We start from the raw sequence: 55,479 nt of genomic DNA, 5'->3' as shown, positions 1-55,479 counted from the left end.
ACAGCGTGTCGATGAACTCATATTCCGCATAGGCCGATTGCCACAGCAGAAAGTTCGAAATCCGCGCCTCGCCGCTGGTGCGGATCACCAAGTCGGGGTCGGGCAGCACATGGGTATCGAGGTAGCGCGGCAGGGTCTCTTCGTCCACGCTGTCGGGGTCAAGTTTGCCGCTGGCGACATCTTGGGCCAAACGATGCGTGGCGCGGGCCACCTCATCGCGGCCGCCGTAATTCAGCGCAATCGTCAGATTAATGCGGGTGTTATGCGCGGTATGGGCCTCAAGCTCTCCCATCAGTTTGATGAGCTTGTCATCCAGCCGGTCGCGGTCCCCAATAAAACGGACCCGCGCGCCATATTCGCTGAGGCTGCGCATTTCCTTGGAGATATAGCGCCGAAACAGCGACATAAGCCCGGCTACTTCGACCTGCGTGCGTTTCCAATTCTCGGTCGAGAAGGCAAAGATCGTCAGATACTCCACCCCCACATCGGGGCAGCATTCAACGATCTCGCGCACCCTCTTGGCACCGGCGTGGTGGCCAAAAAGCCGGGGCCGCCCGCGTTGGGTGGCCCAGCGGCCATTGCCGTCCATGATAATCGCCACATGGCGTGGCCCGCCGGGTATCGTTTGGGGCTGGGTTTCGGCGGTGCTCATGTCTCGACCTTTTCTTTCAAGTTCTATGTCCCTGCGCGAAAGCGCGGGTCAGACTTGCATGATTTCGGCCTGTTTCGTCTCAAGCTGGTCATCGATGAGGGTGATGAAGCGGTTGGTCAGGTCCTGCACTTCGCCCTCCCAGATTTTCTGGTCATCCTCAGACATCGCACCGTCGTTCTTGGCTTTCTTAATCTGATCCATCCCGTCGCGGCGGATGTTGCGGATCGAGACACGTGCGTGTTCGGCATATTGGCCTGCGACCTTGGTCAACTGGGTGCGGCGCTCTTCGTTGAGCTCAGGGATCGGCAGCATGATGATGGTGCCATTAAGCTGCGGGTTGATGCCCAGACCGCTTTCACGGATGGCCTTTTCAACCTTGCCGACAAGACCTTTGTCCCAAACGTTGATCGTCACCATGCGCGGCTCTGGCACGTTGACGGTGCCGACTTGGTTCACCGGGGTCATTTGGCCATAAGCCTCAACCATCACCGGCTCCAGCATAGAGGCCGAGCCACGCCCTGTGCGCAGCGATGCGAACTCGGTCCGAAGCGACGCAATCGCGCCGTTCATCCGCCGTTCAAGATCATCGGTATCGAGCATAAATTCGTCTGACATGGCGAGCCTGCTTGTTGTTTCCTTGCGTTACGGCTTTCTAACGGTGGCGCGGCGCTTTCACAACTGCCCATTATTCCGCCACCATCTGACAACCGCGCCCTCTTGCGAGAGGCGCGGCGACCTCGGGCCAATCGCCCCGCCGTAGGACGATCCCCGCGCTGTGGTGCGCGTCTTAACCGACGCGGGTGTAAGTACCCTGCCCCGCCAAAATGCCTTGGAAGCCGCCCGGCTCGTCCAGCGAGAAGACGATGATCGGCAGGTTGTTGTCCCGCGCCAGCGCGATGGCAGAGGCGTCCATCACCCCAAGCCGCTTTTGCAGCACGTCGTCATAGCTCACCATGTCATAGCGCTTCGCGTCGTCGAACTTGGCCGGATCCTTGTCATAGACGCCATCGACCTTGGTGCCTTTGAAGATCGCCTCGCAAGACATTTCATTGGCACGCAGGGTCGCAGCGGTGTCGGTGGTGAAATAGGGGTTGCCGGTGCCCGCGGCAAAGATGCAGACCCGCTTCTTCTCAAGGTGGCGCACGGCGCGGCGACGGATATAGGGCTCGGCCACTTCGTTCATCGTGATGGCGCTGATCACCCGCGTGTGAATGCCCAGACCTTCGAGCGCCGATTGCATCGCCAGCGCGTTCATGACCGTGGCGAGCATGCCCATGTAATCCGCCGTGGTCCGCTCCATCCCCTGCGCCGAGCCTTGCAGCCCGCGGAAAATGTTGCCGCCACCGATGACCATACAGATCTCGACACCAAGACTGTGCACCGATTGCACCTCACGGGCGATGCGTTCGACGGTTGGCGGATGCAGGCCATAGCCGAGGTCACCCATCAGCGCCTCCCCGGAAATCTTTAGCATCACGCGGTTAAAGGAGACTTGGGGGGTGTCTTGGGACATCGGGCACACCTTATTATTTCACCAACCGGAGGAGATTTGAGCCTTGCGGCGGTGAGGGGTTTTCATTTCGCGCCAAAATGTCGCAAATACGCCCAAGGTTCAATGCGGGACGTAAGGAAGACGCAAAGAAATGCCGGATATTCCCAAGGCCCAGTTTGACGCGCTGCTGCAAGACCTGCCGCCCGAGCGCCCGGTGCTCATCGCCGGACCGACCGCCAGCGGCAAATCCGCCCTGGCACTCGCCATTGCCGAGGCGCAGGGCGGTGTGATCGTCAACGCAGATGCCAGTCAGGTCTACGCGCCGTTGCGCATCATCAGCGCCCGGCCCTCAGCCGAAGAAGAGGCCCGTGCGCCGCATCTGCTCTATGGTCATCTGGCCGAGGATGCACCCTACTCCACCGGCCATTGGCTGCGCGAGGTGGCGCCGCTGCTGGGCGGCGATCAGCGGGTGATTATCACCGGCGGCACCGGGCTTTACTTCGCGGCTCTGACGCAGGGGTTGGCCGAAATTCCGGAAACCCCGCCAGAGGTCCGCGCCCAAGGCGATGACATGACGCTCAACGACTTGCTGGCGCAGCTTGATGCCGAGACCGCGGCGGGCATTGACCAGCGCAACCGCGCGCGGGTGCAGCGCGCTTGGGAAGTGTGGCAGGCCACCGGGCGCGGCCTGTCGGACTGGCAACGCGATACCGGCGCGCCGCTTTTGCCGCTCGCAGACTGCCTGCCGATCGTTTTCGATGTTGAGCGGGATTGGCTGAACGCCCGCATCGCCCAACGCTTTGACCTGATGTTAGAGCAAGGCGCCTTGGAAGAGGTCGCTGCCCTGCGCCCGCGTTATGACCCCACGCTGCCCGCCCATCGCGCCATCGGCGTGCCGGAACTGATCCGCCACATTGACGGCGATTGGCCCCTGCACCGCGCCCGCGAAGCCGCCGTGGTTGCCACCCGCCGCTTCGCCAAACGGCAGCGCACTTGGATGCGTAGCAAAATGGCAGATTGGCATCGGGTGACGCCGCAATAACCGCAGGGCGCACACAGTTTCTTGCGTTATTCCAACCATCCGATAGCGTGACGTTGTAGATTGTCCCGACAGGGTTGCCATTTCTCGACGAAAGCGCCGCGTGCCCCAAACGCAGATACAAACCCAGACCTTGGCCCAGCTTTCTGCGGGGCAAGATTGGCGGCTGACCCTCGCCCATGAGCGCGACCACCATCTTCTGATCTGGATCACCCGGGGCCAGGGTCGGTTGCTGCTGGATGGGCAACGCCGGGGCATCAGCCCCCATAACGCGCTCTGGGTACCGGCGCGGTCGCTCTTTGCTCTGGAACTGGGCTATCAATGTCTGGGCCATGCGGTGCTGATCCCCGAAGAAAGCGATGTGCGTTTGCCCGAAATGCCGCGCCAGTTGCGCATCCGCGACGGTCTGGCCCAATCCGAAATCGCGGCCCTGATCGAACAGACCCAGCGGGAGGTTCAGCAAGGCCGCCCCCTCCAACAAGACGCGCTGAAGGCTCAGGTCGCGCTGATATCGGTATGGCTCCGCCGTCAGATCATGTCAGACGAACATGCCGCCCCCCGGCCCAAGGCCGGCGACAGGCTCAGCGCGCGGTTCTGCGCCCTGATCGCCCAGCGCGCGCCCAAGGGGGGCAGCATGGCCGATCACGCAGCGGAACTGGGCGTCACGCCGACCCATCTGACCCGCGCTGTCAAAGCGGCCACCGGCAAATCCGCCGCCGATCTCTTGACCGAACGCAGTTGCCATGCCGCCCGGCGTCTGTTGGCCGAAACCGATCAAACCGCCGCCGAAATCGCAGCCTCTCTGGGCTTTGGCTCCGCTGCCTATTTCACCCGTTTCATGCAGCAGCACAGCGGCCTTCCCCCCAGCAAGCTGCGCTGACCCCTGCCCGAATTGTCGCTTTCAGACCCTCAAAATGTCGCAAAAACTCCCTCAAACGGCTCAGCCGAATGTTGACGCGCGACCAATTTATGTGCCTGATGGCTGAACTGCTCTGAAAACAGTCAGATCAACGACCAAGCGCGTGACGCTGGGAAAGACCGCCAATGGGTCTTAGGCATCACAGTGCGCACAGGCAGCACGTCTGCCGCGAACAGAACCGGCGCTGTGATGGCGCCGCACAAATCAAAAAGGCCACAAAGGCCGCATCGTCGGGCCAAGTCACCGCCCGACCCTGCCACAGGGGACCACATGGGACTATTCATTTTGCGCCGGCTGGGTGTGATGTTGCTGACGGCGCTCTGCCTGACGTTCATCGTATTCTGGCTGACCAATCTCTATCCGAACCTCGAAAAGCTCGCCAAAACCCAAGGCAACTTCCGCATGTCCGACGAGGCCGTGGCCAGCTACCTTGAAAGCCGCGGCTATCTGCAACCCACCGTCGACAAGTTCGGCGAATGGCTGGGCGTGTTGCCCGGATGGGTCACAGAGGGCGACACGCCCGAAGAGACCTTTGGCCGCTGTTTCGCCCCCGGCACCCCGGTAGAGGCGCGTCCAACCCGCTGCGGCATCCTGCAGGGCGACTGGGGGTTTTCGACCGTCTTCAAAGAACCTGTCGGTGAAACCGTCCTGACCCGTCTCGCACTGACAGGCAAGCTGATGTTCTGGGTGCTGATGCTGATGGTCCCTTCGGCGCTGATCGTCGGTGTGCTGGCGGGCATGCGCGAAGGCTCCAAGCTTGACCGTTCGCTCTCGACCTTCTCTATCGCTACCACCGCGACGCCTGAATATGTTTCAGGCGTGATCTTCATCGCGGTGCTGGCCTCCTCGCGCTTTGGCCTCTCGCCGCTTCTGGCGGAATGGGGCTGGATCGACAGTAAAACCCTATTTCTCGGCTCCGCGACCTCTGCCATGAAAGACGCCAACTTCTGGAACTTCTTCCTGCCGGTGCTGACCATCTCGCTCTACGGCATGGGCTATATCGCCCGGATGACGCGCGCGTCGATGACCGAGGTGATGACCGCGCAGTATATCCGCACAGCGCGGCTCAAGGGGGTGAAATTCTCTGAGATCGTGCTGAAACACGCCCTGCGCAACGCGCTGATCGCGCCCTTCACGGTGATCATGCTGCAAATCCCATGGCTGCTGAACGGTGTGGTGATTGTGGAGACGCTGTTCAACTACAAGGGCTTCGGCTGGCTCCTCGTTCAAGCGGCGGCGAACAACGACATCGAACTGCTGCTCGCCGTTTCGGTCGTGTCGGTCATCGTCGTTCTTGTGACGCAGTTGATCTCTGATATCGGCTACGTTTTCCTCAACCCGCGCATTCGCATTTCTTAAGGGAGCATGGACATGGAACAACTGACATGGACCGGGTCTCTTGCGGGGCTCAACATCATCTTCCTCGGCCTTTGCGTGATGCTGGCCTTGGCTGTCGCGGCACAGATTGTCGTTTCCTTCCTGCCTGCCAGTGAGGCACAAGAGATCAACCCCGACGGCACCGTTGCCCGACGGGGCGGTGTGGCGGGCGGGCTGAACCGCGCGGTGATCCTGCTGTTTGCGCTGCTGATCCTTGTGGCGCTGATCTATATCGTCGCCGGTGCCTTCATGGGGCCGCAGGCAGGTATCTTCGGCGGCATGTCGCAGCAGATGCTGCCGGTCTGGATCGCGCTGATCCTGACCTTCGCCGTCTCCATCCACTTCAAACGCCGCCTTGGCCTCTACGGCAAGCTTTTCGATAGCACCGTGGGGATGATCGGCTTTGCCATCGTCATGTTCTGGGTCTTCACCGGAGTTTTTGGCGGGTTGTTCGACCTGCTGGTGACCCACGACAGCCTCAGCCAAACGTCGGGCATGAAGAACAAGCTGCCCGGCACCCCGCTGCGCAGCCCCGATGAGGGCGAATACCCGTGGTTCCTGTTGGGCGGTGATAACCTTGCCCGCGATGTTTTCTCTCGGCTGATCAAGGGCTCTTGGGTCGTGGTGCAGATCGCGCCGCTGGCGACGCTCTTTGCCTTCATGGTGGGGATCACGCTGGGCCTGCCTGCGGGCTATTACGGCGGGCGGCTGGATACGATCCTCAGCTTTTTGGCAAACCTAATCCTCGCCTTCCCGGTGATCTTGCTGTTCTACCTGCTGGTCACGCCCGAGATCGTGCTGACCGGCATTCCGAACTATATGGCCGTGTTCCTGTTCATCTTCCCGCTGATCTTCCTCGCCGTGCTGCTGAACTCGCGCTACTACACGCAGCCATCGTTCCGCACGCCGCTGCTGATCGTGGTGCTGGGCGTGGTCGGCTGGCTGTACCTGTCGCTGGTCTCTACCGACGGTGCGATCGTGGCGACGGATAGCTACCGCATCCCGGGCTTACCCGGCATGATCGACCTCTTTGATATCGACGCCGGTGTGCTGGTGGTCTTTGTCTCGGTCGTCTTCGTGAACTCGCCCACGGTCTTCCGCATCGTGCGCGGCCTCGCACTCGACATCAAAACCCGCGACTATGTGGCCGCCGCCCAAACCCGCGGCGAAGGCCCGTGGTACATCATGCTGTGGGAAATCCTGCCCAACGCCCGTGGCCCGCTGATCGTCGATTTCTGTCTGCGCATTGGTTATACCACGATCCTTCTGGGCACTTTGGGCTTTTTCGGCCTTGGGCTAGAGAGCGAAAGCCCGGATTGGGGCAGCACGATCAACGCAGGTCGCCGCCTGCTGTCGCTCTACCCGCACGCGGCCATCGCACCTGCCCTTGCGCTTCTGAGCCTCGTTCTAGGCCTGAACCTGCTGGCCGACGGCCTGCGCGAAGAATCCTTGCGCGACTAAGAAACATCCTCCGGGGGGCGCCCCCTCCCGGACCCTTTTGATCCCCCCGACTGGGAGAGACAAATGCCAAAGACTGATTACGACGGCCCCATTCTCGAGATCAACAACCTGTCGATCTCCTTCTTCACCCGCCTGCGGGAGATTCCGGCCGTGATGGATTTCTCTGTCAGCGTCCAACCGGGCGAAGCTGTGGGGCTGGTGGGCGAAAGCGGCTGCGGCAAGTCGACCGTGGCGCTGGGCGTGATGCAAGATCTGGGCCGCAATGGCCGGATCGTCGGCGGCTCCATCAAGTTCAAGGGCCGCGACCTCAGCGAGATGAGCGCCGAAGAACTACGCGACATTCGCGGCAGCGAGATCGCGATGATCTATCAAGAGCCGATGGCCAGCCTCAACCCCGCCATGCGCATCGGCAAACAGTTGATGGAAGTGCCGATGATCCACGCGGGCATGTCCGAGAAAGAAGCCTATGCGCGGGCGCTTCAGGTGGTCACGGATGTGAAACTCCCCGATCCAGAGCGCATCTTGAAAGCCTACCCGCACCAACTCTCTGGCGGGCAGCAGCAGCGCATCGTGATTGCCATGGCGCTGATGTCTGAACCCTCGCTTCTGATCCTTGATGAGCCGACGACCGCGCTTGATGTGACCGTCGAAGCGGCGGTGGTGGATCTGGTGAAGGATTTGGGTAAGAAATACGGCACCTCGATGCTGTTCATTTCTCACAACCTCGGGCTGGTGCTGGAAACCTGCGACCGTATCTGCGTGATGTATTCCGGCGAAGCGGTCGAGAAGGGCTCCATCCACGATGTCTTCGACGAGATGCAGCACCCCTACACGCAGGCGCTCTTCCGTTCGATCCCTCTGCCCGGCGCTGACAAGAACGCGCGCCCTCTTGTGGCCATTCCCGGCAACTTCCCCCTGCCCCATGAACGCCCGCCCGGCTGTAACTTCGGCCCCCGCTGCGATTATTTCATGGCGGGCCGCTGCGATGCCGCGCCGATCCCGATGGAAAGCGTACCCGGCAACGACCGGCACGAAACCCGCTGTATTCGCTTTCAAGAAATCGACTGGCAAGCGCCACTGGAACTGGCCGAGGTCAAGGAAAAGGGCGATGTTGGCGAGGTCGTCCTCAAGATGGACAAGCTCAAGAAATACTATCAGGTCGCGGCAAATGCCATGTTCGGCGGCGGCAATACCAAGGTGGTCAAAGCCAACGAATCCTTGAGTTTCGAGGCCCATGAGAGCGAAACCCTCGCCATTGTCGGGGAATCAGGCTGCGGCAAATCCACCTTCGCCAAGGTCCTCATGGGGCTTGAGACGGCGACCGAGGGGCACATCTACCTTGACGGCAAGGATATTGGCGGGGTGGCGATTGACGACCGCACGACCAAGAATGTCGCCGATGTTCAGATGGTCTTTCAAAACCCCTTCGACACGCTGAACCCTTCCATGACCGTCGGGCGGCAGATCATCCGCGCGTTGGAAATTTTCCGCATCGGCAAGAATGAGAAAGAGCGCAAGCAGCGGATGCTGGAACTGCTCGATCTGGTCAAACTGCCGCGTGAATTTGCCACCCGCATGCCGCGGCAACTTTCCGGCGGGCAAAAACAGCGGGTCGGCATCGCCCGCGCCTTTGCGGGTGACGCGCGGATCGTGGTGGCGGATGAGCCGGTCTCGGCGCTGGATGTTTCGGTACAGGCTGCAGTGACAGACCTGTTGATGGAGATTCAGCGCGAACAGAAGACGACGCTCTTGTTCATCAGCCATGACCTCTCCATCGTGCGCTATCTCAGCGACCGGGTGATGGTGATGTATCTGGGCCATGTGGTCGAATTGGGCGACACCGATCAAGTCTTCTCGCCGCCCTATCACCCCTATACCGAGGCGCTGCTGAGTGCCGTGCCGATTGCCGATACCAAGGTGAAGAAGAAACACATCGTCCTCGAAGGCGACGTGCCCTCGGCCATGAACCCGCCACCGGGCTGCCCTTTCCAAACGCGCTGCCGCTGGAAATCACAGGTGCCGGGAGACCTTTGCGAACGGGAGGTCCCGCCGATGGTCACCATGGCGGACGGGCATCAGATTAAATGCCACCTCTCAGCCCAGCAATTCGCCGAGATGGAGCCGGTGATCGAAGTGGGCACGGCAGCAGAATGAAAAAGGCGCGGCTCCGAAGAGCCGCGCCTACTGCCTCAGGCGGTCTAAGGGGGGAACGGCCTGAGGTAATCGTAATCCGGTTTTAAGGGCCGGATTTAGGGATCAACAGCCGAACCAGCTGTGTTCACATTGGCCAGACCTTCGGCCACAACATCGGCAAAGGTCGACACGAGCGCCACGTAGAATTCAGTCTCAGACGGCGGCACGTTGACATAGCCTTCGGGTGCGATGTCTTCGCCGCTATAGGCCGAGATCTTTACCGGGAAGCTCAGACCAGCGTTGTCACCGGTGGGGCTTGTGATATCAACAACGCCTTCCAACTCGTTAAATTCTTTACTGTCGGCCAACATGGTTGCGCCGTTGAGAGAGATCTTGCGGATATCGATCTTGATCTGCGGATCGGCACCATCGCTGCTCATCGGCACACGCTCTGCCACTTCGGCGCGCAGGTCTTCTTCCAGATCAGGATAGAAGTCCATGGCGTTGCTCTCTGCAGCCGCGCTGACAGAGGATTCAACGTCGATTTTCGAGACCATGATCTTATCTTGGGCAAAAGCAGAGCTGCTCAGCGCAATAACGCTTACACCGGCGGCAAGGGCGATATTTTTCATATTCGTCAGCATCTCGTTCTCCTTTGATCTTTTATCTCTGAGGCGAGAATTTCCCGCTGCAAAGTTTCTGATCAAAGAACCCCAAGATCGCCCCAGCGGTTCCCTAGGGCGCCGGGCCAAGGGGGCATAGGCACGTGAAAATAGGCGGACAAACGCCCACCGCGCCATACAGACCCATAGATATCAATGGCTTAGCTGCCAGTGATCACTCTAACGTAATTCCGCGTTTCTTTATAGGGGGGGACGCCCCCGTATTTCTTAACCGCCCCCGGCCCCGCGTTATAAGCCGCCAGCGCCAGCTCCCAACTTCCGAAAGCGCGGTACTGTATTTTGAGGTAGCGCGCGCCGCCTTCAAGGTTCTGCACCGGATCGGTCGGGTCGACGCGCAGCGCCTGCGCGGTCTGGGGCATCAGTTGAGCCAATCCCATCGCCCCCTTGTGCGACAGCGCCTTGGGGTTCCAGCCGCTTTCCTGCTGAACCAGCCGCAGAAACAGATCAACCGGGATACCATGCCGGGTCGCCGCCGCGCGGGCATGGGTCAGAAAGGCCCCTTTGTAGGAACCGTTGTATTTCGGCGCGTCCCATTTCGTCGGGGTGACAACCTTGGGCGGTTGCAGCCGAACGGAGGCGGAATATTGCTTGGATGCGCGGTTATCGAGGATGCTTTTCTGAGACGAAAACAAACCCGCGCGGTTTTTGCTGGCAAACATATCGGCAGCCGCCGGCGCTGCCCCCATCGCGATCATCCCGGCTGCCGCCAAACCTACCGCGGCCAGACCGGCCAAACGTCCCGTCTTTCGCATCTCTGCCCCCTGCCGTTGCATTGCGCGCAGTATACCCAAAACCGCGCGGCCTACCAGCCCCCGGAAACCGGCCCGCCACGCGGCGGGCCTTGATGGGCGGCGAGGTGGGAAAGCCGGTGTCATCCGGCGGACAACCGCGATATAAACGGCCGAATTGGGCGCGCTCGGATTCGCGCCCGACGCAATGACACAGCAATGACAAACGAGGGGGCAAGATGGCCGGCTCAGTGAACAAAGTGATCCTTATCGGCAACCTCGGGCGCGACCCCGAGGTGCGGTCGTTCCAGAACGGCGGCAAAGTGTGCAACCTGCGCATCGCCACCTCGGAAACATGGAAAGACCGCAACACCGGTGAGCGCCGCGAGAAGACCGAATGGCATTCGGTGGCGATCTTCCAAGAGGGGCTCGTCCGCATCGCCGAGCAGTACCTCAAGAAGGGCTCCAAAGTGTATATCGAAGGCCAGTTGCAGACCCGCAAATGGCAAGACCAATCCGGCGCGGACCGTTATAGCACCGAAGTGGTGCTACAGGGCTTTGGCGGCACGCTGACCATGCTCGACGGTCCCGGTGGCGCCGGGTCCGGCGGCGGCGGTGGTGGTGGCGGCGGCTACGGTGGTGGCGGCGGCTACGGTGGTGGCGGCGGTGGCGGCTACGGTGGTGGCGGCAATGACTACGGCGGCGGCTATGACAGCGGCCCGTCCTCCTCGGGCGGCGGCAGCGGTGGTGGCGGCGGCGGCGGTGGCGGCAGCCGTGATCTCGATGACGAGATCCCGTTCTAAACCCTATGCGATTTCGGGCGGGGCGCCGTTGCGCCCTGCCCACCCTCTGCGACCGCGGCCGTGACAGGTCTTTAACCGCGCCGGATTAGACCTCTCCCCATCGCGATACCCGCCGGGCATTCATCAGTTCGGCAACCGGATCAGAGGCGCTCCACGCGGGCGCCATGTCAAGACGTTCAGACATGCAGGGTGACGCCTGTCTCAAACATCCGACTTGGCGGCGCCGCCCTTTTTATTCGGCACCACAACACCTTAAAGAACAGAGTTCAACCGCCGGGCCCAGCCCGCCGCGGGTCACTGGCGCGCGCTTAGCGCGTCGCGCAGCAGGGCCAGCACATCGGCATTGTCGACCTCGGCCCCCGCAAAGGCTTGGCCGATGCCGCGCGCCAGAACGAAACGCAACCGGCCATCGACGACCTTTTTGTCCTGCCCCATCAGGCGCAGCAACTCTTCGGCCTCTGGCAGGTCGCCGGGAATGTCGCGCAGGTCGGTCTTCATGCCCATCTGCGCCAGATGGGCGCGCAGGCGGCTGGGGTCTTCCTGCGGGCATAGGCCCTGCCGCGCGGAAAGCTCAAAGGCCAGCGCACAGCCAATCGCCACCCCTTCGCCATGCAGCAGACGGTCGGAATAGCCCGTCGCCGCCTCAAGCGCATGGCCGAAAGTATGGCCGAGGTTGAGCAACGCGCGGTCGCCCTGCTCGGTCTCGTCGCGTTCCACGATATCGGCCTTCATCTGGACCGAACGGCGCACCGCCTCGATCCGAGCTTCCATATCGCCTGCCGCTAGGGCTGGCCCCTGCGCCTCTAGCCAATCAAAGAAATCCGCATCGCCCAGCAGCCCGTATTTCACGACCTCGCCATACCCGGCGAGGAAATCGCGGGGCGACATGGTCCCCAGCACTTCGGTATCGGCGAGCACAAGGCTGGGTTGATGGAATGCCCCGATCAGGTTCTTGCCTTGGCTTGCGTTGATCCCGGTCTTGCCACCCACCGAACTGTCGACCTGCGCCAGAAGCGATGTGGGGATCTGCACAAAACGCACCCCGCGCCGCAGCACGGCGGCGGCAAAGCCCACCAGATCGCCGATCACCCCGCCGCCAAAGGCCACGACGATATCGCCGCGCTCCACCTGTTCGTCGAGCAGCCAGTCGACCGAGCGCTGCAGATTGGCCCAGTCCTTGGTCCCCTCTCCGGGCGTGAGTTCCAGCGCCGACATCGCGATGCCCTCGGCGGCCAACCCGTCCCGCAGCGTTTGCAAATGCAACGCGGCCACGCGGCTTTCGGTGATGACGGCCACCCGCTTGCGGCGCAGCAGCGGCGCGATCAGCGCGCCCGCATCGGCCAGCAACCCCGGCCCGATGATTACATCATATTCCCGCCCCGGCAGGGCCACGGATACCGTCTCACGCATCCAATTTCTCCAAAACATCCGGCCTAGTCAGCAGCTTATCGATCACCCGATTGGCCATGGCGTCAATCGACAGGCGCGGATCACAGCGCACCGACAGATCCGCCAGCCGGTAAAGCGGCACCCGGTCGCGGTAGAGCGCGGTCAGCGTGGCCTTGGGATCAGCCGTGCGCAGCAGCGGACGGCTGTCCTTATAGCGCACCCGGTTCCACAGCAGATCAAGGTCCGCATCCAGCCAGAGCGCCACACCGTAAGCCGCGATATTGTCGCGATTTACCTCGGCCAGAAACGCCCCGCCGCCGGTGGACAGGATGCAACGTTCCTCTGCCAGCAGCCGGGCGATGACCTCTGTCTCGCGTTTGCGAAAGAACGGCTCTCCGTCGCGGGTAAAAATTTCGGGCACGCTCAGATTGGCCGCCGCCTCAATCTCGGCATCGCTGTCCAGAAAGGGCGCGCCCAGCTTGGCCGAGACCGCACGCCCCACCGCCGTTTTGCCTGCCCCCATCATGCCAACCAGCGCCACCGTCTTGTTCAGATGGTAACGGGGCGGCATTTCATCGCCATCGGTTATGCTGTGCTTAATTCCGCTCATTTTTCTCTGAATGACGTGATCTTGCCGGAAAGGCCATATATAGTTTGGCAAAATAGCAGATTTCCGGGCAGGCATTAATCATGGGTAAACTTTTTAAGCTTTTGATATTTCTATTGATTGTCGGCTTCATCGGGCTGGTGGGCTATGCCTACGTCGGGCCCTTCTTTGGCGTGGACTTTTCGCCCGAACAGATTGAGACACGCCAGCCCGTCACGCTGACAGCGGATTGAGCGGGGTGGCAAACGCGCTGTCAAAACGCGGTTTGGCCCTTTGCGCTGCGTTGATCTGCTCGGTCAGTGCCAGCGCCCTGCTGGCCGAATCCGACGAAGACCGCAATCTGGGCCGCGATTCGCGCAAAACCTCAGCGGCCCGGGAACAGGAAAAGCCCCCCGCCGCCAATGACCAACCGCTTTCCGTGATCGACTGGCTCGGGGCGCAATCGCCGCCTGAAAACCGCCCCAAACGCCCGCCCAATCCGGGCCGGGTAGCGGAACCGCCTGTCGCCAACAACGCTTTGCCCCCCGCGGTGCAGGTCACCCCACTGGGCGATGGCGCGCCGCGCCGCATCGGGCTGGTGCCCGGTTCGGTCACCGGGCTGCGTGGGGACATCTGGATGGGCAGCGATACCACTGCCCTGATCGAGCGTATTCGCAACCTGCCCGACCTGCATTTGCCCGCCGCGCAGGCCCTGCTTTATACCGTGCTTCTGGCCGAGGCGCAGGCCCCGCAGGGCGAGGCGCGCAATGGCGATCTATTGGCGCTGGCACGGGGCGAAAAACTCATGGAGCTGGGCGCGCTCGATCCGGCGCTGTCACTGATCGAACAGGCCGGGGTGACCACCTCGACCGCGCATTTCGACCTGTGGATGCAGCTTTCCCTGCTCACCGGGACCGAACACCGCGTCTGCGAGCGGCTGATGAAATCTCCGCATCTGACCCGCGACTATGGCACACGGATTTTCTGCAACGCCCGCGCGGGCAATTGGGAAAACGCGGCTCTGACCTTTGGCTCGGCGCAGGCGCTTGGCCTGTTGCCAGAGGCGCAGCTTGAACTCTTTGACCGTTTCCTGAACCCGGATTTCTACGAAGGGGCCGAACCGCTGCGCGTGCCACGCCAGATGGACCCGATGACCTTTCGCCTGTTTGAAACCATTGGTGAGCCGCTGCCCTCCAACATCCTGCCGCGCCCCTATGCGGTGGCCGATCTGCGCGACATCGCCGGATGGAAAGCCCAGCTTGAGGCCGCCGAGCGTCTGACCCGCGCGGGCGCCCTGCCCGACAACCTGCTGCTGGGGCTGTACACAGACCGCCAGCCCGCTGCATCGGGGGGCGTCTGGGACCGTGTCGCGGCGCTGCAACGCTTTGAGACAGCCCTGCGCACCAGCAGCGCAGAGGCGGTGGCCAAGACCCTGCCGCCTGCATGGGAAGCGATGCGCGAGGCCTCTCTCGAAGTGGCCTTTGCCACGCTCTTTGCCGAACCCCTCTCGACCATGCCGCTTGCGGGCCATGCCGCGCGTCTGGCGCGGGATGTGGCGCTGCTGTCGCCCAATTACGAGGCCGCCTCGGCGCGGGTGATCGGCAAGTCCCCCGAAGACGAATTGCTGCGCGCCGTAGCGGTTGGCGATGCCCCCGAAGGCCCCGCCCCGGATGCGCCTTTGGCCGCTGCTGTTCACGATGCTTTCGCCAATCCCACCCCGCGCGCCGACCTGATGGCGCTGGCGCGGGACAAGGAATTGGGTATGGCAATTTTTCGCCTATTGTCGCTCTTGCATGACGGGGCGAGTGGTGACACATCGGCGCTCCGCGACGCCCTAGCCACCCTGCGCGCCCTCGGGTTGGAAGACACCGCCCGACGTGCCGCCCTGCAGATTGTATTGCTCCAGCAATGATGATGTCCCAGACCCCGACCTTCCATTGGATCTCCAGCTTTCTGGAGGCCGCCGCCGCCGAACAGGGTGCTGCCACCAATACGCAGCTGGCCTATGGCCGCGACCTCAAGGATTTCGATTCCTTTCTGGCGCAGCGCAATCACGATTTCCTCACCGCCAGCCGCGGCGAGGTTGAGGATTACCTTGTCTATTGCGATGCCCAAGGGCTGGCCAAATCCACCCGCGCGCGGCGGCTTTCGGCGATCAAACAGCTCTACCGCTTTGCCTTTGAGGAAGGGCTGCGCGAAGACAATCCAGCGGTGCAAATCGCCGGACCGGGGCAAGACAAACGTCTGCCCAAGATCCTCTCCGAAGAAGAGGTCGACCGGCTTCTGGATGCCGCGCGCAACTCTGGCCGGGCGCTGGCAGACCAGCTGCGCAACACCTGCCTGATGGAACTGCTCTATGCCACTGGCATGCGGGTCAGCGAATTGGTCAGCCTGCCGGTCAGCGCCGCGCGCGGCGATCCGCGCCTGCTGCTGATTTCGGGCAAGGGGGGCCGCGAGCGGCTGGTGCCCCTGTCAGAGCCTGCGCGTGATGCGCTGGCCGCATGGCTGGTGGTGCGCGACAAGGCGGATGAAGCGGCCCAAGCCAAGGGCAAACCGCCCGCACGGCATCTCTTCCCGTCGCGCGGGGCAACGGGCCACCTGACGCGGCATCGGTTCTATCTGCTGATCAAGGAATTTGCCGTGACCGGGGGCGTGCCCCCTGAAAAGGTGACGCCGCACACCCTGCGCCATGCCTTTGCCACGCATCTGCTGGCCAATGGCGCGGACCTGCGCGCGATCCAGACCATGCTGGGCCACGCCGATGTCGCCACGACCGAGATCTACACCCATGTGCTAGAAGAGCGCCTGTCGGACCTCGTGCTAGAGCGTCACCCTCTGGCCAAGGACGGCACGCGCAACCCCGGTGGCAGCACGTCTTCCGACGGCCAGTAACCGCTTTGCAGCGCGTCAGCATAGGCGCGCGGCAGACCGGCCTTTGTCATGTCGGCCACGGCCCCTGCCATATCATAGCTAAGCCGGTGAAACCGCACTTCGCCCCCGTCCAACACGGCCACCCGCGTTTGCTGGCCACCGTCGTGGGGCGGCATGCCGATCACCCCTGCATTGATCCAGCGCCCACGCGCCGTCTTGCGGATAAAGGGCAGACCGGAATGCCCGGCGATGATGTGATCGACGGGGCCTGTGACCTCTTCCAAGGCCTGCCACTCCTCCTCGAACACCGCCTCTGCACTCTCTGACCAGATGAACCGCGCCACATCGCACACCCCGCCGTGGATCACCCCGTAGCGCTGCCCCTGATGCTGAAACACGGCCACATCCGGCAGTGACCCCATCCACGTCTTCGCCTCCGCATCCAACGCCCGCGCGGCATGGGCGTACCACGCGCCCGAAAGCATGTCGCAACTGCTGCCCGGCGCGAAGCCGCAGCCGCAATCCTCGGCCCCGCTGGCCAGTTGCAACTCACAATTCCCGGCCACCACGGCAGAGCCAAGCGCCCGGATCGCCGCCACGCTTTCGCTTGGTGCCCCGCAGTAGGCGACGATATCCCCGGTGCAGATCATCTGATCCCCGCCGACGCCGTGCGCGGCGGCAAAATCCGCCAGCGCCTCTACCGCCTGAAGGTTGGAATAAGGCCCACCGAACAACAGCAGCGGCCCGTCCAGAACCCCAAGCTCTGCACAGTTGATTTTCGCCTGCATCACACCACCCTCACCCGTTGCGACCCTTGAATGACGCAGCCCCTGCGCCCATAACATTCGCAACACATAATGGATGGATTTAGACCTCATGGAAACGGGCCCCGCCCTTTTTGACACCGCATTCTGGGTCAGTACCGGAATTATCCTGTTTCTCCTCGTCCTGTCGGGCTTCTTTTCGGGGTCCGAGACCGCATTGACCGCCGCCTCGCGCGGGAAGCTGCGCGCGCAGGCCGACAAAGGGGCAAGCGGGGCGATACGGGCGCTCAAAATCACCGAGGATAACGAGCGGCTGATCGGCTCGGTCCTTCTGGGCAACAACTTGGTCAACATCCTTGCCGCTTCCATGGCGACGGCGCTATTCACCCGGCTTTTCGGCGAAAGCGGCGTGGCGCTGGCGACGCTGGTGATGACACTTCTGGTGCTTGTCTTCTCAGAAGTGCTGCCCAAGACCTATGCCATCACCAATGCCGAAACGGCGGCGGCGCTGGTCTCGCGCCCGATCAGCATCGTGGTGCTTGTCTTCTCGCCGGTGGTGACGGCAGTGCGCTATTTCGTGCGCGGGGTGCTGCGGCTTTTCGGCGTTCAGATCGACCCGGACAGCAACATTCTGGCCGTCCGAGAAGAGATCGCCGGGGCCTTGCAACTGGGCCATTCCGAAGGCGTGGTCGAAAAGGAAGACCGTGACCGTATCTTGGGCGCGCTCGACCTGCGCGAACGCGCGGTGGAAGAGGTCATGCTGCACCGTTCGGGGATCGAGATGATCGATGCGGCATCCGACCCGACCGACATCATGGAAAAATGCCTGCAATCCAACCACACCCGCCTGCCCGTCTTCCGCGATGATCCGGAGAACATCATCGGCGTGATCCATGCCAAGGACCTGCTGCGCGCCATGTACAAGCTGATCGGCGGCCCCAACGGCAATGCGGCGGCGCTCAAGGGGTTCAACGTGGCCGATGTGGTGATGAAACCCTATTTCGTGCCCGAAACCTCCACCCTCGATGAGCAGATGCGCCAGTTCCTGCGCCGCCGCACGCATTTTGCGCTGGTGGTGGATGAATATGGCTCCCTGCAAGGGCTGATCACGCTCGAAGACATCCTCGAAGAGATCGTGGGCGAGATTACAGACGAATTCGACCCCGACGCAGATCACCCGCTCAAACAGTCCGAGGATGGGCATCTGATGGTCGAAGGGGCCATGACGATCCGCGATCTTAACCGCGCCACCGACTGGTCCCTGCCCGATGACGAGGCCAATACCGTGGCCGGGCTGGTGATCCACGAAGCGCAGATGATCCCCACCGTGGGGCAAGTGTTCTCTTTCCACAACTTCCGGTTCGAAGTGATGGAGCGGGACGGCAACCGCATCACGCAGTTGAAAATCCGCCCCCTCTGACCTCCTCCGCTTAGTCCGGTGTCTCCACCGCCGCGCGCACCTCTTTGCATGCGGCGGACCAAATACGCGCCCGGTCAGGGCCAAAGGGCACCTCTTCGAAAGCGCGGCGCAGATGGTTCTCTGCCGCGTCCCGGGCCGAGGCGGCAAGACCGGGGTCAGGGTGCTGCATCAGCCCGGCCAGCACCTCTTGCAGGGCCATCTGCACCTCGACGACCGAGGCCCCATCACGGGCCAGCGCGCCAAAGCCATCTTCGATCAGCGCATCCGACGGGATCGGCGCGATATGCAGGTTGGGCAAGTTGATCTTGCCGCTCGGCTTCGCCTCGTCCGAATAATAAGACAGGATGCGTCCGATGCGGGTGATGACATCAATCGCCGTGCCACCGTCGTTGATCCCCGGCGACAGCGCTTTGGAGGCAACCTCTCCCAGCACCCGCAGGCCGAAGCGCGGGTCTTGGTCAAAGGTGCGCAGATCGCCCAGTTGCACGGTGTCGAAAACCTTTTGCTCAAGGCTGTCCCAATCGTGCTCTGCGTCCTGTGGGCTGCCCCGCTGGGTCACCATGACCAAAGGCTCTCCGACAAAGACGAAATCGCCGATGCGCCGGGTAAGATAGATCGCCACCCCATGATCGCGCGCCTGCTGGTCCAGCGCCTCGGGGTAAATATGTTTGATATAGCCGCTTTCAGGAGCAAAGATCGGGCGGGCGTTTTCCGGCGCGGGGCCGGTCAAAGGGTGACCGCCCATGCAGGGCGTCTTTAGCCGCTCCTTGAACAGCGATGTGGTTACGGCTTCGATCTGGCGCGTGGTGTCGATCAGGCTGCCGAAACTTTGCAGGTGAAGCACCCAGCGGATCAGAAAGATCACGATGATCGCCAGCACCATCACTGTCGTCAAGAACAGAACGAAAGAGCGTTCGTCGACATAGATGCCCAACTCGCGCATGATGATGGCCACCAATGCATAGACATAGGCCCCGATGAAAACGGCAAGGGTGTTCTGCGTGGTCCGGTCCTGAATAATCAGCCGATGCGCCCGCGGCGTGAACTGGGCCGAGGTAGAGCGGTAAACCGTGACCATGATGGTGATCGAAAAGATCGTAACCGCAAGCATCGCATCCGCGATGATCTGCAAAAGCCGATCCGCCGCCTCGCCCGTCAAACGTGTGGCGACCTCCTTGGGCACCAAGGGCTCGAACAGCTGCGTCATCCCGAGGGCGACAAAGGCCAACAGCCCCATGACGACCACCCGCACCCAAAGTTTACGAGAATATTCGCGGGCTTTGCGAAACAGTGTATGCGGGATCAGGTCTTTGATGTTCATGGGGCAAGGGTAGCACGAAAAAGCGCCCTGCCAACGGTGGTTTAGCAGGAATTTGTAACCTTTGGCGGCGCTGATATCTGGCCCGTGGCAAGGTGCAAGAAAGCCCTTATCCCCGCGCGCTGCGCCCGGTAGTCTGGCGCCATGACAAAAGCCTCTCTGCCTGTGATCCTCCTCGCTGCCGGAGCCTCTTCCCGGATGCGAGGGCGCGACAAATTGATGGAAGACGTGGACGGCCAGCCCCTGTTGCGCCGTCAGACGCGGTTGGCGCAAAGCGTCGGCCCCGTGATGGTCGCCCTGCCGCCCGCGCCGCATCCGCGCTACACGGCCCTGACCGGGCTGGATATCACGCCGCTTCCCATTCCCGATGCGGCCGAGGGCATGGGCGCCAGCCTGCGCCGCGCCTTTACGGACCTGCCCCCGGACACGGCGGCGGCCATGGTGATGTTGGCCGACATGCCCGACCTTGAGCCCAGCGATCTGGCCTGCCTTGCGGCCTCGGTTGATCTAAGCAGTGAGACGTTGGTCTGGCGCGCCACGACAGAGGATGGCAGGCCGGGGCATCCGATCATCTTTGCCGCCGCGCTGTTTGACCAACTCAAGCGCCTCAGCGGCGATGATGGGGGCCGCGCGGTGGTGCACGGCGCAGGCGCGCGGGTGCAGATGGTGCCCCTGCCCGGTCAACGCGCGCGGCTTGACCTCGACACGCCCGAAGATTGGGCCGCGTGGCGAAAGCCGCAGGAATAATCCCACAAAAGAAAACGGGGCGGTCACCCGCCCCGTTTCCAAGTTGCATCGCGCCCCGCCCTTGCGGGATTATTTCACCAGCAAGCTGGCCTCGTGCTTTTTCAGCGACCGGCGGGCGGCGGTGTAGCCTTCGATGCCGTCCTGTGTCGCAAGCTCGGGGAAGAGTTCGAGGATTTCGTTGCGTTGTTCTTCGCCGATACCGGCCAGCGACATGTCACCAGGCTGGAAGCTCTCGGTCCATGTGCCATCCGACAAGATCACCTCATGGCGGTCGAACATCACGTGGATGTAAGTGGTGCCAGAGACCTCGACCACGTCGATGCCCTCCATGCCGGTCAGGTGTTTCGCCGCAACCAGCACTTCACGCTCTTCGAAGTAGAGCGCCGTTTTCTCGTTGGCGACCAACACGCGGTGGTTGGGGCTGACCATCATGTCACGCTCGGGCAGTGCATTGCCAAGCGCGCCCTTACGGATCAGCACCGGCTTGAGATGGGCGGCCTTTTCGAACTCGGCCCCCGTCATCTCACGCGCACCGACCCAGCGGATCGTCTGAATGCCGTTGTCGCGGGTGATGACCCGGTCACCGACCTCAAGCGCCTCGACGAGAACCTCGCCGCGCGGCGTGGCGATCTTGGTGCCCGGTGTGAAACAGGGGATGACATTTTCGATCTCGACAAAGTTCAAACGCCCGGCATCGCTGCCGTCTTCGTTGAAGTAGTCGACGAAACCGTCTTCGCGGTCGTCCGATGTATAGGTGATCTCGAAGCGACCACCCTCAGGGGCCGAGCCGCGCAGATCGAGCGTGTCAAAGTCCATGCCAGCGCTGCCACCGTCGACATCATCGCCTGCGTTTACGTTGACGAAGCTGTCCTGATCGGCACCGCCGGTCATCACGTCGACCCCCGCACCACCGTCAAGCAGATCGTCGCCCTGACCACCCTGCAGCGTGTCATCGCCGTCGTCGCCGATCAGCGTGTCGTTCTCGCCGCCACCGTCGAGCACATCGTCGCCCGCGCCGCCGACCAGCAGGTCATCGTCACGGTTGCCGCGTAGCGTGTCATCGCCGGTGCCGCCGTCAAGCTCATCATTGCCCTGACCACCCGAGATACTGTCGGCGCCTTGACCGCCAAGCAGCGTGTCATTGCCGGTGTTGCCTTCGATGATGTCATCGTCGATCTGACCGTCGATATAGTCATCGCCAGAACCGCCGCGCAGCATGTCGGCGTCATCGGCGCCATAGATCACGTCATTGCCCGAACCACCGTCGACCGTATCCCTCCCGTTGTCCGTAACACGGTCGGGGGTGAAGGGGTTGGACGCATCATCTTCGTCGGGGATGTCGAGCACATCAAGGCCGAGGTCGGGATCATTGCCGGCAAAGATCGTGTCATTGCCAGCGCCACCAAGGATGCTGTCGTTGCCCTCGCCGCCGACGATACGGTCATCGCCGTCGCCGCCATCAACCCAATCGTCGTCGATGCCCGCGTCGATCACATCATCGCCCGTGCCGCCGGTGATGGTGTCACGGTCGTCGCCGGTCGAGATGGTGTCATTGCCCGCGCCGCCATCGACGGAGTCGCGGTCGTTCTCGGGATCGGCATCGGGGTCAAAGCTCAAGCTGTCGCTGTCGCTTTCCGGGTAGCCCAAATCAGGCGCGATATCGTCGTTGCCGGTGGTGATCATGTCGTCACCGTCACCGCCGTCGACCACGTCAGAGCCCGCACCGGCTTCGACGATGTCATCGCCGTCGCCTGCCAGAATGGTGTCGTCACCGTCGCCTGCGCGGACATAGTCGTCATCGCCTTCGGCACCGGGCAGGATCGCGTCGTCGTTGTCGATCATGTCGCCATCGGGGTCGCCGGTATAGGCGGTGTCGATCAGATCGTCGCCAGCGGTGCCGTCAACATAACCGTCGCGGGTCGGATCGCCGTCACCCACGGTCACAGTCACGGAGCCTTCGTCGGTCAGACCGTCGGGGTCGGACACGGTGTAGGTGATCGTCGCGTCGCCGGTGAAACCGTCATCGGCAACAAAAGTGATGGTGCCATCGTCGTTGATTGTCACGGTGCCATCGTCGCTGGACGCATCTGCAACGCTCAAAGTGTCGCCGTCCACGTCGGTGTCGTTGTCCAAGACTGGGATTACGACCGCTTCGGTGCCGGTGGTGCTGGCCGTGTCGTCATTGGCCTCGGGGGCGTCGTTCACCGGGTTTACGGTGACATTGACGGTGCCGGTGTCGGTGCCGCCGTTGCCGTCATCCACGGTGTAGGTGATGGTTGTTTCGCCGTTGAAATCCGCGTTTGGCGTCAGAGTGAGCGTGCCATCGTCGTTGATGATCACATCCCCGACGGGGCAGCTTGCCATGGTGATGGTCAGCGTGTCGCCATCGCTGTCGCTGTCATTGCCCAGCACGTCGACGGTGCCGGAGGTGTCTTCGTCGATCTCAAGCACATCGTCTTCGGCCACGGGCGCGTCATTGCCGCCGCCTGCTGGCTTGTCGTCGTCGAAGATCACGTTGTCGATCGCGCCGGAGCCTTCGAAACGCACTTCGAAGCGCGACACGCCGTCTATGTTGAACTGAACGAACCGTTCGCCGCCGTCGCCGGTGGGCTGAACGTAGTGGTTCTGGATCACGTCGCCATTGTCATCGTAAAAGATGACACGGGTGCCCTCGCCGCTGGTCTCTTCGATGTCTTTGAAGGTGACGCCCTTCATGCGTACCATGTCATCGAAATCAAAGAACAGGCTGCCGCCGCCGGCGTTGTCGTCCGGGTCGCTCTGGTCGCCGTCTTCGGAGACGATCAGCAGACCTTCAAGCGTGTCGGAGGCCAGATCGTTGTCGCCACCCGTGGGGTTGGCGCTGTCAAAGATCATCGCATCGCCAGAGCCGCCGCTGGCCGAAACCGTAACGCCCAGGTCCGCATATTCGTCGTCAATGATGGTGCCTGCGCTGAACGCATTGAAATCAAGTGTTCTAATCATTGTGAATTCTCCTGAGCGGTGTTGCACGCGGCGCGCAACGCGGCCGTCTTGGAAGTGGATTCTGTTTCAATCTGATGAATGGAGCGCCGAACGGCAGAGCGGTCGAACCGGACATTTCTTGCCCCGCAGAAGGCCAATGGCAGGGCCTGTCGCTTGTCTATCATATCGTCTCTCCCTCCGTTCACACGCGCCCCGCTGGTTGAAATCCAGATCGGGCGACACGCATCCTTGCGCCAACGAAGGGGACGAGCCTGAACAAGGCCCACACCCGAGAAGAACCCCTCCCCGGTATGTTGTGTTTACGGTCGCAAATTTTGCGGCGTACCCACATTTCCCGCATCCTTGATGCGCTTAATGCGGCCGCCCCCGTGACCTACAGACTTCTATGCCCCCCAGTTGGGCATCTATAGGAATAGCCCTCCTATACGAATGGACAAAGAGAAAAATGTTTGAAAATTGCCGGAACCAAATGAAGTTTTGCCGCAATTCAGGTGGTTTAGCCGATCTCACGGCGGCGATTGTTTCCCCAGCATTCCTCGGCAAAATCGCGTTTCGCCATAGGATTAAGGAAAATTAACGCCAAAACGCGACCGCGCCCTTTCACCCCCGGTCAAGACTGTTTCGCGGTGAGAGACAATGGCGCCGCAAATGCGCCGCATCTGTGCCGCCTTGTTTTCGTCATTCTTTTTGATTGCTTGTTCACAAGCTGGAACCAATGGCCCGAAAACCTGCGGAACTGGTGACAAAGCCACAGGTAGAGCGCCTTATTCCCGCCGAATCAATCGCGCACCTGGAGGGGGCGTCAGGGGCTCATGCAAGGCATTTCGCCGGAAACACATCGGAACCGCAACCGGCGCGGCGAGGTGGGCCTACAAGAAGCGGCCTATCGCCTCTTTGCGGCAGACTTAATCGCGCAAAGGCGGCTGCTGGTCTCGAACGTATACCTCACTAGCCGCTTACCTCCCCCCGAACATCCGCGCCAAAATGCGCCAAATCCGACGCTCAAAACGACATTTCAAAGCCCACAAACGACACCGCGCCGACAAGGCGCAAACCCCAGCCATAGTGCACTCTGCGCCCCGCTCCTGCGGCAGGGTGTCGCACCCCCATTTCACCCTATTGCAATGGCCGCTCGGGTAGACCAAATGCGCCGCATGTTGATGTATGCCGTTCATAAGAGGCGCCCGCGCAAACCGGGCACGCTGCTGAACCGCCGGTAACCCCGGTCGGACAGGCCGATCCGCCTGTTCGGACCATCGGGGTTCCAACTGACTTTCCGGATCACACTCGGGATGAGACCCACACAACCGACCCGGCCCGGCCTTTTGGCACTGACCGTCCTCTTTTGCGGTTCCTTCCTCTCACGACCTTTTTTGATATGGAGCATGCCATGCATTTCCGCCTGCTGAAGAACACCAACCAGATCGCCGGGATGCCCGGAACCGCCTTTAACGGCACCATCGGTCAAGTCGCCAACGCCGAGGGTCTGGCCCTTGTCGCCATGCTGCGGCGTGCCCTGCGCGACACCGCGCGCCGTTGGGAGCGCAACCGCACGCTGTCGACGCTGAACGCGATGGATGACCGTCTGCTGCAGGATATTGGCCTAAACCGCAAAGACATCCCCCAGCATATCCGCGGCATGGAAAGTTTTTCCCGCCGCTGAACAGCCCCACTTGCGCCCCGCTTGAACGGTCGCGGCGGGCCTTAATTATATGGCGTCCTGCAGGGGGGCGCCGATCATAACCACACCGCGCCAGACCCGGCGCGGTGCCCGAACTTGCGTCATCCTCCCGGCAATCGTGTTGCACAGGGACGCGCGATTTGTTTTCTTATCTCCAGCAAACCCGGCCATCGAAAGCTGCCGCGCCCTATCGCGCGACCGGCTTTTTCTTGATGCAAAGGGACAAAGATCAGCGGTGCGCGGCTGCGTGTCACTGCGGATACAATAGAGGAGATATCACTATGAAACGCTATTTGCTTGGCACGGCCTTTGCCGTTGCAACCCCGATGGCCGCCGCCGCTCAGGACTGCGGCGAAGTCTCGATCGCGGAAATGAACTGGGCGTCGGCACAGATCGTCACCGCCGTGACCGAATTCCTGCTGGTTCAGGGCTATTCCTGCGATGTGACCGTGGTTCCGTCGGACACCACGCCCGCCGTGACATCGCTGTCGGAAAACAACGAGCCGGACATCGTGCCCGAACTGTGGCCGAACTCCGCCGGTGACGCTTACAAAAAGCTGAAAGCGGACGGCAAGATCGTTGAGCTGACTTCCGTGCTTGATCCCGGTGGTGTCGAAGGCTGGTGGGTGCCGACCTATCTTGTGGATGAGCATCCCGAGCTTGCCACCATCGAAGGCATCTTGGAAAACCCCGAACTGGTCGGCGGCATGTTCAACAACTGTCCCGATGGCTGGGGCTGCCGCATCGTGAGCGACAACCTCGCCCGCGCCTATGACCTCGAAGGCAATGGCATCGAAGTTTTTGACCACGGCTCGGGTGAGACGATGGTGACCTCGATGGCGTCGGCCTATGAAAGCAAAGAGCCATGGTTCGGCTACTATTGGGCCCCAACCACGCCGCTGGGCAAATACGACATGACCAGCGTCGATCTGGGCGAATTTGACGAGGCCGCGCACAGCGCCAACCAGAACGCCGACAACCCAGAGCCCAAGCCTTCGGCCTTCCCGACGGCACCGGTTCTGACCGTGATGACCAAGGATTTCCACGACAACAATCCTGAAATCGCGGAATTCATCGGCAACGTCTCCTTCAAGACCGAAGAGATGAGCAAGCTGCTGGCATGGCAGGGCGAAAGCAACGCTTCGAATGAAGAAGCGGCTGTTTACTACCTGCAGAACAACAAGGACGTCTGGGCCGAATGGCTGAGCGACGACGCCCGTGGCAACCTGTCGAAGCTGCTTGACCAGTAAGACAGACTGACAAAACGGCGGGCGGGGAACTCATCTGGGTTTCCCGCCCGTTTGTTTCAGGATCGGCGGCAAGACTTACGTCTTTTCACACCGACTGCGCCGCGGCCCCCGGCCTATTGCGCAGTTTCTTTGCAAGGACATAGGTTTGATTTGCCGCCTTTGCGTGGGGCAGCCGACACCGCGCAAACCGCGCGGCGCACCGGCCCCCTCCCCAAAAATAGACGGTCTGATGCAGACCGGGAAAGCGACAGATGGCGACTTACGATAACTTCTTTGACCAGCTCGGCCTGCGCGGCTGGTGCGGCGATGACCAAGGCGGTGGGCTTAGCTCCATGGCCGATCTCATGGGGCAAGCGGGCGGTGATACCGACACGACGCTCTGGGACACGCCCTTCCCTTCGCTGGATGCGCTGCACGACAGTTGCGACGCCATCCCGCAGTCGCGCGACCTGACCCAAGGGCTGGAGCAAGGCTTCCTCGCCATCAAGGACAATCTTAAAGTTGTTGTCGACCCATTGACCCAACCGCTAAGCTGGGCGCTGGAAAATGCGCTGTGGATCATGCAGGCAGTGCCGTGGTTCGTGATGATCCCGCTTTTGATGGCGATCACCTTTGCCGTGGGCCGTTCGCTCAAGCTGGTGGGTCTGGTGGCGCTGGTCTTTGGCTTCCTCGCCTTTATCGACTTTTACGAACACACCATGCAGACGTTGGCGATCATCTTTGTCTGCGCCTTTATATGTGTGCTTTTGGGCGTGCCCATCGGCATCGCCATGTCGCGCAGTGACCGGGTGCAGCGCACGATGATCCCGATCTTAGATATGCTGCAAACCCTGCCGCCCTTCGTCTACCTGATCCCGCTGATCTTCCTGTTCTCGGTGACTGAGCCCAAGCTCTACGGCATCGCGATCATCCTTTACGCCATCGTGCCGGTGGTGCGTCTGACCGACCTTGGCATCCGTCTGGTCGACAAAGACGTGATTGAGGCCGCCGACGCCTTTGGCATGACCAACCGTCAAAAGCTTTACAAGGTGCAGATCCCGCTGGCGCTGCCCAACATCATGGCCGGTGTGAACCAGACCATCATGATGAGCCTTGCCATGGTCGTTATCGCCTCGCTGGTTTCGGCCCCCGGTCTGGGCGTGCTGGTGCTGCGCGGCATTCGGAGCCTTGAATTGGGCGTGGGCCTCCTGTCGGGTCTGGGGATCGTGCTGCTTGCGATCATCCTCGACCGGGTCACCAAAGCCGCGCTTGCGCGGATCAACGCGGCGCAGAAGTGAGGCCAGACATGACAGACGATATCAAGATTTCCGTCCGCAACCTCTATAAGATCTTCGGCGATGACCCGCAGGGCGCGCTGGAGAAGGTGCGCGGCGGCATGAGCAAGACCGACCTTCAGGCCGAAACAGGCCATGTGCTGGGTCTTAACAACATCAACGTGGACATGCCTGCGGGCAAGACCACGGTGATCATGGGGCTGTCGGGTTCGGGCAAATCGACCCTGATCCGGCACCTCAACCGCCTCATTGACCCCACCTCGGGCGAAGTGATCATGAACGGCGAGAACATCCTCGACTACAACGAGCGTCGCCTGCGCGAGATGCGCAAGCACAAGATGTCGATGGTGTTCCAAAAGTTCGCCCTGCTGCCGCATCGCACGGTGTTGGAAAACACCGGGCTCAGCTGGGAGATCGAAGGCAAGAACCGCAGCAAATACGCGGCTGAGGCCACCAAATGGCTGAACCGCGTCGGGCTGGAGGGTCAAGGAGAGCAGTACCCCGCGCAGCTATCAGGCGGGATGCAGCAGCGTGTTGGCATTGCCCGCGCGCTCACGTCGAACTCTGACGTGATGCTGATGGACGAGGCGTTCTCCGCGCTCGACCCGCTGATCCGCACCGACATGCAGGATCTGCTGATCGAGTTGCAAGAAGAACTGCATAAGACCGTGATCTTCATCACCCACGATCTGGACGAGGCGCTAAAACTGGCGGACCATCTGGTGATCCTCAAAGACGGGTTCATCGTCCAGCAGGGCGAGCCACAGCATATCCTTCTGAACCCCAATGATCCCTACATCGAAGCCTTCGTCAGCGACATCAACCGCGCGCGGGTGCTGCGGGTACGGTCGGTCATGGAGAAGACCGAGGTGCCGCCTGCAGATGTGGCCGGTGAGGTCGATTTCGACGACACGCTGGAAAGCATCATCGCGGTTTCCGGAGGGGATACGACCAACAACTACCGCGTCATGCGCGAGGGCAAACAGGTCGGCGTGTTGCATATGCGTGATCTGGTCCGGGCGCTGGTCCCACGGCATCCCGGCGAGGCGGCATAAGCCGCCACCCGCGACTAAGAGACAGTCATCGCCTGCCTGCGGGTGGGCGATGCGACGGGGCTACCCCTTTATGGTGGAGCCGTGGGCCCCTAGCGCTCCAATCACCTCCACCTCCAAACTCGTAAGCGAAGACCCAACGTCGATGGCCTGCCCCCCCCCGTTGCGGCACTCGAAAAGCGGTCATAGTCAATCACATGGCGCGCCCCCGATGGCGCTTTGCCGCCGATCAAAATCCCTGCGTCCTATTGACACTTGGCCCCACGATTGGCCTATGGGGGGTGAAATAAACACTGGGGTTCAAGATGCCGCAATCTGCTACGGCCAATATTCTGACTGTTCTCGACACCGATTTCAAAGGTATCATCGAGGAGTGGCTGGGAACGCAGGTCAAAGAGGGCGTGAAACGTTCTGACCTGTTCTCCGATGCGGAGAGCCGGAACCAGAACCGCGAATTGCTCAAAGCCTTTTCCAAAGGTGTGCGCGATGGCATCTCGGGCGAAGATTTCGATTTCGATGATACCCAATGGGACGATCTGCGCGCCGTTCTGGCCGATGTGAGCCGTGAACGTGTCAACCGCGGCGTGACCCCAACCGAGATGGCGACCTTTGTGCTGGCGTTGAAAGCGCCGCTGTTCAAACGGCTCGAAGCGATGCAAGACAGCGAACACGGCGTATTGATCCGCGACGTGATGCTGGTCACCCGTCTGGTCGATGCCTTTGCCATCTACACCAACGAGATTTTCATTCTTGAGCGTGAGCAGATCATCGATCGTCAACGCCAAGAAATGCTGGAACTGTCGACCCCGGTCGTCGAGCTTTGGGACCGCGTTTTGACCCTGCCGCTGATCGGCACGCTGGATTCCGCCCGCGCCCAAGAGGTGATGGAGAACCTGCTGCAAACCATTCTGGAGCGGCAGGCCGAAGTGGTCATCATGGACATCACCGGCGTCGGCACCGTCGACACGCAGGTGGCACAACACCTGCTGCGCGCCGCCGCTGCCGTGCGTCTGATGGGTGCCGAGTGCATCATCAGTGGCATCAGCCCGATGATCGCCCAGACCATGGTGCAGCTTGGCATTGATGTCGGCACCGTTTCCACCCGGTCGAGCATCCGCACCGCCCTGTCGGACGCGCTGCTGACCGTGGGCTATGTGATCAAGAAGACCGAGGGCCAATAAGGTGGCCGGTGTCACGTCGATTAATCTGGTCGAACATGCGCTCCTCGTTTCGATACAGGATGACATCACGGACACCGAGATCTTGGAGCTTCAAGACCGGTTGTCGAACAAAATATCCGAGAACCGCATCGACGGGGTGATCCTCGATATCTCAGCGCTTGAGATTGTCGACACTTTCGTGGGCCGTGTGATCGCGCAGTTGGCGGGGATTTCCCGTCTGCTGGCGGCGGATACCTATGTTGTCGGCATGCGCCCCACGGTGGCGGTCACGTTGGTCGAGCTTGGCATGTACCTGCCGGAAATTCGCACCGCGTTAAGCCTGACCCATGCCCTTGCCCAGCTACGCCGCGTTTGACGAAAAGGACCTTGGGGCGCAGGTTCTTCTCTCTCAGTTCAAACTAAATACCAGCGGTGACGCGGTGACGGTGCGCCAAGCCGTGGCGCGCTACATGAAAGAACACGGCGCCTCGGCGCTGAATGTCACACGTTTCGCCACCGCCGTCAGCGAAATCGCCCGCAATGCGATCGTTCACGCTGGCGGAGGTGAATTTTCCATCTATGTCGATCCGAAGGCCAAGCAGCTTAGCGTGGTTTGTTGGGACAAGGGACCGGGGATCGAGGACGTGGCACTGGCCCTGACGGACGGCTATACTTCGGGCGGCGGCCTTGGCCGTGGTTTGGGCGGCGCACAGCGGCTGGCCAAGAAATTTGAAATCCGCACCGCCGTCGGCGGGGGCACCAGCGTGATGATGAGTGTGAACCTATGAAACAATGGGTCGAAGTTCAGGACCAAAGCGCCATCGCCGTGGTCCGCCGCGCCGCACGGCGTCTGGCCGCCCAGCACGATTGGCCGAAACACCGGACCGACGAGTTGGCCATCGTCGCCACCGAAGCCACGACCAACATCCTGCGCTACGCCGAGAAAGGCCGCGCCCTGATCAATGCCCCGGCCGAGGGGAAGGGCGACAAGATCGTGATGATCTTTACCGACCGGGGCCCCGGCATCAGCGATATGGATCACATGTTCCAAGACGGCATGAGCAGTGGCGATTCCGCCGGGCTGGGCCTTGGCGCGATCCGCCGTCTGTCGGATGAATTCGACATCTTCAGCGGGTCCGAGGTCGGCACCACCATCGTTTGCAGCTTTGCCAAAGACAGCCCCCCCTGCGCGACCCATGGGGTCGAGGCCGTGGGCCTGCGGGTCTGTCACCCGAACGAAGAGGAATGCGGCGACGACTATCTGCTGCGGCAAACGCCAAAAGCCACTGATATTCTGGTTTGCGATGGCTTGGGCCATGGCCCCGAGGCCGCAGCCGCATCGCTGGAGGTGACAGAGGCCGTCACCGCCACCCGCAGCTTCAACAGCGAGCCGGGTGCCGTGATGCGTGAGGTGACCGAGCAATTGATCGGCAAGCGCGGCGCGGTGGCGGCCCTTGTGCATATCGCGCAGCCGCAGATGGTGCTGCGCTATGCCGCTTTGGGCAATATCGCCACCCTGCGGGTCCGCAATGGCGAGGTCAAACGCCTGCCGGTCCGCGACGGCCGGATTGGCGCACGCGCCACGCGGGGCTATGAAGAGACCTTTGACCTTGAACCGGGGGATCTGATGATCCTGCACAGCGACGGGTTGAAAACCCTGCGCGACAGCTATCTTCCACAGGGTCTATTGTGGAAATCCCCGCTCTTGATCGCTGGCTTCCTGCTCGACCGGGCATTTCGCGGGCGTGACGACGCCTCCATCGTGGTCATACGCATTGCACGGGACGCGGACTGATGAAAGCTACGAACCTCACGTCGGTGAACCTTGAAAAAGGCGGCGATATCGCGGCCCTGCGCCAGATTGCCCTGACCCTGACCGAAGCGATGCGCTTTACCTCTTTCGAGCGGACGCGCACCGTCACCGCCGCTGTGGAACTGGGCCGCAATGCCATTGAGCATGGGCAAAAGGGCCGCGCGCGGTTTTCGCTGACGGATGTCAATGGCAAGCCCGCCCTCGGCCTGACAGTGATTGATCAAGGCCGCGGCATCGAGGAAGACAAGCTTGACCCCACCCGCGACATCGTGTCGGAGACGGGCATGGGGCTGGGCCTGCGCGGCGTGCAACGTATCGCGGCCCGCTTTGATGTGGACACCGGCCAAGAGGGAACGCGGGTCCATGCGGAGTTTCTGCTGCCCGAACCGCAATGCGCTGTTGAACAGATCAAGGCCGACGCCCTCGCGGCGCTGGAGGCTTATAACGCCAAAGACCCGACCGCCGCGCTGACCGAACAGAACCGCGAGTTGAGCGAAGGCATTGCCGACCGTGACCTCTTGATGCAGGAATTGCACCACCGCACGGGCAACAACCTTGCCCTGATCGTGGCGCTGATCCGGATGAGCAAGAGCCAAGCCAAAGAGGACGAGACCCGCCAAGTGCTGCGCGAGTTGGAAACCCGCGTCGGCGCGCTCTCCAAGGCGCATGAGTTGATGCAACGCTCAACCGACAGCACCGACCTTGATCTGTCTGATATGCTGGATGAAGTCACCAAGAACGCCGAACGCGCCTTTACCGGGGATCGCCAGAGCATCGGCATCAAGCTGATTTGCCCCAGCCTTAAGATGGACAACAAACTGGCTGTCGACATCGGGCTGATCGTGGGCGAGTTGATCACCAACGCCTATAAACACGCTTTCAAAGGGCGCGACAAAGGGGTGATCACCATTGAGGTCACGCAAGAGAGCGATGAAGGTCTGACGCTGAAAGTCTATGACGATGGTGTCGGCCTTCCCGAAGATGCCAAACGGCCCGAGCGGTCGGATTCGCTGGGCTGGCGGATGATCCGCACGCTCACCTTTCAGCATGAAGCGACGCTGAAGGTCGAGGGCCAAGACGGGCTTTGCGTCGAGATCCGCTTCCCCGCACAGGGCTAAGTGCCCCCCCGTGGGCCCGCCGGTTTCGGGCCGCCACGTCCGTATTTTTGATCAAAAATCACCTCTGAACTTTTCCGCCCCGTAAAATTGTCCTAGGCATATCGGGAGCCGGCGATTCCCGGACACTTCTAAGCGGCAAAAAAGACGCCCGCTTGGCCAATAACGGAGACAGAGCATGATCGAAAAACGTGATTTCTATATCGACGGCAAATGGGTCGCCCCGCTTGAGGGCAGCGAACATAAGGTCATCAACCCGTCGACCGAAGAGCCCTGCACCGTGATCTCGCTCGGCGGGGCCAAGGATGTGGACGCCGCCGTGGCAGCGGCCAAGGCCGCCCTGCCCGGTTGGATGGCCACCGCCCCCGAAGAGCGTATCGCGCTGATGGAGAAACTGGCCGAGGTCTATAAGTCCCGGACCGAAGACATGGCCCAAGCGATCAGCACCGAGATGGGCGCGCCCATCGAGATGGCGCGCAGCTCGCAATGGGGCGCGGGTTACAGCCACCTGAAGAACTTTATCAAAGCGGCGAAAGACTTCAAATTCGTGAAGCCCTTGGGCGATCACGCGCCGAACGACCGGATCATTCATGAGGCGGTTGGCGTCGTGGCGATGATCACGCCGTGGAACTGGCCGATGAACCAAGTGATGCTGAAAGTGGGCGCTGCTGTCGCCGCTGGCTGCACCATGGTGCTGAAACCCTCCGAGGAAAGCCCGCTGAGCGCGGTGATCTTTGCCGAGATGATGGATGAGGCAGGCTTCCCCGCCGGTGTCTTCAACCTTGTGAACGGCGATGGCATGACCGTGGGCACCGCCCTGACCGGCCATGAGGACGTGGATATGGTGAGCTTCACCGGCTCCACCCGCGCCGGTATCGCGATTTCCAAGAACGCGGCGGATACGCTTAAAAAGGTCCATCTGGAGCTTGGCGGCAAAGGCGCGAACCTTGTTTTCGCTGATGCAGACGACAAAGCCGTGAAACGCGGCGTGCTGCATATGATGAACAACACCGGCCAAAGCTGTAACGCACCAAGCCGGATGATCGTCGAAGCCAGCGCCTATGACCAAGCGGTCGAGACGGCCGCCGAAGTCGCCAATAAGGTCGAAGTCGGACCCGCCAGCGAAGAGGGTCGCCACATCGGCCCAGTCGTGAACGAGGCGCAATGGGGCAAGATCCAAGACCTGATCCAAAAGGGCATCGACGAAGGCGCGCGGCTGGTGGCCGGTGGCACCGGACGGCCCGAGCATCTGAACCGCGGTTTCTATGTCAAACCCACGGTTTTTGCCGATGTCACGTCCGACATGACCATCGCCCGCGAGGAAATCTTTGGCCCCGTATTGGCCATCATGAAGTTCGAGGACGAAGATCAAGCCGTCGAGATGGCCAATGACACGGTCTACGGCCTCACCAACTACGTCCAGTCCAGCGATGGCGCGCGGCGCAATCGTCTGGCGGCCAAGCTGCGGTCGGGCATGGTTGAGATGAACGGCGAAAGCCGTGGTGCCGGATCGCCCTTTGGCGGCATGAAACGCTCCGGCAACGGGCGCGAAGGCGGCGTTTGGGGGATCGAGGACTTCTGCGAAGTCAAAGCCGTTTCGGGCTGGTCCAACGACTGATCGCTTTTTAGCGTAGCATAATGCGGTAGGGCCAAGATTTGGCCCTGCCGTTTGCGTTTTAGCAGTCAGATCGCCTTTTGGTTCACCCGTTTGGAAAGCTCCGCAGCGCTTTCTTTGCGCTCGCTATAGCGGTCGAGCAGATAGTCCTTGTTGTCGCGGGTCAGCAGGGTGAACTTCACCAGTTCCTCCATCACGTCGACCACCCGGTCATAGAAGGGCGAGGGTTTCATCCGATCATCCTCGTCAAACTCCAAAAAGGCTTTGGGGGTTGAGGATTGGTTGGGGATGGTCAGCAGCCGCATCCAACGGCCCAAGATGCGCAGCTGGTTCACGGCGTTGAAACTCTGCGAGCCGCCGCTGACCTGCATCACGGCCAAAGTCTTGCCTTGGGTCGGGCGCACCCCGCCCAGCGACAGGGGGATCCAGTCAACTTGGGTTTTCATGACGCCCGTCATCGCCCCGTGACGTTCGGGCGAACACCAGACCATGCCTTCGGACCATTGCACCAGATCGCGCAGTTCCTGCACTTTGGGATGTTCGGGTGCGGCATCGTCGGGCAACGGCAGCCCCGTGGGGTTAAATGTCCGCGTCTCGGCCCCGAGACGGGTGAGGATGCGGGCGGCTTCTTCGGTCATCAGGCGGCTGAAGGAGCGCGGGCGGAGCGAGCCGTAGAGCAGCAGAATGCGCGGGCCGTGGGTGGCGCGCTCGGGCGACAGCAGGCGGGCGTCGTCGATGGGGTTGAAGTGGTCTTCTTCGATGTTCGGCGTATCGGTCACGGGAATTTCCTTAGGCGGCAGTGGGTTATCGGGTGAGGTTCACTTGGAGGCGGGAAACCAATGCTGCGTGCGGTTGGCAAAGGCCACGAGCGACAGCATAACCGGCACTTCGACCAAGACGCCCACGACGGTGGCCAAGGCAGCACCCGACCCCAGCCCAAAAAGGCTGATCGCCACAGCAACCGCCAGTTCAAAGAAGTTCGAGGTGCCGATCAGCGCGCAGGGGGCGGCCACGTTGAAAGGAATGCCCCAAGCCCGCGCAGCACCATAGGCGATGAAAAAGATGCCGTAGGATTGCAGCAACAGCGGCACGGCAATCAGCGCGATGACGAGCGGGCGGTCAAGGATCACCTCGCCCTGAAAGCCAAAGAGCAGCACCACGGTGAGTAAAAGCCCCATGATCGCAAAGGGTTGCACGCGGGCTTTAAAGGCGTCGACAGCCGCTTCGCCGCCCTTGGCCACCAGCCGTTCGCGCGTGAGATACCCCGCCAGCAAAGGCAGCATGACGTAGAGCCCGACCGAGATCAGCAGCGTGTCCCAAGGCACGGTGATGTCGGTCACACCTAAAAGGAAGGCCACGATCGGCGCGAAGGCGAAGACCATGATCACATCATTCACGCTGACCTGCACCAGCGTGTAGGTGGCATCACCACGGGTGAGGTTGGACCAGACAAAGACCATCGCGGTGCAGGGCGCGGCCCCCAACAGGATCACCCCCGCCAGATAGGCTTGCGCGTCATCGGGCGGGATCAGCCCGGCAAAGACATGGTTGAAAAACAGCACCCCAAGGGCAGCCATGGTGAAGGGTTTGATCAGCCAATTGACCACCAGCGTCACCACCAGCCCTTTCGGCTTCTCCCCCACCTGCCGCAGCGCGCCGAAATCGACACCGACCATCATCGGATAGACCATGGCCCAGATCAGCACCGCCACGGGCAGGTTGACCGAGGCGACCTCAAGCGCGGCCAGCGCGCCGAAGATGCCGGGAAAGAGATTGCCCAGCAAAAGCCCCGCCCCGATGGTCAGCGCCACCCAGAGCGAGAGCCAGCGTTCAAATGCTCCAAGGCCAGCGGGTGCGGGATGTGCGGTATCGGTCATGGCGGTCTTTCGTGCGTAATTTTCGAGGGTTAGCAGCAGGTCAATTCATCCAGCAGGGGTTGGCAAAGTTCTGGCTGCCCGCCGCAGCAGTCCTCTAAAAGGAACCCCAGCAGTGCGCGCAGCCCGTTCATATCTGCGAAATACCGGATGCTGCGGCCTTCGCGGTTGCTGCGGATCAGGCCCGCGCGGGCAAGCACCGACAGATTGGCGGACATGGTGTTTTGCCGCACGTCGAGCGCCACGCCGATCTCCCCCGCTGACATTCCCTTGCCCCCCGCTTTGATCAGCAGGCGAAAGACATCCAGACGGGTCGGTTGGCCCAAGGCGGCGAAGGCTAGGAGAGCGTTTTCATTATCCATATATCGTGAATTATTGATATAATAGCGGCAGGTCAAGCGTCGCGTCAATCCCTGTGCAACGAAGCGCCGCCCCGCGCGTTGGTCTGGCGACCCCGGCAGCACTCGCAAGGAAGACAAAGGATGCTCGATTGGATCGCAGAGAATTCCGCGACGTTGCAGGTGGCGGTTAGTCTTTTCACGGCGGTGGTCTGGCTGGCTTACCTGCATATCCTATGGCTCAATTTCCGGCGGCAACGGCAGCCGGTGATCTTGATCAACCGCTCTATCGCGCGGGATGAGAATGCCCATTGTTTCGTCACCAATATGGGGGCCGAGCCGATTTATCTGCTTGAGGTCATGGCGCGGGTCGTGACGGAGGATAAGACCTATCACGTCAAGGTCACCGAACGCGAAGAAGTGGCGCTGAACGATGTGGAAAACCCCCTGACCCGCACCAACCAAGGGCCGATCAAAAGCGGTGAATTCATCGATATCGGCAGTTTTCTCGATCTGTTGCGCCGCGCCGAAGCGCGCATTGGGACCGAAGGCCTGTTCGATAAGGTCCGCCAGATGGACCTCACTGTCGCGGCTGCGGATGGCCATACCACCAGACTGATCGCCGCGCGCCATGAATTTCGGGCGGAATGGAAGGACGGCAAGCCTTATTTTGTGCCGGAACGGATCATGGCGCATCAGATCCGCAATATCTTTCAACGGCGCAAGATCACCGCCATGTTGGAAGAACAGATCGAATAGCGTCGTCTATGGTTACAGCCGGTCCAGCCCTTCCGCGATTTCGCGGGCGATGGCATGGGCGTCGATCCCCTCCCGCTCGGCCGAGACACGCAGGCCGAGCAGATCGCTTTGATAGCGCCGGGCCAGTGACTTTGGATCATGTTCCGCCGCAATCTCTCCGTCCCGCTGCATCCGTGCAAAAAGCACCGCGAACTGTTCCTCCATCCCCATGAGATGCGCGCTGGCACGTTTCGCCAACGGGTGCCCATGCGCCTGTAGCTCCAACAAAGTCTTGGACAGCATACAGGCTTTGGCCGGCGCCTCCTGACGGCAAATCGCCAATTCGGGATAGCGTTTCAGGGCAGCCATCGGGCCATGGGCTTCGACCAATTCGGCCAAGCGCCCGGCCCCATCCTCAGCGTATTTGTCCAAGGCGAGCTCAAACAGCGCCACTTTCGATCCGAAGGCCGCGTAGAAACTGCCGGGCTTCATTTTCAGCACCGCTTCGAGGTCTTTCAGCGACGTGCCCGCCCAGCCCTGACGCCAGAACAGATCGCGGGCGCGGTCGATCAACTCGGCTCGGTCGTGGTTGGGTTTGCGGGGCATGAAATCACCATATGTTGAACGATCACTCAAATATATACTTGAGTGATCGCTCAAGAAAGCCTAAATGACGGATATCGACGATTTACAAAGGTAGAGATCATGACATTCCCGTCCCACGACCAAGACTCCGCACCCGAAGCCTCCAAGCCGCTGCTGGCGGAATCGCAAAAGGCCTTTGGCCGCCTGCCGGGTCTGCACAAGGTGCTGGCCGAAAGCCCGCAAGCCTATGAAGGCTATCAGGTGCTGCACAAGCTATTCACCGAGACGGATTTCGACGCCGAAGAGCTGACCGTGGTTTGGCAGTCGATCAACGTCGAGAACGAGTGCCACTACTGCGTGCCCGCCCACACCGGCATTGCCAAGATGATGAAGGTCTCGGACGAGATCAGCGACGCGCTGCGCAATGAAACCGCCCTGCCGACACCCAAACTCGAAGCGCTGCGGACGTTCACCGTTCAGATGGTGCGCAACCGGGGCTTTGTCTCCGACGCGCAGATGCAGGCGTTTTTTGACGCAGGTTACAGCCACCGTGCGGTGCTGGACGTGATCCTTGGCATGGCGCAGAAGACCATGTCGAACTACGTCAACCACGTGGCCGAAACCCCGGTCGACGAAGTTTTCCAGCCGCTGGCATGGAAGCGCGGCGATAACAAGCTCGACGTTTAAATTGAAAGGCGCGCCCATAGTGGCGCGCCTTTTTCTATCCGCTTTGGCCCCTCGGTCCGGCGCTTTCCCCTACCTCCACTTACACAGCATAGCGCCCGCGCCATCCGGCTGCGGCCGCGCCGATGTGCTGTCCTTTTGCAAGAGACTTTGCTTATGCCCCTCAAACAAACCATTCCCACGCTCCTGCTGGCCGGGCTCGCGGGCGAGATCGCCTTCGAGCTTTATGCTTGGCTGCTCTCCCCCCTCCTCTTTGGCGTCGCACTCGCCCCGGCGAACCTTGTGGTTGCGCTTGGCAAGATCGCCCTTGGGATCACCCTGCCCTATTGGCTTGGCTTCGCGCTGCATATCGCGCTTGGGATCGTCGGCTTCTCGGTCTTTGTTTGGCTGGTGCACCGCCTGACTCGGCTTGGGCTGGTCCTGTCGGGGGCGCTGTCGGGGCTGGTGCTGTGGTTCGTCGCCCAAGGGCTGCTGGCCCCGGTGGTGGGGCGCAGCTTTATGATGGATTTCGGGGCCTACACGCAGTCGTCTTTTGTGGGGCACGTCGGCATGGCCATGGTGATCGGCTATGCCATTGCCCTGCTGCAACGCCGCGCAGCCTGAAGAAGCGGCGGCAGCTGGGTTGCCCCGCTGCCGCCGCGGCGCCTTTTATCCGGCGGTTTTCCATCGGTCGAGCGTGAGCGTCACCAGCGCCTCGTCAAGGTTCACCGTCACCTCGCCGTCTTGGATCATCACCTGAAGCTTCATCGCGCGGCTGGCCATCTCCGCCAGCGCCTTGGTGTCACTCTCGGCCAAGTTCACCACGTCGAGGGTGTCAAAGCGGCTGGTGCCGTTCTTGACCTTGTCCCACCAGATCTCAGCCGATTTGCCGCCATAGGGATAGACCACGACCTTGGCAGCCTTGTTGCAGGACTGGCGCAGGACTTTCTCACTGGGCAGACCCAACGTGATCCAAACGTCCAACTCTCCGCTCAGGCTTTTTTGCCAGATGTCCGGCTCATCATCCGTCGATAGCCCCTTGGTCATTTCCAGATGCTCATGCGCGTTGAGGGCAAAGGCGACGAGCCGCACCATCAACCGCTCATCGGTTTCCGAAGGGTGTTTGGCGATGGTCAGCTTGTGGGTCTCATAATAGTGGCGGTCCATGTCGGAGACCGAAAGCTCGACTTTGTAGATGGTGGCATTCTGCGCCATGATATGTCTCGTTTTCCAAGGTAGGGGCTGCCTACGCGGTTGGGCCGACCGGGGAAAGGGAATAGTCCTTGGGCGCTGCGCGCGTTGGTATGCGCGACTGCGATCGTTCAGCGTTTTCGCGACATTGCTTTTGGTCGGCACCTGCCAACATCCGAATTACAGGCCCGAATTGCAGGTCCCCGAATAAAGCCCCCGAAATGCAGCCCCCCAAAGGCCCCGCCTGTCACCTAAGATGCCGTTGTGCGGCGGGGGAAGTCATCCTACCTTGCCCCTATGATTAAACGTCGCACGTTTCTTTGGGCCCTCGGCTCTACCGCGCTCACCGCGACGGGAGCGTTTCCCCAAAGCAGCAGGGACGAGGTTCTGCGCGGGTTCAACCTTATCGAGACAACGAAGGCGCCCTTCGGAAGCCAAGCCGCTGCGCTAAGCATCGCTCAACTGCGAAAGACGGGCGCGACGGCGGCAACGGTGATCCCGTTTCTATGGCAACCCGCGCCCACCTCCAGCGGCATCGTCATGGGGGACGCGCTGCCCCATTACAGGATCGCCGCCGGGATCGCGCAGTTGCACGCAGCCGGGCTGGCCGCCATCGTCAAACCGCATGTCTGGGTGCCCGAAAGCTGGGCGGGCGCCATCGTCCCCGCGGCGGGCACCGAAGGCGATTGGCACGCGGCCTATGAAAATTCCCTGCGCGCCATCGCGGTCACCGCAGAGCAAAGCCGCGCCGAGGTGCTGGTCCTCGGCACCGAATTGCGCGGCGTATCGGGGGCGGAGGCATGGGAGGGCACCATCGCCGGGCTGCGCGAAGCGTTCAGCGGTAAAATCACCTATGTCGCCCATGGCGCTGACGAGGCTGAGAAAGTTGCGTTCTGGCCGCTATTGGATGCCGTGGCGGTGTCGCTCTACCCCGTCTTGGGCGCAGCCGGGGCGACCGCCGACTGGGATCGCGCCATCGCCAAAGAATTGGACCGGGTCGAGGCCGTCGCGCGGAAACATGCCAAGCCCATTTGGATCGCCGAAATCGGCATCCGCTCTGCCGAAGGGGCGACCGAACGCCCGTGGGAAAGCGCCGAAGAACGCGCTGCCCCCGCCGATATGGCACTTCAGGCCGACGTCTTGCGCCGCTGGCTCCGCGCCCTTGAGGCACGGGGCATCCCGGACCTGTGGGTCTGGCGCTGGTTCACCGACCCTGAGAGCGGCGGCGCGGAAGACACTGATTTCACCGTGCAAAACAAGCTGGCGGAGGAGGTTATCGCAGATTTTTGGGGCAAGGGGTGAGCCTGAAGTCCCGGCGATGCTCTCAGCCTTCACAGGGCAGGCTCGGCCCCACCTAAATGCCGAACAAAAGCACAAAAGCAAGGGCCGCGCCGAGCAGGAACACGGTTTCGACCACCAGAATGATGCCGTAGCTGGGTTTGACCTTCACGACCTTCGCCAGACTGGTTTTCACCCCCAAGGCCGCGATGGCGTTGACCAGACACCACCGGGATAGCTCGTTCAGCAGAACGAGGACAGCTAAGCGCGGCGCGGCGTCAGGCTGTCTGCTGTTTCAACCGAAGCTCGGCAGAACGGGCATGGCCTTCCATCCCCTCCATCCGGCTGATCCGCGCGGTGCGCAAGGCCAGCTCATGCGAGGCATCGGCATCGCAGCGTTGCCATGTCACGGTCTTGGTAAACTTGTGCACGGAGAGCCCCCCGGTATAGCGCGCAGCCCCACTGGTGGGCAGCACATGGTTCGGCCCCGAGGTTTTGTCGCCGAAAGCGACCGTGGTCTCCTCTCCCAAAAACAGCGAGCCATAGGCAGAGAGGCGGTTGAGCCACCAGTCGAGGTCTTTGGCCTGCACCTGAAGATGCTCCGGCGCGTAGCGGTCGGCCACTTGGGCGGCCTCCTCGCGGGTGTCGCACAAGACAACCTCGGCCCGTTCGGCCCAAGCCACCCGCGCGGCGCTGGCGTTCGGCTCGGGCAGGCTGTCGATCATGTCGGGCGCGCGCTGCAACACGGTTTCCGCCAGTCTGCGGTCGGTCGTGACCAGCCAAACCGGGCTGTCGGCCCCGTGCTCCGCCTGACTGACCAGATCCCATGCCACCGTTTCAGGGTCCGCGCTGTGATCGGCGATCACCAGTGAATCGGTGGGTCCGGCGAACATGTCGATCCCCACCGCGCCAAACAGCATGCGCTTGGCCTCTGCCACATAGCTGTTGCCGGGACCGACGAGGATATCGGCAGGCACACCGCCAAACAGCCCCATCGACATGGCAGCGACCCCCTGCACCCCCCCGAGGTTCAGGATCAGGTCCGCGCCGCAAAGGTCCATCGCAAAGATGATCGGATCGGGAATGCCGATGCCGGGTCGCGTGGGCGAGCAAGCGGTGATATGCGGCACGCCAGCGACCTTGGCGGTGGTGATCGTCATCAAAGCGCTGGCGATATGGCTGTAACGCCCGCCGGGCACATAGCAGCCCGCGCTTGAGACGGGGATTTGCTTTTGGCCCGCAATCAGCCCCGGCATGATCTCGATTTCGCAATCTCCCATCGTCGCCTTCTGCGCTTCGGCGAAACGACGGATATTGGCATGGGCAAAGCGGATATCGTCCTTGAGGTCTTGCGGCACCCGCGCAGAGGCGGCGGCCCGTTCCGCGGCAGTGACCACGATATCCCCGGCCCAGCCGTCAAGGTCGCGGGCATAGTCCCGCACGGCAGCCTCACCGCCCTGTTCGATCTTGGCGAGCATCTGAGCAACCACACCGCGGATGTCTTTGCCCTCAACCGCCGGGCGGGTCTCGACTTGCTTCAGATACGTGATCGCCATGTGCTTACCTCGGTTAGAATTGGGAATGTCGATGGATCGCCTCGGCCAGCGCGTCGATCGTGTCGAGGATCGGTACGGGGGCGGTCAAAGCGGGGGCCAGCAACGAAAACTCTGAGCATGCGATGAACAAAAGTTCGGCCCCCTGCGCGGTCAATTCGGTCGCCGCCTCTGTAAGCGTCTGCTGCGCCTGTGGGGTAATCCCCCGCGCCTTGATCAGCCGGATCGCGGCCAACATGCGCTCGGCATCGGCGGGCCAGAGCGCCGTTAGCCCGGTCCGGTCCAGGGCTGCGTCAAACACCCCGGCCATGCGCACGGCAGGAGAGGCGAGAATCCCTACGGAGGCGCCTGAGGGAAGTTGCCCCGCCGCGCGGTCGACCGATAGGGTCACCATGTTCAGAAACGGAATGGAAACCGCCGCCTCAATCGCCGGGGCGTAGTGATGCGCCGTGTTGCAGGGCATGGCGAGGGCCGTGGCCCCTGCCCGTTCCAACCGCTGTGCCATCGCGGCCAGCACCGGGGCGGGATCCTCCCCTGTGCCCTCGATCAGATGGGCGATGCGGGAGGGAACTTGCGGGTTCATGTCGATCAGCAGCGGCAGGTGATCGGCGTCGTCTTGGGCATTGACGGTGCCAAGAACACGCTGCTGCAGCAGGATCGTCGCTTCGGGCCCCATGCCGCCCAATACGCCGACGACCGGGCGGCTCATGATGCCACCTCGTTCACCGCGTCGCAGATCAATTCGGCGATCAGCGCGCAGTCGTCTTGAGAAAAACTCAGCGGCAAGCGCATGTCGAAAAGCGTCGCCATGATGCGGTCTGTCTTGGGCATGTCTTGCGCTGGAACATAGCGCCAAGATGGATGCGCCGAGGTGAAGCCTGCAGGCTCTTTCGCGCCGAACCATTTAAGCTCCACGCCCCGTGTGGCTGCGGCATCGAGCAAGGCGCGGCACTGCGCGGCGGTGAAGTCTGGCAGGCGGAACTGGATGGAGGAACCCACATGCGTTTCGGCGGAGGGTAGCTTGATGGTTGTAACGCCGTCCTGTGCTTTCAGCCTCTCCTCAACCTGCGTGTAGCGGGCGTTCCAGCGGGCGATGTTGCTGTCGAGGTCGGCAAGCTGCGGACGCAGGATCGCGGCCCGCAGCGCGTCCATCCGGGCCGAGCAATTGGGCATGTCGTAGCGGGCATCGGCAAACGCCTCAGGATCCGGCCCGGCCCCGTGGCGTTCATAGAGCATGTAGCTGCCCGACAGGATCGTGGCGCGGGCGGCGATTGCGGCGTCGTCGGTGGTCAGAAACCCGCCTTCGCCGGAGTTCATGTGTTTGTAAGTCTGGGTCGAGAAACAGGCCACTTTGCCGAAATTGCCCGACCGAATGCCGTTCCACTGCGCGCCCATCGTGTGCGCGCAATCCTCGATCACCGTTACCTCTGCCCCGTTACAGATCGCCATCAGCCGGTCCATGTCACACAGATGCCCACGCATATGCGACAGCAACAGCACCCGCGCGCCGGAACTGGCAATTTTGGCGTCGAGGTCATCAAGGTCGAGCCGCAGATCCTCGTCGATCTCGACCAGCACGGTCTCAGCGCCCACCGCCCGGATCGCGCCGGGCACTGGGGCCAGCGTATAGGCGTTGGTCAGCACCTTAGCGCCGGGTTCCACGCCACAGGCGCGCAGGGCGATTTGCAACGCCTGCCCCCCTGAGGTGACGGCAAGACAATAGGCGCTGCCCTGCCAATCACGATACTCGGCCTCAAGCTGGGCCGCTTCCCCAGCCTCCCCCGGCGCGAGGTTATACCGGTGCAAGCGGCCTGACTGTAGCACCGCGACCGCCGCCGCGATGGCCTCTTGGGAAAGCCCCTCTTGCTGGGTGAAACTGCCAGTAAACTTGCGCGCCATGTAAGCTGCCTTTCTTACAGGTTGACCCAGCGGTTGGCGGTGTCAAAGGCGAAGTCATAGCCGCCCAGAGCCGCCGCGCCGCCGGTGTGGAGGAAGACCACACGCTCGTCCTTAAACGTGCCTTTGCGGGCGAGATCAATGAGACCAGCGGCCCCCTTTGCGGAATAGCATGGATCAAGCAGGATGCCTTCGAGCTCGGCAAACATCTGGATTGCCTCGATGCCGCTGTCGGTCGGGATACCGTAGCCTTCGCCGACGTAATCGGTGTTGGCCATCACATCCTCGCGCTTGACCACGCCCGCGCAGCCCAGCTTTTCGGCGGTTCTGCAGGCGAGGTCATAGACCATTTGCTCTTGCTTGGGCTGTGGCGCGCGGGTGCCGATGCCGAGAATGGGGATCTGGGCGTTCATCGCGCACATGCCGGTGACAAGCCCGGCTTGCGTGCCGGAAGAGCCCGTGCCGTGAACCAGCCGGTCGATCTTCATGCCGGAGGTGTTCACTTGGTTCAGCAGCTCAAACGCACAGTTCACATAGCCCAAAGCGCCCGTGGGGTTCGAGCCGCCGCCGGGGATGATATAGACCTTGTGGCCTTCGGCGCGCTTCTTTTCAGCCGCCTTTTCCATCTCACCGGGCATATCGTGGCCGCCGGGGAATTTCTCGGTTGTAGCACCATGCAGATGGTCCAGCAGCACATTGCCGTTGGTGTTGTAGTTGGCATCGTCATAGCCGGTGCGGTCTTCCAGTAGGATGTGGCAGGCAAGGCCCAGCTTGGCAGCAGCCGCGGCGGTCTGGCGGCCATGGTTGGTCTGGGTCGCACCTTGGGTCATCACCATGTCCGCGCCCTGTTCGATGGCCTCGGCCATCAGGAATTCCAGCTTGCGGGTCTTGTTGCCGCCCGTGGAAAGGCCGGTGCAATCGTCACGTTTGACCCAGATTTCGGTGCCGAGTTCTTTTGACAGGCGTTTCATATGCTCAAGCGGGGTTGGCAGATGGGCAAGGTGGACGCGGGGAAAACGAGAGAGGTGCATGGATAATCCTTGTCGTAGCTATGGGTGTGCAGCGGGGCGCGTTGCCGCTGGTTGACCTTGGTGCGAGACGGGGGCCAGCGTTGCACCGGCCCCTGCCCATCATGTCATCCGCGCATTAGCGCATAGGAAGGATCATATGGCGAGGGATCTATCACTTCGGTGCCAACGATTTCCCCATAGAGATCAAGCGGGATTTGCGTGCCGGGCGTGGCCAGCGCCGGATCGACGAAGGCATAGGCGAGGTTCATGCCCACCCGGTGCCCCCAATCGCCTGAGGTTACGGTGCCGACAACCTTGCCGTCTTGCATGAGTGAGGCACCGCCATGGGCCGGGGCATGGGTCGCGTCGACCTTGAGCGTCACCAGTTTTTTGCGCGGCCCTTCTTCCATGCGCTTGTGCAGGGCGGCCTTGCCAATGAAATCGGCGGGCTTTTCGGGTTTCACGAAACGGTCCAGCGCGGTCTCAAACGGGTCGAACTCGGTCAGCAGGTCAGCTTTCCAGTGCATAAAGCCTTTCTCCATCCGCATTGATTCCACCGCGCGGGCGCCGAAGAGCTTCAGGCCATGTGCCTCTCCGGCCTTTCGCAGGGCCAGATAGGCGGCATAAAGCGCGTTGTTGGGCACGTGGATTTCATAGGCCAACTCGCCCGAGAAACTGACGCCTAGCACCGTGGCAGGTGCAAATCCGATGAAACATTCGCGCAGGCTGAGCCAGGGGAACGCCTCTTTCGACCAGTCGCCGCGCGCACAGGCGCTGAGCACATCGCGTGCCTTGGGCCCGGCGAGCACGAGGATCGTTTGGTCATTGGTGAGGCTGCGGATTTGCACATCTTCGTCGTCGCGCAGATGCAATTTGAGCCAGTCCATGTCGTGATATTCGCTGGCCGCGGCCGAGCCGTACCAAACCCGCTGCGGGCCGCGGTCCGAGGCGGGCAAGTTGGCCACTGTGGCCTCGCCTTTGACCATGCCGCGATGGTTCAGCAGGTAGCCCAAGCCCACCCGTCCGTCGCGTCTTGTGACCACGCCGCAGAACATCCGGTCAAGGAAACTGTGGCGGTCGCTGCCGGTGATCTCAAACCGGTTGAAGCCGTTGACCTCGCAAAGGCCGACATTCTCGGCCACGTTCTTCACTTCAGCCGCGACCACGTCGAATGCCTCGTCGAAGTCAAAGCTGAGAGTCGGGTGAAAATCGGGCGACGGCTTGATGTAGTCGACCCGCTCCCAACCGTTGACCACGGTGAACTCGGCCCCTTCGGCGGCCATCACCGGGGTCAGCGGCGTGGTCTTGGCAGGGCGCGCGGCGGGGCGATGCTCATGCGGGAAGTGGAAGCGGAATTCGTTCTGGTAATCTTCGATGGCCTTGAGCGCCGTCAGTTCCACATTGGCGTGCCCGGTGAAACGGCGCGGGTCGATGACCCAAGTGTCATACTGCGCCTCGCCATGGACGATCTGCTGGGCCAGCAGCCACCCGTGGCCGCCGCCCTCGCCCAGTCCTGCACGCAGGCCGATGATGCAAAAGGCGTTGCGCTTGCCGGGGATCGGACCGACCAGCGGCGCGCCGTCGATGGTATAGGTGATCGGTCCGTTGACGATGGAGCGGATGCCGGTATCGGCCAGTGCGGGCATGCGCTCAAAGGCGCCTTCGAGCACGTCCATGACCCGCTCAAGATCATCCGGGCACAGGGCGTTGACGAAATTCGGGTCGATCCCGTCCATTCCCCACGTCTTGCAGTCCTGCTCATAAAAGCCGACCAGCAGGCCGTTCTTTTCTTGGCGGCTGTAATAGTCCGAAATCGGACAGCGCAGCAGCGGCATCCGGTGACCGGCCTCGGCGATGGCGGGAATGTCTTCGGTCAGAAAATACTGGTGCTCCATCGAGGCGACGGGATGATGCACCCCCATCATGCTGCCGACCTCGTTCACCCGGTAACCGCAGGCGTTGACCACGATATCGCAGTCGATGTCGCCATGTTTGGTGTGGACCGTCCAAGTGTCGTCTTTGTGCTGCGTCAGGGCGGTGACCGGCGTGTTGCGATAGACCTCAGCCCCGGCCTTGCGCGCGTGAAAAGCCAAAGCCTGACAGAGCTGGGCTGGATCGATATCACCGTCAAGCGGATCCCAAAGCCCGCCCAACAGGTTCTCGGTTGAGATGAGCGGGTGGCGCCGGGCGCATTCTTCGGCGTCGATGACTTCCAAATCCACATCCATGCCGCGCGCCATCGATGAGAAGTGGCGATAGCCCTGCATCTGCGCTTCGGTATTGGCCAATCGGATGCCGCCGTCGGCGTGGTGGTAGTTGATCGGATACTCCGGGTCTTCGGATAAGCGTTTGTAAAGGTTGATGGAATGGGTTTTCAGCCCGACCATCGTTTGATTGGCCCCAAAATTCGTGACCTGCGCCGCCGAATGCCAAGTTGTGCCTGACGTAAGCTCATCACGCTCGACCAAGACGACATCTGTCCAGCCTTCTTGAGTGAGATGATAAAGCGTCGAGCAGCCAGCGATACCGCCGCCAATGACAACCACCTTGGTCCGAGATTTCATGGCGTGCGCCTCCGATAGATACTGAGATCAGAGGGCCAGAGAGAGGGTTAAACAACAAACGCTAATGCGGGTGTTGGAAAAAATCGCAAGATAGTTTCGATAGCTTGATTAGACCCCGAAGCGGCAATAGCCCTGCCCCCTACTCTATCAGCTGGAAACTCTCTGCCAACCAAGGCGTGCTGGCGTGCAGCGGCTCGATCACATGTTGTCGAATGAGGTCGCGCATCTCGGCATCAACCAATTCGACGACAGAGCGCGAACAATCCGGCGTGCTCATCAAGGCCAATGTCCGCGCAAAAGCCTTGCCCGGAAAGCGGTGCATGCGCAGATCGCCATGAAACCGCGCGGCGCGGGAAAACAACAGCGGGGTTGTGATCGTCCAGCCCGCATTCGCCGCCACCATCGCCATCAGGGTCTGGTTGTTGCTGCATTCGAACCGATGCGGCGACGTGACCCCCAAGCGCCGCAAGTGAGTGTCAATCTGCCGGGCGATCATCAGGTTGCCGGAAAACCGCAGAAAGGGCAGCTTTGCCCTGCCCTCCATAATCTGTGAGAGGGTTTCCGACGCGAGTCGGGGCAGAACGATGACGAAAGGGTCACGCAGAAGCGGGCGCTCTTGCAGGTCGTTGATCGTTTCCCCCGGCGCGGTGCATATACCGAGATCGAGCTGGCGGTTGCGCAGCATGCCGATCAGGTCGTGGCTGACCCCGGTATGATAGCTGAAATCGCAGCTGGGCATCGTCTTGGTCAGGGAGACTGCCAAATACGGCACGATATCGCTCTCCAAATCTTCGATCGCACCGACTCTAAGGAAGCTCGCGTCGGCGACGCTGCCGGCGGAGACCTCGGCCTTGGCCTTGCGGATCGTGCGCAGCGCCTCGTCGATTTTGCGCGAAAAGACCTGCCCTTTGGGCGTCAGGACCATCGGACGCCGGGCATGGTTGAAGAGCTCAACACCCAAGTGGTCTTCCAAGCTGCGCAGATGATGCGACACGGTGCTTACCGTCAATCCCGCATCCCGCGCAGCGGCTTGCAGCGACCCTTCCTTGGCACAGACTTGAAACAGTTCGAGCGACTTCAGGCTGATATCTCTGGCGGCTTTGGTCCGAGCCATGGCGGCGTCCTATTCCTGCTGACCCTGCGCTAAGGTGTAGCATTGTTTGAGATGATAAATATCAAAACTTCACAGAGCGCAGATGGTCTTCTCAGGTTGCCCGAGCTGTAGAAGTCTCAGGCCCTAGGAAAACTACGAACCAGCGCGGCCCAGAAATGACCGATGTCCAGAACGAGAACGTGGAAGCAGATAGCATGACCAACGCGAAAAACGGCGATTTGATAGAGCTACGATTTTCACGGAAACCTTGCTGAAACAAGGTGGTACCCAAGGCCGGACTCGAACCGGCACGCCTCGCGGCGGGGGATTTTGAATTCTTCGGAATTAAAATCTTATCAAGATGTTAACACCAGACTACTCACAGAGACATTGCGTGAACGACTCGTGAAACTGGGAGGGGTCGTATTTCGCTCCTATCTGGACTCGGCGCTGTCGAGAAAATCGACGTGCGCGCCCTTCTTCGTCACCACGCAATCCGAAGCCCGCGCGCGGCACGGTGGCCACCCCGCAGGCTCAACAAATTCGCCGGCCCCATCGGTTCCTGCACGCAGAACAACCCAGTCCTCACCTGTCGGCTTGTGATGGACCTCATCGCCTCGCTCAATCATACTGCACCTCCTGTTTAGACTTCATCATCGCCGGGCAGGTCTTTGACCTCACCAGCATCCCATAGCTTCTGCCAAGCGAAGTAAGCCGCCCGGCTGACCTTCACATCAGACAAAGGCTTGATCTTCCCAGATCGGCCCGAACTGGTCGTCAGAGACGCCGGAAGCGACCAAATGCGCTATCTGATCCTTGCGAGAAGGACGCCCCGGCGCGGCGAGGATGTAGCCCCACTTTATGGATTCACCGACCATCTTCTTAACACCCCTCGGCGTCGGGGGGTGTCTGATCACCTTCTTTCATCGGGCCATTTTGCCCCGCCAAGAACTGGCGAAGCGCGGCGACGATCACCGCAGACCGCGAAGGCGGCACGGGTTGCTGGGCGATCCATGCGTCCAAATCCGCAAGCAGATCGGGCGGTGGCGTGATTTGCTTAACGACCGGGGCGAGCGTCGTAACGTCGGGCCTATTGTCACGCGGGGAAACATTTACCAAGCCATCCATGCGGCTGATAAGGTTGGCCTCCAAAGCTTTCGCGGCGCTATCAGGCAAGCCTTTCGCCACAATCTCAACGTCGAAGCCTCCGGCATCCAGAACCAAGTCGCACCACTTTTGGGATCGACCAGATGCCTCATGCGGACGATTCCGCCGCCCCTTACCCACATAAAACGGAAGGCCGTTGTCCCGCCTTGAGTGGACGTAAACGCAAAAATCCTTTGCGACGTCATTCATTCCCGCCTGCCCTCCGCATTCGCTTAATCACCCGATCCTTGATGCGCTTAACCGTCACGCGCAGATTTTCCGCCGCGACATCTCGCATCCGCTCGGCGCGATCTAGTTCCTCGCGCTCATCGTCCCGCATGTGGGAACGCCATTCTGCTGGTTCTCGTGCCATGAAATCCATGTGCCATTCCTGAACCATCTGCACAACCATGTCAACCATTTTTTGGTTGACGAGTGCGCACACATCGGCTAGAAAGGGTGCAAATCCACCAATCCCCCGAAAGGAAAAGCGATGAAACGGGCACCAAACGCCTATACCTTATCCAGCCTTGCCAGAGCGGCGGATGGCAGCACCACAGTATGCGATGACGGGGAAAACTGGTATCCGGCCCGCCCCGAGGGGCTGCGCTCTTTCCGATCGCGACTACGGCTCGCTTGGGAAGTCTTCACAGGGCGCGCGGACGTGATCCGTTGGCCCGGCAACCAGTCCAGCTAACCCCAGAGGCCGAAATGATTTCAAATATCAGCGAGAAGATAGGGCCAGCGCGCAAGCCGCACCGCTGCGAAGAATGCGGGCGAACGATCCCGAAGGGCGAGGTTTACCTGCGCCAAGTCAACGCGGATGGATCGCAGGTTTGGACGTTTAAGGCTCATACAGATTGCGCCGCTTTGGGCGTTGCCTACCGGACAAAACACAGGCTGTGGGACGAATACGATTGGCTTCCGATGTATGAACTCGCAGACGGTGACCATCTCTTAGGCCAGTGGCGAGGACACTACCCTCACGCCGTTTGCCGCCTCGAATTTAACCAATCCTAAAACCCCCGGAGGCACCATGGCAGAGGAAACCTACAGCACAGACGGGCCAGAATGCCCCTACTGCGGCCACGAACACCAGCCGAGCGAAGACCCCGCCCACTATTACAACGAGGGTAATGACAGCAGCACATGCGAAAGCTGCGACAGGGACTTTAAAATGTCGGTCTATGTCTCTCACTCTTGGACATGCGAACCCTTTGACGACTGAATCCAGCAAACCCCCCGGAGGCCGAAATGATTTCAAATATCAGCGAGAAGATAGGGCCAGCACGAAAGCCGCATCGCTGCGAGGAATGCGGGCGCACGATCCCAAAGGGCGAGGTTTATCTGCGCCAAGTCAACGCGGACGGAGCGCAGGTTTGGACATTTAAGGCTCATACAGATTGCGCCGAGTTGGGCGTTGCCTACCGGACAAAGCATAGGCTGTGGGACGAATACGATTGGCTTCCGATGTATGAACTCGCGGACGACGACCACCTCTTAGGCCAGTGGCGAGGGCGCTATCCTCACGCCGTTTGTCGCCTCGAATTTAACAAGTCCTAAAAACCCCGGAGGCCGATATGAAACGCACCTATTCCCCCATGGACTTCCGCCTTGGCGCGGTCGTTTTTCATCGAGGCTTCGACGGCGACGAACGTCTAGGTCACGTGGAAGGCTTCGACCGCAATGCCACCGGCGAGCCGATCATCACCGTGAAGTGGGAAGGCGGCGAAGTCAGCAGTATACACCCGGAGAACATCACTCTCGATCCGGCTGGCTGGCCCGCTTCGTGGTCCGAGCGCAAGTGCCTGGATAAGCTGGCCGAGCGGGAACGTGCTCGCGAAGAAGCTGCGAAGAAGCCGAAGGCGTGGGGCCTTTTCGCCCGCATCCTCACCCCATCCACTTAATCCCGGAGGAACCAATGACCGTATTTGACGATGAAATGATGAAGGCTCTTGAGGCAGATGGTGAATATCTGCGCCAAATGACGGGCGAGGATCACGGGCCGTACTTCTTTGATGCCGCTGGCTGCATCGAGTGCGGCGCAGCGTTGCCCAGTCCGAGCGATGCCGTGTGCGGCGCTTGCCTGAATACAGCGGCGGAAGCCTCACGCCAAACCCAGTCCTAAAACCCCACTGGAGGCCGCATGGCTTGCCATCACGTCAAAGACCCTGAAACCGGACTATGGGCGCACATCCCTGAGTGCTACGGCGCAATCCATGATCCAGACGGATGCACATGCGAAGTGAGGGGGTCTGATTTGGAGCAAGCGGTACTTGAGAGAGATAGGGCGCAACGCCGCGCCGAATCCTACCTACAATCCGCTCAAAGCCTGCGAGAACAGAACGTGCGCATGTCGATCCGAAACCGCGAACTGCGGCGACGGATTACCGAACTGAAACAGCAAGCAAGCTAGCCCCTCACATCGTCAGCGGCTTCTTCTTTGGGAACTTGGTGACATAGGGCCAGCCAGTGCCGCAGCGGCAGGTCGCCCGCTTCTCAAAATCGTAATCTGTGATGCCCTCCGGCACGTCTTCCGGCTTGAGCGTGACGCTGTGACCGCAGGACCAGCATTTCACCTCGATATGCGTGACCCCGGCCCTGAATAGCTGATCGTCCAACGCCTGCGCTCCACCAGATATAGACGGGAGAGCGCATACATGACTGTCGGCTACATGCAAAGAAGGCAGGATGCCGCTACTGCGGGCCCAGCACCTCGGCAATCGCCCCGATCTTCGCGTTTGCAAGCTGTGCGCTGTTGAGATGTTCGGTGGCCAAGACCGCCAGATCGCGGTAGGTTTCCGCGCGCCGGTTAGAGATCGGCACCTGCACCAGCAGATCAGCCGGCACCTCCGGTTTCACGGGCACATACTCAATCTTCGGGTCGCACATCCCGGCGGCTAAGAAGATCGATAAGGGCAGGATCCAGCGGCGCATCGGCGCAATCTCCCAGTTTCATGGTTTGTATGGCCTCTATGGTTTTCGAGGCTTCGACATTCAGGCGGCGTTCTCGCTGCGCGTGGGCGGCGGCGACGGCGGCGGACTGGCGGGCTTGCTCGATCTGGCCGCGCATCACGTTGGCGTTGCGCGTGAGGCGCGCGTTTTCGTCCTCTAGGCGCTGTAGGTCGCCTGCCTGCCACCAGAGGGCGGCGGCGAGCCCCAGACAGGCCAGCAGAGCCGCGATAAGCGCGTATGACCCTAGACGGGAGATCACCGCAGCATCCACCACGTCAGAGCCATGACAGCCAAGGTTACGGCTATGAGAACCAGATCGTGCATCAGGCCCGGGCCCCGTCGTAGATGGCCTTAGCCAGCGCGGCCTTGCGCGCGTCTGCGGCTTCGCACTCCGCCTTGTTCGACCCGAAGTAGGGCTCGGTCAGGATTGCCGGGGCGCGACCGGCCCAGAGCGAACGCCCGCCGCGATCCCCCTTGCCGACGAAGCGAACCCCGCGATCCTTGTTCCCCAGAGCCGCAACACATGCTTTCTGCACATTTGCAGCCAAAGCGCGGGATCCGCTTGTCCCGCTGGACAGCATCAGGCACCCATTTGCCGCGGGGTTGGTCGAGCCGTTGAAATGGAGCTCAACGCTCACATCGGCGCCCCATGCGTCGACCTCGGCATACACCCGATCAATCTCGGTACTGTACCCGCCCCAGGGTTTGCGCCGGAATACCTTGATGTGGTCCGGATCGTGCGCCTCGATCATCTTGGCGAGGTCACTGTTCCAGTCGTACTCGGTGCGTCCGTCAGTGCAGCGGACAGCGCCCTGCGCGCCTGCGTTATGGCCGATCACAATCGCGATGCGTTTCATCCTACCATCTCCATACGATGCTGAAACGGCGCGGATAGAACGGCACGGTCAGCCAGTTATAGTGATCTCGCTCGGGTTGGGGAAGACTGCGGTGCAGCGCCCCCAGGGCGGCCAGTGCCGCGGCGATTGCCCAGATATTGAAGCCAGTGTTGATCGCCTGCCCCGAAAGTGTGAAAACTCCGGGCGGCAACCACCCCCAAGCCCCGGCCAGAGGGCGCAGCAGGGACCACCAGAGAAGGCGCACCCAGACCAAGCTGGATGTCAGCGCAACGAACGCGCTCATAAGGCTGTTAGCGTCGTGGTCCTTCAGCCGGAGCCGCAGGTGTGGGGCGAATCCGATAGTCACCAGTCCCATCAGCAGAAAGGCGATGATCGCCGTCACCACGTTTGCCCAAATCAAAATCGTCACTGTTCAATACCTCGTTTCGGTAAGACCCCTTCCACAAGGCCGTTAACTTCTCTTTTGCGATACTTGATTGCCCGTTCGAGACGCTGGCGGGCGGCCTCACTGACCTCCCGCGCCTGCACGGAATCCACTTCTTCACGGGATGGTGGCGTGGGTTTGCCCCTAAGCGTCTGCCAAAACTTAACCACGGCCACTCCCCTCAATGAACCGGAGGGCTTGGTCGAGTGTCTTGGTGTTCTCAGCCATCTGGCTTGAATGCTCTTTATGGTCCTTGAACCGCGCGTCGATCTGCTCGTTAAGCCGCTTCCATAGCGCGCGGATCGTCCACCCCAACGCAACGATCACCGCCACCAGAAGGGCGATGAAGGGGCCGTACTGCTCGGCCAGTTGTGGTATGTCGATGGGGTTCATCTGTGGACGCGCTTTCCAATCTGCCTATGAGCCGGAGCCCATCTTGATTGCCGCACGTCCTGCGCGTCGATATGTAGATATTTACCCTATATAGGGCGCTTTGCCTAGATCGCTTCTATAGCCCCGGTCACGACGCCACCACGCATAGGCGCATAGCGTCATGTCCCAGCCCGTCAGCCAGCGGCAGAGGCGGCGGCTAACGGACTCGCAGAGGGGGAGCATTAGCCAAAACACCCAACAAGAAAGTTGCGGGCCGACCCCAAGCGGTTTTTAATATGCAGGTTAAGCCCATCGTGCCAAACATTGATCTTGCCATCAGTGTCAGGGTTGGAGCCAGAGCCAAACGCGAAGGATGATGCTGCCCCTCCGGTTAGGTCTGCGTATCCACTTCCAGAAATGCCAAATACAGCCTGTGCATCGTGGGTATAATTCGCTGAGACCATGAAAAGGCCGTGACTGTTGTACCCCATAGCGCGGAAAGTATATGTTTCATCGTCGGCAAGGAAAGCGTTTTCAAAGCTGAAACCCGCTGTGGCGTCTGTACTATCATTTCGGGGGAAAATCGTATTGGTGCGAAGCGGTACAGTGCCGCCAATG

The 55,479-nt window shown here is 61.3% G+C and carries 60 protein-coding genes (2 of these 60 cut by a window edge); 29 read left to right on the top strand and 31 right to left on the bottom strand.

Annotated elements, in window-relative coordinates:
* The 3 genes from uppS to pyrH form a co-directional block, all read right to left on the bottom strand.
* Window positions 1–652, bottom strand: partial view of a polyprenyl diphosphate synthase gene (gene uppS / locus T8A63_RS07770; protein WP_300053616.1) — the 5' portion only. It extends 86 nt beyond the left edge of the window; 652 of the gene's 738 nt are visible here — the first part of the coding sequence; the start codon lies at window positions 650–652; its stop codon lies off the left edge, out of view.
* Between the two features lie 48 nt (window positions 653–700).
* Window positions 701–1,267 carry a ribosome recycling factor gene (frr, locus tag T8A63_RS07765; RefSeq protein ID WP_007120421.1) on the bottom strand — a complete coding sequence of 189 codons (567 nt, stop codon included), beginning with the start codon at window positions 1,265–1,267 and terminating at the stop codon, window positions 701–703.
* Between the two features lie 172 nt (window positions 1,268–1,439).
* Window positions 1,440–2,165 carry a UMP kinase gene (gene pyrH, locus T8A63_RS07760; RefSeq protein WP_067628872.1) on the bottom strand — a complete coding sequence of 242 codons (726 nt, stop codon included), beginning with the start codon at window positions 2,163–2,165 and terminating at the stop codon, window positions 1,440–1,442.
* A 130-nt stretch (window positions 2,166–2,295) separates the two neighbouring features.
* Here pyrH and miaA point away from each other — a divergent pair, with 130 nt between their 5' ends.
* The 5 genes from miaA (at window position 2,296) to T8A63_RS07735 (ending at window position 9,094) form a co-directional block, all read left to right on the top strand.
* Window positions 2,296–3,186, top strand: a complete 891-nt coding sequence (gene miaA, locus T8A63_RS07755; RefSeq protein WP_322345436.1) for a tRNA (adenosine(37)-N6)-dimethylallyltransferase MiaA — start codon at window positions 2,296–2,298, stop codon at window positions 3,184–3,186.
* A gap of 100 nt (window positions 3,187–3,286) precedes the next feature.
* The gene (locus T8A63_RS07750) at window positions 3,287–4,063 is read left to right on the top strand and encodes an AraC family transcriptional regulator (protein ID WP_322345435.1); all 777 of its coding nucleotides are present in this window, start codon (window positions 3,287–3,289) and stop codon (window positions 4,061–4,063) included.
* 309 nt (window positions 4,064–4,372) lie between these two features.
* Window positions 4,373–5,461 carry an ABC transporter permease gene (locus T8A63_RS07745; protein WP_067628867.1) on the top strand — a complete coding sequence of 363 codons (1,089 nt, stop codon included), beginning with the start codon at window positions 4,373–4,375 and terminating at the stop codon, window positions 5,459–5,461.
* A gap of 12 nt (window positions 5,462–5,473) precedes the next feature.
* A complete protein-coding gene (locus T8A63_RS07740; RefSeq protein ID WP_322345434.1) occupies window positions 5,474–6,940 on the top strand; it encodes an ABC transporter permease in 1,467 nt (488 codons plus the stop codon).
* A gap of 63 nt (window positions 6,941–7,003) precedes the next feature.
* Complete coding sequence (locus tag T8A63_RS07735; protein ID WP_322345433.1) at window positions 7,004–9,094, top strand: ABC transporter ATP-binding protein; 2,091 nt, start codon at window positions 7,004–7,006, stop codon at window positions 9,092–9,094.
* Window positions 9,095–9,189: 95 nt separating this feature from the next.
* Here the strand turns inward: T8A63_RS07735 and T8A63_RS07730 are convergent, their stop codons facing one another.
* Together T8A63_RS07730 and T8A63_RS07725 are read right to left on the bottom strand one after the other, a co-directional pair.
* On the bottom strand, window positions 9,190–9,717 hold the full coding sequence (locus T8A63_RS07730; RefSeq protein ID WP_322345432.1) for a hypothetical protein: 528 nt from the start codon (window positions 9,715–9,717) through the stop codon (window positions 9,190–9,192).
* A 179-nt stretch (window positions 9,718–9,896) separates the two neighbouring features.
* Window positions 9,897–10,442: a lytic transglycosylase domain-containing protein gene (locus tag T8A63_RS07725; protein WP_067628889.1), complete on the bottom strand. Its 546-nt coding sequence runs from the start codon at window positions 10,440–10,442 to the stop codon at window positions 9,897–9,899.
* A 281-nt stretch (window positions 10,443–10,723) separates the two neighbouring features.
* On the opposite strand from T8A63_RS07725, the gene ssb reads away from it, so the two are divergent.
* Window positions 10,724–11,287 carry a single-stranded DNA-binding protein gene (ssb, locus tag T8A63_RS07720; protein WP_322345431.1) on the top strand — a complete coding sequence of 188 codons (564 nt, stop codon included), beginning with the start codon at window positions 10,724–10,726 and terminating at the stop codon, window positions 11,285–11,287.
* Window positions 11,288–11,581: 294 nt separating this feature from the next.
* On the opposite strand, the gene aroB is transcribed toward ssb, so the two are convergent.
* Entirely contained in the window at window positions 11,582–12,697 is a 1,116-nt protein-coding gene (gene aroB / locus T8A63_RS07715; RefSeq protein ID WP_322345430.1) for a 3-dehydroquinate synthase, read from the bottom strand.
* Window positions 12,690–13,286, bottom strand: coding sequence for a shikimate kinase (locus T8A63_RS07710; protein ID WP_322345429.1), 597 nt, complete (start codon window positions 13,284–13,286; stop codon window positions 12,690–12,692). Before T8A63_RS07710 ends, aroB begins: the two co-directional genes overlap by 8 nt.
* 80 nt (window positions 13,287–13,366) lie before the next feature.
* Between T8A63_RS07710 and T8A63_RS07705 the strand changes: the two genes are divergently transcribed.
* Genes T8A63_RS07705 through T8A63_RS07695 form a run of 3 tightly spaced genes read left to right on the top strand, consistent with a single transcriptional unit; the run spans window position 13,367 to window position 16,154 of the window.
* Window positions 13,367–13,516, top strand: a complete 150-nt coding sequence (locus T8A63_RS07705) for a hypothetical protein (RefSeq protein WP_007120408.1) — start codon at window positions 13,367–13,369, stop codon at window positions 13,514–13,516.
* Window positions 13,517–13,521: 5 nt separating this feature from the next.
* Window positions 13,522–15,174 (top strand): hypothetical protein, encoded by a 1,653-nt coding sequence (locus T8A63_RS07700; protein ID WP_322345428.1) that lies wholly within the window; start codon window positions 13,522–13,524, stop codon window positions 15,172–15,174.
* Window positions 15,171–16,154, top strand: coding sequence for a site-specific tyrosine recombinase XerD (locus tag T8A63_RS07695; protein ID WP_120351225.1), 984 nt, complete (start codon window positions 15,171–15,173; stop codon window positions 16,152–16,154). The genes T8A63_RS07700 and T8A63_RS07695 overlap by 4 nt, the downstream gene beginning before the upstream one ends.
* On the opposite strand, the gene T8A63_RS07690 is transcribed toward T8A63_RS07695, so the two are convergent.
* Window positions 16,091–16,921, bottom strand: a complete 831-nt coding sequence (locus T8A63_RS07690; protein WP_322345427.1) for a metallophosphoesterase family protein — start codon at window positions 16,919–16,921, stop codon at window positions 16,091–16,093. The genes T8A63_RS07695 and T8A63_RS07690 overlap by 64 nt on opposite strands.
* 88 nt (window positions 16,922–17,009) lie before the next feature.
* Between T8A63_RS07690 and T8A63_RS07685 the strand changes: the two genes are divergently transcribed.
* Window positions 17,010–18,317, top strand: a complete 1,308-nt coding sequence (locus tag T8A63_RS07685) for an HlyC/CorC family transporter (protein ID WP_322345426.1) — start codon at window positions 17,010–17,012, stop codon at window positions 18,315–18,317.
* A gap of 10 nt (window positions 18,318–18,327) precedes the next feature.
* Here the strand turns inward: T8A63_RS07685 and T8A63_RS07680 are convergent, their stop codons facing one another.
* Window positions 18,328–19,638 carry a DUF2254 domain-containing protein gene (locus T8A63_RS07680; RefSeq protein WP_322345425.1) on the bottom strand — a complete coding sequence of 437 codons (1,311 nt, stop codon included), beginning with the start codon at window positions 19,636–19,638 and terminating at the stop codon, window positions 18,328–18,330.
* Window positions 19,639–19,779: 141 nt separating this feature from the next.
* Here T8A63_RS07680 and T8A63_RS07675 point away from each other — a divergent pair, with 141 nt between their 5' ends.
* Window positions 19,780–20,382 carry a nucleotidyltransferase family protein gene (locus T8A63_RS07675; RefSeq protein ID WP_067623673.1) on the top strand — a complete coding sequence of 201 codons (603 nt, stop codon included), beginning with the start codon at window positions 19,780–19,782 and terminating at the stop codon, window positions 20,380–20,382.
* Window positions 20,383–20,451: 69 nt separating this feature from the next.
* Here the strand turns inward: T8A63_RS07675 and T8A63_RS07670 are convergent, their stop codons facing one another.
* Complete coding sequence (locus T8A63_RS07670; protein ID WP_322345424.1) at window positions 20,452–23,364, bottom strand: Hint domain-containing protein; 2,913 nt, start codon at window positions 23,362–23,364, stop codon at window positions 20,452–20,454.
* 1,390 nt (window positions 23,365–24,754) lie between these two features.
* On the opposite strand from T8A63_RS07670, the gene T8A63_RS07665 reads away from it, so the two are divergent.
* The 10 genes from T8A63_RS07665 to T8A63_RS07620 all read left to right on the top strand — a co-directional run bounded on the left by T8A63_RS07665 (window position 24,755) and on the right by T8A63_RS07620 (window position 34,327).
* On the top strand, window positions 24,755–25,027 hold the full coding sequence (locus tag T8A63_RS07665; protein ID WP_322345423.1) for a DUF1127 domain-containing protein: 273 nt from the start codon (window positions 24,755–24,757) through the stop codon (window positions 25,025–25,027).
* A 299-nt stretch (window positions 25,028–25,326) separates the two neighbouring features.
* Window positions 25,327–26,295: an ABC transporter substrate-binding protein gene (locus T8A63_RS07660; protein WP_322345422.1), complete on the top strand. Its 969-nt coding sequence runs from the start codon at window positions 25,327–25,329 to the stop codon at window positions 26,293–26,295.
* A gap of 251 nt (window positions 26,296–26,546) precedes the next feature.
* Window positions 26,547–27,572, top strand: coding sequence for an ABC transporter permease (locus T8A63_RS07655; protein WP_322345421.1), 1,026 nt, complete (start codon window positions 26,547–26,549; stop codon window positions 27,570–27,572).
* An 8-nt stretch (window positions 27,573–27,580) separates the two neighbouring features.
* Window positions 27,581–28,624 carry a quaternary amine ABC transporter ATP-binding protein gene (locus T8A63_RS07650; RefSeq protein WP_067627405.1) on the top strand — a complete coding sequence of 348 codons (1,044 nt, stop codon included), beginning with the start codon at window positions 27,581–27,583 and terminating at the stop codon, window positions 28,622–28,624.
* Between the two features lie 302 nt (window positions 28,625–28,926).
* Window positions 28,927–29,802, top strand: coding sequence for an STAS domain-containing protein (locus tag T8A63_RS07645; RefSeq protein ID WP_067627403.1), 876 nt, complete (start codon window positions 28,927–28,929; stop codon window positions 29,800–29,802).
* A gap of 1 nt (window position 29,803) precedes the next feature.
* Complete coding sequence (locus T8A63_RS07640) at window positions 29,804–30,157, top strand: STAS domain-containing protein (RefSeq protein WP_067627401.1); 354 nt, start codon at window positions 29,804–29,806, stop codon at window positions 30,155–30,157.
* Entirely contained in the window at window positions 30,129–30,569 is a 441-nt protein-coding gene (locus tag T8A63_RS07635) for an ATP-binding protein (protein WP_322345420.1), read from the top strand. The genes T8A63_RS07640 and T8A63_RS07635 overlap by 29 nt, the downstream gene beginning before the upstream one ends.
* The gene (locus T8A63_RS07630; RefSeq protein ID WP_300053673.1) at window positions 30,566–31,576 is read left to right on the top strand and encodes an ATP-binding protein; all 1,011 of its coding nucleotides are present in this window, start codon (window positions 30,566–30,568) and stop codon (window positions 31,574–31,576) included. The genes T8A63_RS07635 and T8A63_RS07630 overlap by 4 nt, the downstream gene beginning before the upstream one ends.
* Window positions 31,576–32,712: a sensor histidine kinase gene (locus T8A63_RS07625; protein ID WP_322345419.1), complete on the top strand. Its 1,137-nt coding sequence runs from the start codon at window positions 31,576–31,578 to the stop codon at window positions 32,710–32,712. The genes T8A63_RS07630 and T8A63_RS07625 overlap by 1 nt, the downstream gene beginning before the upstream one ends.
* A gap of 175 nt (window positions 32,713–32,887) precedes the next feature.
* Window positions 32,888–34,327: an aldehyde dehydrogenase family protein gene (locus T8A63_RS07620; protein ID WP_067941051.1), complete on the top strand. Its 1,440-nt coding sequence runs from the start codon at window positions 32,888–32,890 to the stop codon at window positions 34,325–34,327.
* A 65-nt stretch (window positions 34,328–34,392) separates the two neighbouring features.
* On the opposite strand, the gene arsH is transcribed toward T8A63_RS07620, so the two are convergent.
* The 3 genes from arsH to T8A63_RS07605 are packed head-to-tail and all read right to left on the bottom strand — an operon-like array spanning window position 34,393 to window position 36,560.
* Window positions 34,393–35,103 carry an arsenical resistance protein ArsH gene (gene arsH / locus T8A63_RS07615; RefSeq protein ID WP_067627396.1) on the bottom strand — a complete coding sequence of 237 codons (711 nt, stop codon included), beginning with the start codon at window positions 35,101–35,103 and terminating at the stop codon, window positions 34,393–34,395.
* 39 nt (window positions 35,104–35,142) lie between these two features.
* Window positions 35,143–36,201, bottom strand: a complete 1,059-nt coding sequence (arsB, locus tag T8A63_RS07610; RefSeq protein ID WP_322345418.1) for an ACR3 family arsenite efflux transporter — start codon at window positions 36,199–36,201, stop codon at window positions 35,143–35,145.
* Window positions 36,202–36,230: 29 nt separating this feature from the next.
* A complete protein-coding gene (locus T8A63_RS07605) occupies window positions 36,231–36,560 on the bottom strand; it encodes an ArsR/SmtB family transcription factor (protein ID WP_120351236.1) in 330 nt (109 codons plus the stop codon).
* Window positions 36,561–36,680: 120 nt separating this feature from the next.
* Here T8A63_RS07605 and T8A63_RS07600 point away from each other — a divergent pair, with 120 nt between their 5' ends.
* Window positions 36,681–37,295: a hypothetical protein gene (locus T8A63_RS07600; RefSeq protein WP_067627390.1), complete on the top strand. Its 615-nt coding sequence runs from the start codon at window positions 36,681–36,683 to the stop codon at window positions 37,293–37,295.
* A gap of 12 nt (window positions 37,296–37,307) precedes the next feature.
* Here T8A63_RS07600 and T8A63_RS07595 read toward each other — a convergent pair whose 3' ends face one another.
* The gene (locus T8A63_RS07595) at window positions 37,308–37,880 is read right to left on the bottom strand and encodes a TetR/AcrR family transcriptional regulator (protein ID WP_300053692.1); all 573 of its coding nucleotides are present in this window, start codon (window positions 37,878–37,880) and stop codon (window positions 37,308–37,310) included.
* Window positions 37,881–37,979: 99 nt separating this feature from the next.
* Between T8A63_RS07595 and T8A63_RS07590 the strand changes: the two genes are divergently transcribed.
* Window positions 37,980–38,546: a carboxymuconolactone decarboxylase family protein gene (locus T8A63_RS07590; protein ID WP_067627387.1), complete on the top strand. Its 567-nt coding sequence runs from the start codon at window positions 37,980–37,982 to the stop codon at window positions 38,544–38,546.
* 153 nt (window positions 38,547–38,699) lie between these two features.
* Entirely contained in the window at window positions 38,700–39,146 is a 447-nt protein-coding gene (locus T8A63_RS07585) for a hypothetical protein (protein WP_322345417.1), read from the top strand.
* Window positions 39,147–39,191: 45 nt separating this feature from the next.
* Here the strand turns inward: T8A63_RS07585 and T8A63_RS07580 are convergent, their stop codons facing one another.
* A complete protein-coding gene (locus tag T8A63_RS07580; protein WP_300053696.1) occupies window positions 39,192–39,737 on the bottom strand; it encodes a YaeQ family protein in 546 nt (181 codons plus the stop codon).
* Window positions 39,738–40,010: 273 nt separating this feature from the next.
* Here T8A63_RS07580 and T8A63_RS07575 point away from each other — a divergent pair, with 273 nt between their 5' ends.
* On the top strand, window positions 40,011–41,015 hold the full coding sequence (locus T8A63_RS07575) for a glycoside hydrolase family 113 (protein ID WP_416153236.1): 1,005 nt from the start codon (window positions 40,011–40,013) through the stop codon (window positions 41,013–41,015).
* Window positions 41,016–41,269: 254 nt separating this feature from the next.
* Here T8A63_RS07575 and hisD read toward each other — a convergent pair whose 3' ends face one another.
* The 9 genes from hisD to T8A63_RS07530 form a co-directional block, all read right to left on the bottom strand.
* Entirely contained in the window at window positions 41,270–42,547 is a 1,278-nt protein-coding gene (gene hisD / locus T8A63_RS07570; protein WP_322345415.1) for a histidinol dehydrogenase, read from the bottom strand.
* Between the two features lie 13 nt (window positions 42,548–42,560).
* The gene (locus T8A63_RS07565; protein ID WP_322345414.1) at window positions 42,561–43,253 is read right to left on the bottom strand and encodes an aspartate/glutamate racemase family protein; all 693 of its coding nucleotides are present in this window, start codon (window positions 43,251–43,253) and stop codon (window positions 42,561–42,563) included.
* On the bottom strand, window positions 43,250–44,443 hold the full coding sequence (locus tag T8A63_RS07560; RefSeq protein WP_322345413.1) for a DegT/DnrJ/EryC1/StrS family aminotransferase: 1,194 nt from the start codon (window positions 44,441–44,443) through the stop codon (window positions 43,250–43,252). The genes T8A63_RS07565 and T8A63_RS07560 overlap by 4 nt, the downstream gene beginning before the upstream one ends.
* A 14-nt stretch (window positions 44,444–44,457) precedes the next feature.
* Window positions 44,458–45,471 (bottom strand): D-cysteine desulfhydrase, encoded by a 1,014-nt coding sequence (locus T8A63_RS07555; protein WP_322345412.1) that lies wholly within the window; start codon window positions 45,469–45,471, stop codon window positions 44,458–44,460.
* 104 nt (window positions 45,472–45,575) lie between these two features.
* Window positions 45,576–48,014, bottom strand: a complete 2,439-nt coding sequence (locus tag T8A63_RS07550; RefSeq protein ID WP_322345411.1) for an FAD-dependent oxidoreductase — start codon at window positions 48,012–48,014, stop codon at window positions 45,576–45,578.
* Window positions 48,015–48,153: 139 nt separating this feature from the next.
* Window positions 48,154–49,128, bottom strand: a complete 975-nt coding sequence (locus tag T8A63_RS07545) for a LysR family transcriptional regulator (protein ID WP_322345410.1) — start codon at window positions 49,126–49,128, stop codon at window positions 48,154–48,156.
* Window positions 49,129–49,841: 713 nt separating this feature from the next.
* On the bottom strand, window positions 49,842–49,985 hold the full coding sequence (locus tag T8A63_RS07540) for a hypothetical protein (protein WP_322345409.1): 144 nt from the start codon (window positions 49,983–49,985) through the stop codon (window positions 49,842–49,844).
* A 4-nt stretch (window positions 49,986–49,989) separates the two neighbouring features.
* Window positions 49,990–50,463, bottom strand: a complete 474-nt coding sequence (locus T8A63_RS07535; RefSeq protein WP_322345408.1) for a hypothetical protein — start codon at window positions 50,461–50,463, stop codon at window positions 49,990–49,992.
* The gene (locus T8A63_RS07530; RefSeq protein ID WP_322345407.1) at window positions 50,456–50,635 is read right to left on the bottom strand and encodes a hypothetical protein; all 180 of its coding nucleotides are present in this window, start codon (window positions 50,633–50,635) and stop codon (window positions 50,456–50,458) included. Before T8A63_RS07530 ends, T8A63_RS07535 begins: the two co-directional genes overlap by 8 nt.
* A gap of 111 nt (window positions 50,636–50,746) precedes the next feature.
* Here T8A63_RS07530 and T8A63_RS07525 point away from each other — a divergent pair, with 111 nt between their 5' ends.
* The 4 genes from T8A63_RS07525 to T8A63_RS07510 all read left to right on the top strand — a co-directional run bounded on the left by T8A63_RS07525 (window position 50,747) and on the right by T8A63_RS07510 (window position 52,381).
* Window positions 50,747–50,950, top strand: coding sequence for a hypothetical protein (locus T8A63_RS07525; protein WP_322345406.1), 204 nt, complete (start codon window positions 50,747–50,749; stop codon window positions 50,948–50,950).
* Between the two features lie 339 nt (window positions 50,951–51,289).
* On the top strand, window positions 51,290–51,481 hold the full coding sequence (locus T8A63_RS07520; RefSeq protein ID WP_322345405.1) for a hypothetical protein: 192 nt from the start codon (window positions 51,290–51,292) through the stop codon (window positions 51,479–51,481).
* Window positions 51,482–51,833: 352 nt separating this feature from the next.
* Entirely contained in the window at window positions 51,834–52,160 is a 327-nt protein-coding gene (locus T8A63_RS07515) for a hypothetical protein (RefSeq protein WP_322345404.1), read from the top strand.
* Window positions 52,161–52,174: 14 nt separating this feature from the next.
* The gene (locus T8A63_RS07510) at window positions 52,175–52,381 is read left to right on the top strand and encodes a hypothetical protein (protein WP_322345403.1); all 207 of its coding nucleotides are present in this window, start codon (window positions 52,175–52,177) and stop codon (window positions 52,379–52,381) included.
* 292 nt (window positions 52,382–52,673) lie between these two features.
* Here the strand turns inward: T8A63_RS07510 and T8A63_RS07505 are convergent, their stop codons facing one another.
* The 7 genes from T8A63_RS07505 to T8A63_RS07475 form a co-directional block, all read right to left on the bottom strand.
* Complete coding sequence (locus T8A63_RS07505) at window positions 52,674–52,874, bottom strand: hypothetical protein (RefSeq protein WP_322345402.1); 201 nt, start codon at window positions 52,872–52,874, stop codon at window positions 52,674–52,676.
* A 76-nt stretch (window positions 52,875–52,950) separates the two neighbouring features.
* Window positions 52,951–53,121, bottom strand: coding sequence for a hypothetical protein (locus tag T8A63_RS07500; RefSeq protein ID WP_322345401.1), 171 nt, complete (start codon window positions 53,119–53,121; stop codon window positions 52,951–52,953).
* 4 nt (window positions 53,122–53,125) lie between these two features.
* Window positions 53,126–53,467 (bottom strand): hypothetical protein, encoded by a 342-nt coding sequence (locus T8A63_RS07495; protein WP_322345400.1) that lies wholly within the window; start codon window positions 53,465–53,467, stop codon window positions 53,126–53,128.
* Window positions 53,468–53,531: 64 nt separating this feature from the next.
* On the bottom strand, window positions 53,532–54,065 hold the full coding sequence (locus T8A63_RS07490; protein ID WP_322345399.1) for an N-acetylmuramoyl-L-alanine amidase: 534 nt from the start codon (window positions 54,063–54,065) through the stop codon (window positions 53,532–53,534).
* Between the two features lies 1 nt (window position 54,066).
* Entirely contained in the window at window positions 54,067–54,474 is a 408-nt protein-coding gene (locus tag T8A63_RS07485; protein WP_322345398.1) for a hypothetical protein, read from the bottom strand.
* A 177-nt stretch (window positions 54,475–54,651) separates the two neighbouring features.
* Window positions 54,652–54,882 carry a hypothetical protein gene (locus T8A63_RS07480; RefSeq protein WP_322345397.1) on the bottom strand — a complete coding sequence of 77 codons (231 nt, stop codon included), beginning with the start codon at window positions 54,880–54,882 and terminating at the stop codon, window positions 54,652–54,654.
* A gap of 221 nt (window positions 54,883–55,103) precedes the next feature.
* Window positions 55,104–55,479: the final stretch of a hypothetical protein gene (locus T8A63_RS07475; protein WP_322345396.1), read on the bottom strand. The gene runs 1,763 nt beyond the window's last position; 376 of the gene's 2,139 nt are visible here — the last part of the coding sequence; its start codon lies beyond the right edge, outside the window; it ends in the stop codon at window positions 55,104–55,106.

It is taken from the genome of Sulfitobacter sp. OXR-159 (assembly GCF_034377145.1).
In the GTDB taxonomy this organism is placed as follows: Bacteria; Pseudomonadota; Alphaproteobacteria; order Rhodobacterales; family Rhodobacteraceae; genus Sulfitobacter.
This window is presented reverse-complemented; position numbering and strand designations above follow the sequence as displayed.

Coding starts and splice junctions, on each gene's coding strand:
- frr (WP_007120421.1), bottom strand. CDS start 1,267: ATGTCAGACGAATTTATGCTCGATACCGATGATCTTGAACGGCGGATG.
- pyrH (WP_067628872.1), bottom strand. CDS start 2,165: ATGTCCCAAGACACCCCCCAAGTCTCCTTTAACCGCGTGATGCTAAAG.
- miaA (WP_322345436.1), top strand. CDS start 2,296: ATGCCGGATATTCCCAAGGCCCAGTTTGACGCGCTGCTGCAAGACCTG.
- T8A63_RS07745 (WP_067628867.1), top strand. CDS start 4,373: ATGGGACTATTCATTTTGCGCCGGCTGGGTGTGATGTTGCTGACGGCG.
- T8A63_RS07740 (WP_322345434.1), top strand. CDS start 5,474: ATGGAACAACTGACATGGACCGGGTCTCTTGCGGGGCTCAACATCATC.
- T8A63_RS07735 (WP_322345433.1), top strand. CDS start 7,004: ATGCCAAAGACTGATTACGACGGCCCCATTCTCGAGATCAACAACCTG.
- T8A63_RS07730 (WP_322345432.1), bottom strand. CDS start 9,717: ATGCTGACGAATATGAAAAATATCGCCCTTGCCGCCGGTGTAAGCGTT.
- T8A63_RS07725 (WP_067628889.1), bottom strand. CDS start 10,442: ATGGGGGCAGCGCCGGCGGCTGCCGATATGTTTGCCAGCAAAAACCGC.
- ssb (WP_322345431.1), top strand. CDS start 10,724: ATGGCCGGCTCAGTGAACAAAGTGATCCTTATCGGCAACCTCGGGCGC.
- aroB (WP_322345430.1), bottom strand. CDS start 12,697: ATGCGTGAGACGGTATCCGTGGCCCTGCCGGGGCGGGAATATGATGTA.
- T8A63_RS07710 (WP_322345429.1), bottom strand. CDS start 13,286: ATGAGCGGAATTAAGCACAGCATAACCGATGGCGATGAAATGCCGCCC.
- T8A63_RS07705 (WP_007120408.1), top strand. CDS start 13,367: ATGGGTAAACTTTTTAAGCTTTTGATATTTCTATTGATTGTCGGCTTC.
- T8A63_RS07695 (WP_120351225.1), top strand. CDS start 15,171: ATGATGATGTCCCAGACCCCGACCTTCCATTGGATCTCCAGCTTTCTG.
- T8A63_RS07690 (WP_322345427.1), bottom strand. CDS start 16,921: ATGCAGGCGAAAATCAACTGTGCAGAGCTTGGGGTTCTGGACGGGCCG.
- T8A63_RS07685 (WP_322345426.1), top strand. CDS start 17,010: ATGGAAACGGGCCCCGCCCTTTTTGACACCGCATTCTGGGTCAGTACC.
- T8A63_RS07680 (WP_322345425.1), bottom strand. CDS start 19,638: ATGAACATCAAAGACCTGATCCCGCATACACTGTTTCGCAAAGCCCGC.
- T8A63_RS07675 (WP_067623673.1), top strand. CDS start 19,780: ATGACAAAAGCCTCTCTGCCTGTGATCCTCCTCGCTGCCGGAGCCTCT.
- T8A63_RS07670 (WP_322345424.1), bottom strand. CDS start 23,364: ATGATTAGAACACTTGATTTCAATGCGTTCAGCGCAGGCACCATCATT.
- T8A63_RS07665 (WP_322345423.1), top strand. CDS start 24,755: ATGCATTTCCGCCTGCTGAAGAACACCAACCAGATCGCCGGGATGCCC.
- T8A63_RS07660 (WP_322345422.1), top strand. CDS start 25,327: ATGAAACGCTATTTGCTTGGCACGGCCTTTGCCGTTGCAACCCCGATG.
- T8A63_RS07655 (WP_322345421.1), top strand. CDS start 26,547: ATGGCGACTTACGATAACTTCTTTGACCAGCTCGGCCTGCGCGGCTGG.
- T8A63_RS07650 (WP_067627405.1), top strand. CDS start 27,581: ATGACAGACGATATCAAGATTTCCGTCCGCAACCTCTATAAGATCTTC.
- T8A63_RS07645 (WP_067627403.1), top strand. CDS start 28,927: ATGCCGCAATCTGCTACGGCCAATATTCTGACTGTTCTCGACACCGAT.
- T8A63_RS07635 (WP_322345420.1), top strand. CDS start 30,129: ATGCCCTTGCCCAGCTACGCCGCGTTTGACGAAAAGGACCTTGGGGCG.
- T8A63_RS07630 (WP_300053673.1), top strand. CDS start 30,566: ATGAAACAATGGGTCGAAGTTCAGGACCAAAGCGCCATCGCCGTGGTC.
- T8A63_RS07625 (WP_322345419.1), top strand. CDS start 31,576: ATGAAAGCTACGAACCTCACGTCGGTGAACCTTGAAAAAGGCGGCGAT.
- T8A63_RS07620 (WP_067941051.1), top strand. CDS start 32,888: ATGATCGAAAAACGTGATTTCTATATCGACGGCAAATGGGTCGCCCCG.
- arsB (WP_322345418.1), bottom strand. CDS start 36,201: ATGACCGATACCGCACATCCCGCACCCGCTGGCCTTGGAGCATTTGAA.
- T8A63_RS07605 (WP_120351236.1), bottom strand. CDS start 36,560: ATGGATAATGAAAACGCTCTCCTAGCCTTCGCCGCCTTGGGCCAACCG.
- T8A63_RS07600 (WP_067627390.1), top strand. CDS start 36,681: ATGCTCGATTGGATCGCAGAGAATTCCGCGACGTTGCAGGTGGCGGTT.
- T8A63_RS07595 (WP_300053692.1), bottom strand. CDS start 37,880: ATGCCCCGCAAACCCAACCACGACCGAGCCGAGTTGATCGACCGCGCC.
- T8A63_RS07590 (WP_067627387.1), top strand. CDS start 37,980: ATGACATTCCCGTCCCACGACCAAGACTCCGCACCCGAAGCCTCCAAG.
- T8A63_RS07585 (WP_322345417.1), top strand. CDS start 38,700: ATGCCCCTCAAACAAACCATTCCCACGCTCCTGCTGGCCGGGCTCGCG.
- T8A63_RS07580 (WP_300053696.1), bottom strand. CDS start 39,737: ATGGCGCAGAATGCCACCATCTACAAAGTCGAGCTTTCGGTCTCCGAC.
- T8A63_RS07575 (WP_416153236.1), top strand. CDS start 40,011: ATGATTAAACGTCGCACGTTTCTTTGGGCCCTCGGCTCTACCGCGCTC.
- hisD (WP_322345415.1), bottom strand. CDS start 42,547: ATGGCGATCACGTATCTGAAGCAAGTCGAGACCCGCCCGGCGGTTGAG.
- T8A63_RS07565 (WP_322345414.1), bottom strand. CDS start 43,253: ATGAGCCGCCCGGTCGTCGGCGTATTGGGCGGCATGGGGCCCGAAGCG.
- T8A63_RS07560 (WP_322345413.1), bottom strand. CDS start 44,443: ATGGCGCGCAAGTTTACTGGCAGTTTCACCCAGCAAGAGGGGCTTTCC.
- T8A63_RS07555 (WP_322345412.1), bottom strand. CDS start 45,471: ATGCACCTCTCTCGTTTTCCCCGCGTCCACCTTGCCCATCTGCCAACC.
- T8A63_RS07550 (WP_322345411.1), bottom strand. CDS start 48,014: ATGAAATCTCGGACCAAGGTGGTTGTCATTGGCGGCGGTATCGCTGGC.
- T8A63_RS07545 (WP_322345410.1), bottom strand. CDS start 49,128: ATGGCTCGGACCAAAGCCGCCAGAGATATCAGCCTGAAGTCGCTCGAA.
- T8A63_RS07540 (WP_322345409.1), bottom strand. CDS start 49,985: ATGGTCGGTGAATCCATAAAGTGGGGCTACATCCTCGCCGCGCCGGGG.
- T8A63_RS07535 (WP_322345408.1), bottom strand. CDS start 50,463: ATGAATGACGTCGCAAAGGATTTTTGCGTTTACGTCCACTCAAGGCGG.
- T8A63_RS07530 (WP_322345407.1), bottom strand. CDS start 50,635: ATGGATTTCATGGCACGAGAACCAGCAGAATGGCGTTCCCACATGCGG.
- T8A63_RS07525 (WP_322345406.1), top strand. CDS start 50,747: ATGAAACGGGCACCAAACGCCTATACCTTATCCAGCCTTGCCAGAGCG.
- T8A63_RS07520 (WP_322345405.1), top strand. CDS start 51,290: ATGGCAGAGGAAACCTACAGCACAGACGGGCCAGAATGCCCCTACTGC.
- T8A63_RS07515 (WP_322345404.1), top strand. CDS start 51,834: ATGAAACGCACCTATTCCCCCATGGACTTCCGCCTTGGCGCGGTCGTT.
- T8A63_RS07510 (WP_322345403.1), top strand. CDS start 52,175: ATGACCGTATTTGACGATGAAATGATGAAGGCTCTTGAGGCAGATGGT.
- T8A63_RS07490 (WP_322345399.1), bottom strand. CDS start 54,065: ATGAAACGCATCGCGATTGTGATCGGCCATAACGCAGGCGCGCAGGGC.
- T8A63_RS07480 (WP_322345397.1), bottom strand. CDS start 54,882: ATGAACCCCATCGACATACCACAACTGGCCGAGCAGTACGGCCCCTTC.